A 57,671-nucleotide genomic window follows, 5' to 3' on the forward strand; every position below is an offset into this window, starting at 1 on the left:
TGGGCCACAGTAATAAAAGTGAAATCATCTTGTATTTTTTCTTTAGGGGTGAATAACTTTGAGTCAACCACATTGCCAATGACCTCAATAGTCCTATCTAACTCAAACCTGTCCCGTAAGATGCTAGCTAGGCTCTCCGAGACACAAACTAATTGATTTGCCGCACGGTAGGCTTGACCTATTAATTGTGTCTCGAATTTAGGCGTTGTCGATAATTTTGCTGCTGATGCATGTTCTGTAATTACAAAGGGTATCTGATACTGTTGGGCTATTTGTTTTGCTGCAAGACCAGCTCCTCCTCCTGGTCCATAAAAGCAGCTATGGGCATGCAATACATCAGGTAATCCAAAGTCTTGAGTATATTGCTCAAACAGTTTTTGATATTGCACCATTCGTTGTTTTAAGTTTATTCGGTACAGTGCTGGTAAAGTAAAATATCGATTTCTTTTGGTATTGATTTGTACATCATTTAATTGAGAAGGTGGTGTACAAGTCAAGGCATGTTTTATTGAAACCGGCTCGGGATAGATAACGCCAACATTACATCCATGTTCTTTTAACGAAAGTGCCTGCTCTTTGAAAAAAGAGCCTAGGGTTGGTTTTTGACTGGTGTGATACCAAGAGGGTAAAAATAATACATGCATGTTGTAATTCGAGTCGTATTGCTAAACAGCCAAGCGATTGTTCTGGTATAGTATCACCTAATTTTACAGAATACTTTGATATTTTCGATGATTAAAAAGCTAACAAGGCTTCTTAAACGCTGGTTGCCACTTCCTGTCTACCCGTATAAATCTTATATGATAAGAAAGCAGTGTATTTTTATTCACATTCCAAAAAATGCAGGTACCAGTGTCTTAAAGGCATTTGGCTATAGAGGTTATCGGCTTCATGCTAAGTGGTTTGATTATAATGAATCTAACCCATATCTTTTTGAACGCTATCATAAGTTTGCTATCGTTAGAGCGCCCTTAGCAAGGTTATATTCTGCTTACAACTATGTAATAAAAGGTGGTAACCAGAGTGAAGGGGATAGGGCGTTGCAACAGCAGGTGCTAAGTAATGCCAGAACGTTCACGGAATTTGTAGATAAGATATTGACTCCTGAATTTGTGTTGTTTCAACCTTTATTTCAACCACAGAGCTACTATATATTTGATTCTCAGTATCAATGTAAAGTTGATACTATTTTACGCTATGAATCTTTGAATCACGATTGGCGTAAGCTTTGTATTTTGAAAGGATGGACAATGGAGTTACCTTGGTTAAATAAAGGGGCTTCAACATTACCCGAGGCGCTCTCCCCGCAACAGCTCGAAAAAATTCAATGTTTATATAAAGTTGATTATGAATTACTAGGTTATCGCTTCAATGAGTAGGAATACGATTATACTCACAAGCAATGCTTACCTTCCTAATATTGGAGGGGTCGAAAATTCCTTAATGCAATTGAGTAAAGCGTATCATGAGTTGGGTTTTCGAGTTGTGATCATTGTTAGTAACGTTAATACTGTTAATAAACAAACCTTACCGCTTTGCGAAACTACCGAATACGCAACCATTTGGAGGTATGACGTTTGTTTTCATGGGCAACAGCACTCTAAGTTGAAAGCATCCCTTTTGGGTTGGCAAAATATGCGACGTTGCTTTAGAGCCGCTAGGGTTGAGTTTGGTAACGCTTTGGTCATTAGTCGTTATCATATTACTACTATCCATGCTCGATTAGCTGGCTTTAGTCGAGTGAGCTATTTATTACCCGGAGTTGTTAAATTCCAAAACCAGCCAAGCAATACTCATAAAGTGGAAGGGCTAAGGCAAGTCAAACAATGGTTAGCGCTTTTTTATCATCATGCGATTCAAAAACTTGCTTTACAGGTAACTGAGAAAAATTTTGTGTTTAGCAGTAATATGTTAAACCAGTTAGCTCAAATTGGTTTTGATTGTAGCAAGGTGACAATGGTGAGCCCTGGAGTAGATACAAATAAATTTATTTCTCTTGATGTAAACGCTCAAACCGCCTTGAAAGGCAAGCTGGGATTACCCTTGGATAAAAACTTATTACTCGTTGTCGGACGGTTTACCGCGGCAAAGGGAATTGAGTATGCAATTCGGGCACAGAAAGAGCTTTTACATACACATTTAGTACTTGTAGGTGGTGGGGAGCTGGAGGATTATTATAAATCCTTAGTTGTGAAACTTGGTATTGAGGAATGTGTTACTTTCGTTGGTGCTGTAGCGGATACTTCTCCATTTTATCAGGTAGCGTCACTATTTCTTATGACATCAACTTATGAACCGTTTGGACAAACTATTCTTGAAGCATTAAGTTGTGAAGTGCCAGTTATTGCGTTTCGCGTAGGAGAGACTGTGAAAACGGCAACTTTCGAGATGCTTGGTGACGATGCATGTTTTTATGTGAATACATTAGATGCTAGTGATTTGGCAAAAACTATTTCATGTGCATTAGCAGACGTTGAAAAGCGAGCGCAAATTTCGCGTAACGGCGTGGCTTTTGTTAGGCAAAAATACAGCTGGAATGCATTGGCTAAATCACTAATAAAGTAAGCAAATATTGCTATTTAGGATTTTATCAAAAATAGCAATATGACTCGTAAGATTACTCTGTTGTGGGGTTGTATTGGTATATTCGACTTGTCATTTGGGTCGTCAACGCACCTCCAATTTGGTACTGCTTCTGATCAACTGACTCCATTTTAAAGTCACGCAAGTAGTAAGTTTCAGAGCCTTGTTGCTCCGTAGCACTTGGATTGCTTGATAGGTTACTCCACTGCATAGTTTGAGTATCGTAATTCAAAACGTGTGCTGCGCTATGAAGCTGAATGTTTTGCTCATTATGCGTCAGCGTATAGTAGCTCCCGAAGAGCTCAGCCGGTACTTGCTCATTTAAGAGTATCTGAGCGCTTGAGAGTTGATATTGAATTAAGTGAGCTTGTTGCTCTTGAGTATTGTTAGCCGTTATAAACAATTCGTTTCCGATAAACTGGCAGTCAGTAATCGATAGATTTGGTAGTGATGCCGGTTTGTGAGACCAAGTTGTATCAGCGGTGGCCAGCTGATAAGCATACGTGGTGTTACCTTGTTGGGTGAACGCAACAATCGTGTCACTATTTGCACAACTCGCTAGAACATTATTTTCAAAAGGGGCAAATTTGGGCGCTGCAATTGATGTCCATTGTTGTGTACTAAAATCAAAGATCTCCATTGTTTCCTTGGGTGTTGATGTGCTTGGGCAGGCCTCTGTTCCACCGAAGAGGAACAGCTTATTGTTTGATACTTGAGCTTGATAATAGTAGCGAGACTCGTTTGCAGAAGGTAAGGCTTGCCAATCCGTGTTTGTGGTTGCAAGTGAGTGGATCTCAGGTGCGCTTAAAGGTGCATTTGCGCAACTCATTGAGGAAGAAAGTGATGCTGCATGACTTGCAATGATGATTTTCTTTCCAAGTGTCGCAGACTGCAAGTGACTACCTAGATTGTTTGGGATCTCTGAAAAAGCTTGCCATGGTTGAGATACAACCTCTATGTCGAAAGGGGGCAGCGATACGCTATGTTCGCCATCCAGTACAGATATAACAATTTGCCGATAGTTACCAAGCTGTTCGATATTAGTAGGCTTTCCACTTAGCTCACCGGTTGTTGTATCAAATTCCGCCCAACTAGGTTTGTTGGTAATTCCGAATTGATATGTGCTAGTTTCACTGTCAACGTCTTCAACAGTTGGCGTGAAATGATAGCTGTCGTTAAGTTTGATAGCTTCGGGCGAGGGGGTTCCCGAAATTGTGGGAGCGTCGTTAATCGCTTTGACTGTGATATCGACGGTAACTTCGTTACTTAATACCCCACCTTTTTTAAATTTGTAAGTGAAGCTGTCAGTGCCATTTTTGTTTGGTGCTGGTTGATAACTTAGGCTCAAGCCAGTGCTGGTGAGCGTGCCAAGAGTGGGTGACTTTATGACTTCAACGGTTATTGTATCATTTCCACTTGGTGCGGACTTTGGGTTAACCGTAAGTGTGTAGGTTGTATCTTCTTGGGTGGTAAATGCTGTTGATGTTTCTACAGTAAAGCTTCCTTGGCCGCCGATTACATCATTGTCATTTTCATCTGAACTCCCCCCACAGGCGCTTAACAAAGCACTGGCAATGATAGTAGAGATTATTGACCTATTCATAAATACCTTCTCCTTGAATGTTGTGCTCACCCTAGTGTGAGTATCTGTTGGACGAAATTCAAGCAATATCTTTTCAATACCTTGAACGCTAATATTATGGCTTACGATAAGATATTTTGTGGCGTAGATGAGTTGCATTGCTCGTGTTAGAATGGAAGTTTGATGATGAAGTCAAGGTTAATACTTTTCGCGTAGTGACTGGTTTGACTGTTGATGTGTTAATATTGCAAATTAAAAGATACGCGCTTGGCCACAAATAACTTTTTAAAAAATATCCTAACTCTTGTTTCGGGCACTGCTTCGGCGCAACTCATTTTGTTACTGATCTCGCCTGTTTTGACACGACTCTATAGTGCGCAGCAGTTTGGTAACTTCGGTGTGTTCGTCAGTATTATCACTATACTTTTAGTACTCGTCAGCTTGAAGTATGAGCTCGCGCTTCCCCTTATAAAACAACATTCGATTGCTAAGGTGTTACTACACCTCTGCTTTATCTTAATCATACTGAGCTGCACAGTGGTTGCAGTTGTTGTCTATGCATTTGATTCATGGTTGATAGCGCATCTCAATCTATCGCTAGATAAAAGTGAGCTTTATCTTATCCCTGTTGCTCTATTTGCTTGTGGTTGTTATCAACTTTTGCATTTTTACGCGATTAAAACAGAATCTTTTCGGGTGTTAAGTGTGTCAAAAGTGACGCAGTCTGTGATTATAGCAATAGCGCAAGTTGGACTTTCGTTGTGGACGGTTTTTGGTTTAGTGCTTGGGCATACTTTCGGATTTATTGCATCGACTTTGATGTTTTTATTACAAAAGCGAGATACGTTACACTTTAACGGCTACAACCCAAAACGGTTGCTAGCGGTTGCTAAACGCTTTAAAAACTTTCCTAAGTATACGCTTTGGGCTTCATTGGCTAACACCTCAAGTACGATGTTGCCTGTAGTACTGTTCTCAGGCTACTACTCTGCGGCACTTGTTGGGCTCTACATTTTGGCACATAGAATGTTATTTGCACCTGTAACGCTCATCGGAAATGCGGTTGGAAATGTCTTTATGTCAAACGCCAAACATTATTTAGTTGCTGGAACGTTGGCAAAAAATACCCTAGATATTCATAATCGCCTGATACTGATTGCTATGCCTATTATGGCCTTAACTTTGCCTTTTTTACCTGAGATATTTGCAGTGGTTTTCGGGGAAAAGTGGACTGAAGCGGGGGAGATTGCTCAGTTTATTGCTATATGGATCTACTTTGTATTTACTGCGTCTCCTATCAGTACCGTTTTGGTTGCAATGGAAAAGCAAAAGCTTGCGGCTTATTTCGATTTTGGTTCTTGTATCGTTCGTCTAGGCAGCGTAGTGCTGTTATCTTCCATGGCTTTTAAAGATGCAATTATGTACTTTTCAATTATCAATGCACTTGTAGTAAGTGCCTTCATCTTATTGGTTTTTTCTCAGCTCAATATTTCTATAGCAGACTTGATCATGCCGCATTTAAAAGCGTTTGCTGTTTTATGTTTGCCAAGTTTTGTGATTATTCGCTTACTTGCCGAGCAAAGTGATTTCATTGGTTTTCTCAGTGCAGTGTTTGTCGTGTTGCCATTAACTTTACTGATGATAAGGAAAAAGATTTGAAAGTGCTCGTTTTACCTTCTTGGTATCCACCGTACAAAGGGGAGTTTATTCAGCAACAGGCGGAAGCGCTGGCTGAACAGGGACATGATGTCATAGTGCAAAGCGTAGAGCGTATTTCACCAAGAGAGCTACTGCGATGGTTGAGTGCTTGGTGTTGGTTGTTTTCCGGTCGTTACACGTTATCGCAAGAAGGTCCGTTGACTGTCGCACGGGCGCCATTACCTGGTATTCCAAAGTTTTATACATTATATGCTGAGCTGTTTGCATTTAAATCTAAGCAAGTATTTAAACGTTACAGAAAGGTGATGCAGTACCAGCCAGATGTGATCCACGCACATAGTTTAATATGGGCCGGATATGCAGCGAGCAAAATCGCAAAAATGCTTCCGGTTAATTATGTGGTCACCGAACATCGAGGGCGATTTATTAATAATCAGTACGTAAATGAGAGTGAAAAACAGGAAATGTCACTGGTACAGGTTAAAAAAGCGCTGCAAGGGGCAAGTAAAGTCCTATGCGTCTCATCTAAGCTTATTCCTTACCTACAGAAAGTGTGTCCTGAAGCCAAGCTTGAAGTCCTTGCCAACATGGTAGATGTGGATCGTTTTACAATGAAACGTTCAACAGTACACCAAGCTTGTCAGTTTATCTGTGTTGCGCATGTTACGCCCCTAAAAGGTCATGAAACTTTGCTCCAAGCCTTCGCGAGCGTAGCATCCAAAGATAAAGATGTCTCATTAACGATAGTCGGTGATGGTTGGTATTTAAACCGAGTCAAGGAGTTGGCTGTAGAGTTGAACCTAGAGAACCGAGTCAACTTTACGGGTAATTTGACGGCGAGTGAGGTCGTGAGTGCGCTTCAGCAGGCAGATGTTTTTGTTCTTCCAAGTCAATACGAGGCCTTTGGAGTAGTATATATCGAAGCAATGAGTGCAGGCTTACCGGTTATCGCTACGAATACTGGTGGGGCTGTGGACTTTGTAAATAAAGAAAATGGCATTTTGGTTGAACCAAATAATATCGAGTTACTTGCGAATGCGATGCAGTATATGAGGGATAACAGAGCACAATACTGTAGCCAAACTATTGCAAAGCAAACTAGGCAGCGTTTCTCTACTTTTCACATTGCCAATCAACTTAGTGAGCACTTACAGAGTGTATCGGAAGTCAAATGATGTATAGCGTAATAACAAACCATGTAAAAGCGTTCGATGTACTCGGAAGTCCCTACTTAGAGCAAAAAGAGCTCGATGGTAGTGAGTTTGAGCGTAGGTTTTTCGAACGACATTCCCTCTCTTCATTATCTGGTTTTTTTGCATTGCTCAGCCATGAAGACGAGTTTGTGAGGCTTGTAGTTGATAGAGTTCGCTCGATTCCATTATTTTATGCAGTAAAGAATGACAAAATCTTGTTCTCCTCTGATTATGCTTGGCTGCATTCGCAGTTACAGCAAAATGAAGAGTGTGAGCAGGGCAGGGCTGAGTTTGCACTAACTGGCTATGTTTGTGCAGACAGAACGCTATCTAAGCAAATAAAGCAAGTTGAGGCGGGCCAAGAAGTCATCATTTGTAAGCGTACTGGGACAGTTAGCAAATCAAACTATTTCCTATTCCAACATCATGAGCCTGAGGTTCAGGCTGAGTCGCTATATGTTGAGCAGTTAGACATTGCAGTGAGGGCTGTATTCAAACGGCTTATAGAGTTTGCCGCTGGACGCCAAATTGTGCTGCCGCTTTCTGGTGGGTTTGACTCTCGACTCATCGCTTCAACGATAAAACAGCTTGGCTATCAAAATGTTGTCTGTTTTTCCTATGGCTTAACAGGAAATAAAGAAGCAACGCTGAGCAAGCAAATTGCTACTGGGCTGGGCTTTCAATGGTACTTTGTTGAGTACAACGAAGATAAATGGCGCAATGCTTGGTTTAGTGATGAAGCCGATGAGTTTCGAGAGATGGCCTCTAATGGTGTGTCTTTACCACATATACAGGATTGGTTAGCAGTCAGAGAATTAAAAGACAAACAGTTAATTTCAAGCGATGCCGTTTTTGTGCCGGGCCACAGTGGCGATTTTGTCGCAGGCTCTCATATCCCAGACATTGTTTTTGAACAACAGCAGTTCTCAAAATCTGACCTAACCTCACAATTGCTCACGGATCACTATAAGAATGTGCCAAGGCAACTAATTGAAACGCAGATATTCAATCAGATAAGAGCAAGCCTGCAGGAGCAACTATCGGGCGGTGATGCACTTAATGCGGAAGCGTTTGCTAATCAATATGAACTCTGGGATTGGCGAGAAAGACAGGCAAAATACATTATCAATTCGGTTCGTGTGTACGAGTTTTTTGGCATGCAATGGTGGTTACCCTTATGGGATAAGGAGTTTGTTGAGTTTTGGTGTGAAATGCCACTGCAATATAGGAAAAAACGCCTTTGGTATAACGCCTATGTTGCTGACAGATTCAAATCCATAGTTGGCGCCCAAAGTGAAATCGCGGATAAAAATGCGGCGGATTTCAGCTTTGCTCGTAGGTTAGCGCATAGACTTTATCAAGTGATGCCTACACAGCTCAAACAGTTTATCTATGGTAAAAAACTCAGAAATGACTTTGATAATCACTTTTTGGCATTTGGAGCGTTGCTTTCTGATGAGCAAAAAGATGAATATGCTAAGTTTGGTTACACCATGATTGGAGTTTATTCCTTACTGTTCTTGCAATCTCGCTGGGGAAATAAAGAGAGCTAGCAGAAAGTATTGTTGATTGCATTCTTTAACAGTTTTATTTCTGATACATGCTATATTCGCTCAACTTCATAAGCAGATTGTGACTTTTGTAGGCAATTAACAGCCTACCGGTTGTATCATTGCTTGGTAATAAGGTAAAATCCGTCGGTTCACGGGCTGTGTAAAACGCGGTTTTGTAGGAAAAGTAGAAGGTCTTATGAAATAGGTCTCCTACGAGGAATATTCTCAACTAATTTGGCTACATATTTATGAAAGTTGTAACAGTAATTGGGGCAAGGCCGCAATTTGTCAAAGCCGCTACATTTAGTCGCGCAGTCAGAGAGCACAATCAAACCAGCCAAAAAGCAGTGCAAGAAGTGATAGTTCATACGGGGCAACATTACGACGCCAATATGAGCGATATCTTTTTTGAAGAGATGCAAATTCCCAAGCCAGATTACAGTCTCGGAATTGGCGGTGGCACCCATGGACAAATGACTGGCCGTCAGTTGGAAGAGATTGAGAAGGTACTATTAGAAGAAAAGCCTGACTGGGTTTTGGTTTATGGTGATACCAATTCAACACTAGCTGGTGCATTAGCTGCAGCAAAGCTTCATATTCCGGTTGCTCACGTTGAAGCTGGGCTACGTAGTTTTAATATGAGGATGCCTGAAGAGATTAACCGCATCCTAACCGACCAAATCAGCAAAATTCTATTCTGTCCTACAGATACCGCTGTGCAAAACTTAGTACGAGAAGGTTTTAAAGACAAAAGCTGTCAGGTACGCAATGTCGGTGATGTGATGCTTGATGCTGCTAGTTTCTATACACAAAGCGCAAAGCGACCAGCTATCCCAGAATATGACAGTTTCTATCTGTGTACAATCCACCGAGCAGAAAACACCGACGATGAAAATCGTCTCAAAAGCATCATTACAGCACTAAATGAGTTATCGGAAACTCAACCTGTTATTTGCCCAATTCACCCTAGAACACAAAAATTAGCTGAATGCTTGGGTCTTGAGATTAAGTTTGACGTAATACCGCCGGTGAGTTATTTCGAAATGGTATGGCTGTTAGAGCATTGCGAGATAGTACTAACGGATAGTGGTGGCCTTCAAAAAGAAGCGTATTTTTTCTCAAAGCCATGTATTACAATGCGAGATCAAACTGAGTGGGTTGAACTGGTCAACACAGGCGTGAATCAACTAGTTGGTGCTGATAAACAAGCAATTTTAAATGCGGTTGACGCTGCAAAAACAACGAACTTTGCTCAAGCTGAGAGCTTATATGGTAACGGTGAAGCCGCGAAGGCGATATTGGCAGCTCTTCTGGAGTTTGAAAGCGCCTAATGAAACATCAGTTTGAATATATCGCTTTTGTAGATGCTGAGAAGACGCCCGGTGTTGCAAAGAAAATAGACAGTACAGTTGCTTCTGCGCAAAAGTTGGGCTTGAATGCCAAGTCTACGTTGCTTGCGCCAACGATGTCGGGAGCGTGGGGATTTATCAAGGCCCTATTGAGCACCAATACAGAAGTATTATTTGTTCGTTTTTCTAGTTTATTGTTTCCATTTTTGTTTTTTCCTTTTTTGCTCGCGCGACTAAGAGGAACAAAAATAGTAGTGGATGTGCCAACGCCACGAAAGTCCGTGCTGGTAGAGCTTAGAACATCAGAGCCAAGAACGCTTGTAAGAATGTTTAAACAGAGTATCTCATTACTTTCTGCTAGTTGGGTGCTAATGCCTGCAAATCTAATAGTGCAATATGCGCAAGAATCTGCATGGTATTTATTCGGCGTTAAGCATAAAACACTTAAAATTGGTAACGGTATTAATATACCTGAAGATTTGCCTGTCGCACTGTCATCCTGGCAAGCCGATGATACCTTGAATTTAATTGCGGTAGCGCAACTCGCAGATTGGCATGGATATGATAGATTGTTGAAAGCAATCGCAGAGTTAGCAAATAAACCTGATGCGCCGAAAGTCAGTTTGACTATCGTCGGCGAAGGGGAAGCGTTTGAACCTTTGAAGAAACTGGCAAAATCATTAAAAATTGACTCGCAAGTTGAGTTTACGGGATTTTTATCGGGCGCTAGGTTAGATGCACAGTTTAACAATGCACATATAGGCATTGCGAGTCTTGGCTTGTATCGCATAGGGCTTGATGAAGCTTCAGTGCTGAAAGCCAGAGAGTATGTAGCAAGAGGATTAAGTGTCATTGGGGCTGCCAATGATCCGGATTTCCCAGCGGATTCTGATATTCGCTTGATGGTGAGTAATAGTGATAGCACGAATGACATCACGACGCTGATTTGTGAGTTACCGACTAAAACACTAATGTCACCAAGTGAGTTAAGAAAGTATGCGGAAGAAAACCTGAGCATGGAGAGTAAGCTCAAGCGTATTTTAGATAAGTTAAATTAACAGATAGTGTAGGCGTAATTTGATTCATTCAAAAGTGTTAGATAACAAACTGTCCTCTAAAACAGTATTTGATAAATTACTAGATGAGAGTACAAAAGGGCTGCCGCGTAGCATCGCTGTGACTTTTGTAAATCCATTTTCATACTCACTATTGAGTAAAAATGCTCGTCTATTATCGGGACTGGACGTTATTTTTTCAGATGGTTCGTTGCATACAAAATTACATAACACTTTTAACCAAAATAAAATTCAGCGATTAAGCTTCGACTTTTCTTCGATAGCAGTCGATGTTTTACGCTTTGCCAATCAAACAGGAAAACGCATCGCCTTTATTGGCGCAAAACCGACCTTAGTTGATGTCGCCGTCAAAAATTACGTCAGCATGTTTCCAGACCTCAATGTCGTTTATAAGCATCATGGTTATGTAAATGATGCGGCACTGAAGTCACAAGTTATCGCTGATCTTAATCAGCAGCAGCCAGAAATTATTGTTTGTGGCATGGGGACTCCAAAGCAAGATGAATTTATTGTTGAATTAAAAAATGCTTTAGATACTCCTGCGTTACTGTTCACTTGTGGCGGATTTATTGAGCAGTCAGCAATTAAAGCTGACTATTATCACCCATTAGTAAAAAAACTTGGATTACGTTGGTTGCAAAGAGCGGTATTACACAAGCATGTTCGTCAAAGACTTGTAAGAGAATACCCAAAGTTTGTTGTTAGCTATCTGCGCGCACAAATGAAAAATAAACGCACTCAGTCAATCGAAGAAGCCAACCCTCGCGAGAAATAGGAAAAGTATGTTTTCTCCTTCACCAACAAAAAAAATAGGCATTATTGGCCTTGGTTATGTAGGTCTGCCGTTAGCAGCTGAATTTGGTAAATATTTTGACGTTGTTGGGTTTGACATCAATAAACGTCGAATTGAGCAATTACGTGACGGGTTTGATGCAACGTTAGAAGTGAATAAGACACAGCTAACTGAAGCGGCTAAGCTTTCTTACTCCTGTGACGAAAATGACTTAACCTCATGTAACATTTTTATCGTTACTGTGCCTACGCCGATTGACGATACACATGCGCCGGATCTTAATCCACTTCGTAAAGCGTCGGAATTGGTGGCTCGTCATATCAGCAGTAACGACATCGTCATTTTCGAAAGCACAGTATACCCGGGCGCAACAGAAGAAGTCTGTATTCCTATCATTGAGAAGATCTCAGGCCTTAAGTTTAATCAAGACTTCTTTGCTGGATATTCACCAGAGCGGATCAATCCAGGTGACAAAGTTAATACTTTAACAAAGATTACTAAGATCACTTCAGGTTCGACTCCTGAGGTTGCCGACTTTATCGACGAGATGTACCGCTCAATTATCACCGTTGGTACGCATAAAGCATCTTCAATTAAGGTTGCAGAAGCTGCGAAAGTGATAGAAAACACCCAGCGTGACTTAAATATTGCTGTGATTAACGAGTTTGCAAAAATATTCAATCGCTTGAATATTGATACGGAAGAAGTACTAAATGCAGCAGGCACAAAATGGAACTTTTTGAAATTTAAGCCTGGACTGGTCGGCGGTCACTGTATCAGTGTTGACCCTTATTATCTGACTTTTAAAGCTGAAGAGGTTGGTTATCGTCCAGAGGTCATACTTGCAGGACGTCGCATCAATGATGGTATGGGCGAATATGTCGCGACACAGCTAGTTAAGAAGCTTTCAAGCCGTAAAATTCATATAGATGAAGCTAAAGTACTCGTACTTGGGTTTACCTTTAAGGGCGACTGTCCTGACGTGAGAAACACTAAAATCATTGACGTAGTGCGCGAACTTCAAGATTTCAATATGTCAGTTGATGTCTACGATGGGTGGGCGAGTACAGAAGAAGTAGAAAAAGAATACGGTATACAACTTGTCAATCAGATACAGCACGGTCAATACGATGGTATTATTCTCGCGGTCGATCACTCTGAGTTTAAAGAGTGGGGCGTGGAAAAGATCAGAGCATTCGGTAAAGAAGATCATGTTTTATACGATGTTAAACATGTATTAAACCCACAAGATGCAGACATAAGGCTATAACAGAGCAATGGAAAAGATGAAGAATTTCGCATTAATTGGTGCGGCGGGCTATATCGCACCTCGTCATATGAAAGCCATTAAAGAAACTGGTAATCTGCTGTCGGTTGCCTATGACATCAATGATTCTGTGGGTATCATCGATAGTATTTCACCGCAAAGTGAGTTTTTCACAGAGTTTGAGTGCTTCTATGACCATGCGCATCAATTGAAGCGCAATGAAGCGACTAAGCTTGACTATGTTTCTGTTTGCTCACCTAACTATCTACACCACTCGCACATTACCGCTGGTCTGCGTTTGGGCTGTGATGTGATATGCGAAAAGCCTTTAGTACCGACTCTCGCTGAACTTGATGACCTAATTCAGGTTGAGCAAGAAACCGGCAAGAGAGTATTCAACATATTACAGCTAAGACATCACCAAGCTATCTTAGATCTGAAAGATAAAGTCGCAAGTTCGTCAAATACCGACAAGCATGAAGTGGAGTTAACATACATTACTTCTCGTGGTAAGTGGTACATGCAAAGCTGGAAAGGCGATCCTAGAAAGTCTTTTGGCGTGGCGACAAATATTGGTGTTCACTTTTTTGACATGCTGCATTTTATTTTTGGTGACTTACAGCGCAACGAATTGCATTTCATGAATAATGACAAAGCGGCTGGTTATTTAGAGTATGAAAATGCCAGAGTAAAATGGTTTTTGTCTATTGATGCTGAAGATTTACCAGAGGTCGTTAAAGGTAAGCAACCGACTTATCGCTCAATCACTTGTGATGGCGAAGAGTTAGAGTTTTCGGGCGGCTTTACCGATCTCCATACTGTTTCTTATCAAGAAATTTTAGCTGGCAGAGGCTATGGCTTAGAAGACGCACGTCACTGTATCGAAACCGTAAATGCAATCCGTCAAGGTAAAGTGCATATCGAATCACAAGCGGATGTTCATCCATTTTTACAAGGCAAGCTCTAATGGCCTACCAAAAACATGATAGCGCGATTGTGGACGACGGCGCTCAGATAGGTGAAGGCTCTCGAGTTTGGCATTTTGCACATGTTTGTGGCGGAGCCAAAATTGGTGCAGGCTGTTCGCTCGGGCAAAATGTTTTTGTCGGTAATAAAGTAGAGATTGGTAATAACGTTAAAATCCAAAACAACGTGTCAGTGTATGACAACGTTTATCTAGAAGACGATGTATTTTGTGGTCCGAGCATGGTATTCACTAACGTCTATAATCCGAGATCGTTTATAGAGCGCAAAACTGAATACCGAGATACTCGCGTTCAGCAAGGCGCAACGCTTGGTGCAAATTGCACAATCGTGTGTGGCGTTACAATCGGCTCGTATGCGTTGATTGGTGCCGGCGCTGTGGTTAATAAAGACGTTCCCCCTTTTGCGCTCATGGTCGGAGTACCAGCGAAGCAAATCGGTTGGATCAGTAAATATGGCGAGCAACTAGACTTGCCTCTTGAAGGTGAAGGTCGTTGTGTTTGTCCGCATACTGGCGAGCAGTATGTACTAAACGGAAACCAACTTAGTCATCAATTTTAATGGAATGATGTAATGCAATTTATCGACTTAGCTGCACAGTATCAGCATTTAAAAACAAAAATAGATACACGGATCGCAGCGGTATTAGAACATGGTCAGTACATTATGGGGCCAGAAGTACAAGAGCTTGAAGCCGCATTGTCTGATTATGTAGGTGTAAAGCATACTATCACTTGTGCTAACGGTACTGACGCGCTGTCTTTAGCTCTGATGGCATTAGATGTGAAAGCCGGAGACGCCGTCTTTTGTCCAACTTTTACATTTTTCGCGTCCGCTGAGACTATCGCTTTTGCAGGAGCGACTCCCGTATTTGTTGATTCTGACGCAAAAACATTCAATATTTGTCCAATCGATCTTGAAAACCGAATTAAGCAGGTTATTGACGCTGGTGAATTGACACCCAAAGTGATTATGGCTGTGGATTTATTTGGCTTACCTGCTGATTATCCAGCGATTAAAGAAATTGCGGATAAATATCAACTAAAGATTATTGAAGACGCAGCGCAAGGGTTTGGTGGTGAGATTGATGGCAAACGTGCAGGCTCTTTTGCCGACATAGCTACAACCAGCTTTTTCCCCGCTAAGCCATTAGGATGTTATGGTGATGGTGGGGCGCTATTTACCGATAACGACGAATATGCTGCATTATTACAATCTCTACGAGTTCATGGTAAAGGCAAAGACAAGTACGATAATGTTCGCATCGGCATGAATAGCCGATTAGATACAATTCAAGCCGCTATTTTATTGGAGAAGCTTGCTGCTTTTCCGACCGAGTTGGAGAATCGTAACCGCGCTGCCAAGAACTATACCAATGATCTTCAGTCGCAGATTGTTACGCCTTTTGTGCCTGAGGGATATCTAAGTTCATGGGCGCAATACACTATCCAAGTAGATAATCGTGAACAGGTAATGCAATCATATAAAGAACAAGGCATTCCGACCATGATTTACTATGGCACCTGTATGCATCAGCAAAGTGCTTTTGAGCATTTAGGTCATAAGGAAGGTGATTTTCCGATTGCTGAAAAACTGGCTAAGTCAGTACTGAGTCTGCCTATGCATGGATATTTATGCGCCGACAGTGCCGAATAATTTTGCTTGTGAGTGCTTAAAAGAATGAATATTTCTGTAGTTATTCCGCTTTTTAATAAAGCTGAATATATTGAACGAGCTGTTCATTCTGTACTATCTCAAAAACATCCAGCGAGTGAGATCATCGTCGTAGACGATGGCTCCACTGATGCTGGAGCGAGTGTAGTTGAAAAAATAAACAGTAGTAAGGTGAGATTATTGCAGCAGGCTAACAAAGGTGTTTCTGCTGCAAGAAATGTTGGTGTTCATGCTGCTAACGCCGAGTTTGTTGCATTCTTGGATGCTGATGATGTTTGGCATGATGACTTTTTGTCTAATATTCAATCTCTTTATCAAACCTTCCCTGATGCACGTATTTTTTGTACAGGCTATGAGTTCAATACAGTGGAAGGGAAGCGAGCTGCCAAAAACCAACACTTACTAGAAAATAGAGGGTTGCTGCAAGATTATTTTTTAGCGTGTTGTAATGCTGATTTACCAATAACCTCGTCATCTGTTTGCATTGCAAAAGATAGCTTGCTAAAAGTCGGTGGGTTTAAAGAAGGATTAAGCCTTGGTGAAGATCAGGCCGTATGGGGTAGCGTTGCTTGTCAGTGGCCAATTGCTTACGATAAGTCAGTGTCTGTGATGTATGATTTAACGGCTTCTAGTGTTGGGCAGTCGCCGTCGGACTTTGAGCAGCCATCTCCACATATTTTTGAATTTCAGCGTTTGCTGGATGATGGTATTGTGCCTACTGAGCTTATTGGAAGTGTAAAATACCTACAACACCTTACCGTGATGAGCAGTGTAAAAAGTAATTTACTCATTGGTAATCGCATGAAAGCATTAAAGCTTCTGCTAACCCACCCTTTATTACAATGGGATAGGTATCGCGTAGCTGCTTTTTTCTTACTAATAATGCCAAAGAGCTGGATCGCTCGTAGCTATATGGCTTTAAAGCATCGGAGATAAGCATGGTTAGAAAGCAGTTTTTGTTTTTCTTTCTAACATTAGCAATCATGAGTATTGGTATTATTGGTCAATACCATGTGCTGCCAACTAATGCTATTTTCGAATTGCTGGTTTTATGCACTTTTTTGTTTGTTGCTAAGCGCATGTGCCCAAGCGCATGGCTAGTGTTCAGCTGTAGCCTGCTTTATTTGATTATTACGTTAGCCTTAGCTAAGGTTCGCGGTATCCATCCTGTTGATTACTTTATTGCCTATAAAACTTTTTTTTATCTCGCTTTATTGTCATTTTTTTCCTCTAAAGTGTTATTCGAAGAAAAGCTACTACGACGTTTTTGGCACATTCTACTGCTACTATTTTTCATCAAATACGTTATATGGATTGGCCTTGGGCAAGAAGGTCGGCCAGGTATTTTTACCGAAAATAACTATGAAATTATGTTTGTACTGCTATTAGGGTGTGCAATATGGGGCTTTAATCGCTCCTTGTCATTATTCGACTGGATGGCATTAGGTGTGGTTACTTTTCTTTCAGGTTCTCGTTCTGGTGTGATCTGCTTTCTTGCAATGTTCACCATTTTCTATATTAAAGACTTTGGTTGGAAGACCATAATTAAGTTGCTTGTTGTTGCTATAATCGCAGCCGGTGTCGCTGCAACCTTTATTAGTCGTTTGTCGGGCGGTGATATTGAAGCAATCGATAGGGTGGTTTTTTTCCAAGGCTTTTTGAAAGCGATCTCAGGTTGGGGATGGCTGGAATATTTGATTGGTTCGCAAACACTTACAGCAATGCCCGAAAGTGTGTGCACAAGGTTGCAGTATTACCAATCACTATTTAGTGCAGGCAAGGCAGGAGTGTGTTACTCAGTTATATTACATACTTATCTCACTAGAGCGATATTTGACCATGGCTTTTTAGGATTATTATTTATCTTTTTGGCAGTGAATCAGCTACTCAAATTGAGCGATGTTTCACCGCGAGCAAGACTTGCCTGCATTAGTATTTTATTTTTAAATGGAGCATCAGTCAGCTCGATGAATAGTGTATATGCTATTGTTGGACTGATTATTGTAATGACCGCGTTGTATCCAGAGCGGTTGAAATTAGAGCGCAAGAGATACAAATTGCAAGAAGTTAATTAGGGAATCACAGTGAAAATTGTAGTTGTTGGAACAGGGTATGTAGGGCTTTCGAACTCAGTATTATTAGCTCAGCATAACGAAGTTATGGCTTTAGATATTGATCAAAATAAAGTGAATATGATCAATGATAAGCAGTCGCCCATAGTGGATAAGGAAATCTCAGAGTTTTTGACCACAAAAAAGCTCGATCTAACTGCAACTACAGATAAAGCATCTGCTTACACTGGCGCTGAATATGTAGTCATCGCTACACCAACGGACTATGACCCTGAGACAAACTACTTTAATACTAATTCTGTAGAGTCGGTTATTGCGGACGTTCAAAAGTATAATCACAATGCTGTTATAGTCGTAAAGTCCACTGTACCTGTAGGTTTTACGGAAAAAATTAAAACCACCCTAGGCGTTGAAAATATCATATTCTCACCAGAGTTTTTACGAGAAGGAAAAGCCCTTTACGATAATTTGTATCCGTCTCGTATTATTGTTGGTGAACGCTCTGAGCGTGCAAAAGTGTTTGCTGATCTGCTAGCACAAGGTGCGATTAAAGAGAATATTGACACGTTATTCACTGATTCTACAGAAGCCGAAGCGATCAAATTATTCTCGAATACTTATTTGGCGATGCGCGTAGCCTACTTTAATGAGTTAGACAGCTATGCTGAATCTCATGGTTTAAACGCTAAGCAGATAATTGAGGGGGTGTGTTTAGACCCTCGTATCGGTAGTCATTACAACAATCCCTCGTTTGGCTATGGTGGCTATTGTTTACCAAAAGACACGAAGCAGCTTTTAGCCAACTATAAAGACGTACCTAATAATATAATTCAAGCAATTGTTGATGCAAACACAACAAGAAAGGACTTTATTGCTGAGTCAATTTTGCAAAAAAAACCTAAGGTGGTGGGGATCTACCGATTAATTATGAAAGCGGGATCGGACAACTTTAGAGCTTCTTCTATTCAAGGCGTGATGAAAAGAATAAAAGCGAAGGGAGTCGAGGTAGTGGTTTATGAGCCAGTACTGAAAGAGGCAACTTTCTTTAATTCTAGAGTAGAAAACAACCTAGATGTATTCAAACGTAGCTGCGATGTAATCATCTCTAATCGTATGGTTGAGGAGTTACAAGACGTTACCGAAAAAGTCTACACAAGAGACCTTTTTGGCAGTGACTAGGCTAGACCTAATTGAGAATATACGTATAATAGTAGGCCTAATTCGTTAGGCTTATTTTTTTAGGGAACGCAACGCATGGAATGCTGGTATTTGCTCTACTGTAAACCAAAACAAGAACACAGAGCACAGTCAAATCTTCAAAATCAAGGGATAGAGTCTTGCTTCCCAACTTTCGTAAAAAGAAAAACCTCTGGCTCAAAGGCGGTGAAGCAACCGCTGTTTCCACGATATTTATTTGTTAAGCTAGATCCACATTCTTCACACTTTTCTGCGGTAAAAAACACTCGCGGTGTTTCTGACTTTATTCGTTATGGTACCGATCTGCAAATGGTGCCAGATGAACTCGTTGCTCAACTAATGAATAAAAATGAAATAGCGGATGAGCTCGACCTTCAAGAAGGCGACTTGGTTCAGTTAACAGACGGCTGTTACAAAGACATTCACGCTATATATCAACAACCTGATGGAGAACTTCGTAGCATTTTATTAATTAAACTGCTTAACCATTATGCACAAATCGTTGTTGATAACTGTACAATAAAAAAGGTACAATAAAAACTTCATCCTTTATTCTTATTTAATTGTTATAAAAAGGGTGTAATCTGGTTTGACTGTAAACTTCTTCACGTTGTTAGAAAGATTACATTCTCATAGCGGAACGTTGGTAATTTTGTAGCCGTAATTTAAAAGCTAAAACCATTTCGTAGCAGCGACTTTATGTCGCGACAGAATTGTTCAGCAGTGGCTTTACGCCGCGAAGACATAAACACCTTGGGTTAATGTATAAGAGCGAGTTCACCTCGCGATCTTTTACTAAAACTAAAACCAGCATTTAGGAGCTGCAACCTAAGGGCGGAAGCGTGCCTGAATGCCGTAGCAGCGACTTTATGTCGCGACAGAATGGTTTTATGCCGCGAATACATAAACATCTGGCTCAATATGGTAGGAGCGAGTTCACCTCGCGATCTTTCACTAAAACTAAAACCAGCATTTAGGAGCTACAACCTAAAGGCGGAAGCGTGCCTGAATGCCATAGCAGCGACTTTATGTCACGACAAAATGGTTCAGACGGGCTTTACGTCGCGAAGACATAAACATCTGGCTCAATATGGTAGGAGCGAGTTCACCTCGCGATCTTTTACGTAAACTGAAAACAGCATTTAGGAGCTACAACCTAAGGGCGGAAGCGTGCCTGAATGCCGTAGTAGCGACTTTATGTCGCGACAGAATGGTTCAGCAGCTGCTTTATGTCGCGAAAACATAATTACCTTGGGTCAACGTGGTGGGAGCGAGTTCACCTCGCGATCTTTTACGTAAACTGAAAACAGCATTTAGGAGCTACAACCTAAGTGCGGAAGCGTGCCTGAATGCCGTAGCAGCGACTTTATGTCGCGACAGAATGGCTCAGATGCGGCTTTACGCCGCGAAGACATAAACACCTTGGGGCAATGTGGTAGGAGCGAGTTCACCTCGCGATTTTTCACTACAACTAAAGCCTGCATTTAGGAGCTACAACCTAAGGGCGGAAGCGTGCCTGAATGCCGTAGCAGCGACTTTATGTCGCGACAGAATGGTTCAGCAGCTGCTTTATGTCGCGAAAACATAATTACCTTGGGTCAACGTGGTGGGAGCGAGTTCACCTCGCGATCTTTTACGTAAACTGAAAACAGCATTTAGGAGCTACAACCTAAGTGCGGAAGCGTGCCTGAATGCCGTAGCAGCGACTTTATGTCGCGACAGAATGGTTCTAGTGCGGCTTTACGCCGCGAAGACATAATCACCTTGGGTTAATGTGGTAGCAGCGACTTTATGTCGCGACAGAATTGTTCAGCAGCGACTTTATGTCGCGACAAAATGGTTCAAACTCAGACATAGCAGCTCTACGCCGCGGCCAAGGACAAAAGATTAAATTGCAAATTAAGAAACAACAAAAACAACAATCTAAAAAACGAACTCAAACTTGGTAAAGGCTTTTATTCATACCTTCAAGTAAAAACATAGAATATAGAGTGAGATCTTGCGCAAAACCTAGTACTCACTTGCGATTAACAATCGTGCATGCTTTAATTAGCCCACGAAATTTTTATTGTCTCTCTACTATTTAATAAAGGGCAATAAAAGTAATGAAAAGAAAAGATTACAACACTTTTGGGAAGAAACAATGGCGCTACGCTGTAAAACTATCATTGCTTCAGCCGTTCTGATGACAATGAGCGGCTGTACACTTGTTCCTGGTGGCCATTTTGAAGGAATCGGCTCTGGCGAACAAACCGCAAATCTAGAACGCGACTTAGAAAAAGTAAATATTCACATCATCGACTCTCAGTTAGTTCAAGAGCACAAAATCAAACAAGCCAAAAAAATTGACCGTTCGTCACTTGCTGGTATAGATGTCTCAAACTATGAATATCGTTTAGGCGTTGGGGATGTCATTACAATTGGCGTTTGGGATCACCCAGAACTTACGATCCCGGCTGCGGTACAAAGAACAGCCGAGTTTGACGGTTTCCGTGTTCAAGCCGACGGCACTATTAATTTTGCTTACGCCCCAAAAGTTCCGGCAGCAGGTAGAACAGTAAATGAGTTACGTGAAGATCTTACTAAGCGCTTAAGCCGTGTTATCGAAGAGCCACAAATAGACGTAAAAGTGGTTGGCTTTAGAAGCCAAAAAACATATGTAACCGGTGAAGTAACAAAACCGGGTGTATACCCAATCACAGAAACGCCTGTAACGCTCATTGATGCGATAAACCAAGCCGGTGGCCTGACTGAAAGTGCAGATTGGGAAACCGTAACTTTTACTCGCGGTGAGAAAACCGAGGTTATCCAACTCGATGACTTCTATGCCGAGGGCGATATTTCACAAAACCGTTTGTTGCAGCATGGCGATATTATTCATATCAGCCGCAATGATAAACGTAACGTATATGTGTTAGGCGACGTAATTAAAGCAGGCAAAGTAGACGTAAATCGCTACGGCTTAAGTCTAGCTGAAGCACTTACTGATGTAGGTGGCTTTAATGAGCGCACAGCTGATGCTAATGGTGTTTTTGTACTGCGTAAACGCGACCTGCAAAAAGACGGTGTGCTTGCAGATGTATACCAACTACACGCAAAAAATGTTGCCTCATTGGTACTTGCAGAACAGTTTGAACTCGAGCCGCAAGATATTGTGTACGTTACCAGCGCGCCACTTGCTCGCTGGAACAAAGTTATCAGCCTCCTATTGCCTTCGCTATCAACGGTGGATGCAATTCAAGATATTGAAAATCAATAGTGTGATTGCTCATGTTTGATAGTGTATTAATGGTTTGCGCTGGCAATATTTGCCGTAGTCCAACCGCAGAATATGTATTAAAAAGCAAATTGGCGGGTAAGAATATTCAAGTGTCGTCGGCAGGCTTAACCGCGTTAGAGGGGAAACCAGCCGATGCAATGGCACAAGAACTTACTAAGGCGCAAGGTATCAACATGAGTGAGCATCAAGGGCGTCAGCTCAGTGGTGCGCTTGTTGCGCAAAATAGTCTAATCTTAGTAATGGAACATAGGCACCTTGATGACTTATGTAGCCGTTATCCCCAAGCTCGCGGTAAAACCTTTTTACTTGGTAAGTGGATTGGAGATAAAGAAATCCCCGATCCATACCGCCAGTCTAAAGAAGCGTTTGAACACGTATATGAGCTTATCGATAGCGCCTGCGGCGCTTGGCAACAGTATTTATAAGGAATTGCGAGTATATGAATGCTCAGCCAAATCTAATTTCTCCACAAAAATCTAAACAAGAAGATACGCAAGAGATCGACTTAATGGCACTCTTTGGTGCTTTATTAGACGCCAAATGGTTTATTGCAGGTGTTACGTCATTATTTATGCTGCTAGGTGTGGCTTACGCGATATTTAGCACGCCAATCTACCAAGCAACCGCAATGGTACAGGTAGAAGAAAAAGGCGGCTCAGTCCCTGGCTTTGATGATATGTCTGGTATGTTTGAAAGCACCTCTGCGGCGGTAACAGAAATTGAGCTACTTAAATCAAGAAGTATTATAGGTGAAGCGGTAGATACACTTAACCTAGATATAGTAGTAGAACCAAAATTGTTCCCTCTATTTGGTGGTCGCAGCTTTCGTAAGTTTGTACTACAAGCTGAAGGTGAAGTTGCGGAACCAAGCTTTGGCGCAAGCTCTTATGCATGGGGCGGCGAAAAGGTAGAGATCCACCGTTTTAAAGTGCCGAATAGCGCGGTGGGAGTAGAGTTCACATTATTATCACAAGCCGATAATAATTTTGTTTTATTAAATGAATATAATGAAGAAGTACTTTCTGGTAAAGTTGGGCAAGAGATAAAAGCAGGGCAGTTTGAATTAACCATCAAAACACTTATTGCACGACCTGGTACTGAATTCTCAATTGTAAAACGTAACAGATTACAAACGATATTAGACTTACAAAGTGCTATATCTGCATCTGAAAAAGGCAAAGACTCAGGTATCATCAATCTTGCGCTTCAAGATAAAACCCCAGCCTACGCAGAAAAAGTATTAGACAAAGTTGCCAGTATTTATGTTCGCCGTAACGTCGAGCGTAACAGCGCGGAGGCTCAGCAATCTTTGGAGTTCTTGGAAGTTCAGCTCCCTGAAGTTAAACGTAACTTAGAGCGTGCTGAAAAGGCTTTTAACGATTACCAAATTCGCCAAGAGTCCATTGATATTAGCTTAGAAACACAGGGCGTTTTAGAGCAAATAGTTGCATTAGAAACTAAACTGCAAGAGTTAGAGCTAAAACGCTTAGAGCTTGGCCGTAAGTTTAAACGCGAACACCCCTCTTATCGCGGTGTTGTAGAGCAAATTGATACTGTGAAACGCCAGCGCAATGAATTAGCAGGCGAAGTTCAAGGCTTGCCAGAAACACAACGTGAGCTGCTGCGTTTAAAACGTGATGTAGAAGTAAACAACGAGATTTACACCCTTTTACTTGGTAAAACGCAGGAGTTAGATATTGTGCGTGCAGGCACCGTTGGCAATGTGCGCATCGTAGATTATGCAGAAGTAAATACAACCCAACCAGTCAAGCCTAAAAAAGCACTAATCGTTGTGGTGGCAACTATGCTTGGTGGTATGTTAGCTATTGTTATTGTACTGATTCAAAAAGCATTACATAAAGGCATTGAAGACCCTGCTGAAATTGAAGCATTAGGCCTACCTGTTTATGCAAGCGTTCCATTCTCTGAATATCAAGTGAAACTGACTGGTTTTGCTAGAGCGCGGAAAGGTAAAACTGCAAAAGCAAAATCCATCCTGGCGATTGATAACCCTGCTGACCTCTCTGTTGAGGCGCTACGCAGCTTAAGAACAAGTTTACACTTCGCTATGTTAGAAGCTAAAAACAACGTTATTGCTATTTCTGGTCCAAGCCCGGGTGTTGGTAAGTCATTTATTACAGTCAACTTAGCGACCGTCCTTGCACAAAGCGGTAAAAAAGTGCTTGTAATAGACGGAGATATGCGTAAAGGCTACTTACAAACTCAGTTTGGCATGAAATGGGATGATGGCTTGAGCGATTATTTATCAGGTTGCTTAGACCTAACTCAAACGATAAAAAATACCCAAGTAGAAGGGTTAGATGTAATGACTCGTGGCCAAATACCTCCAAACCCTTCGGAGTTATTAATGCACCAAAACTTTAGCAAGTTAATTGATGAGGTTAGTAAAATTTACGACTTGGTGATTATCGATACACCGCCAATCTTAGCTGTAACCGATCCAGCCATTGTGAGTGCGCATGCCGGTACGACACTACTAGTGACACGTTTTGGTCAAAACCATGCAAAAGAACTAGAGATCACGCGTAACCGTTTTGAGCAAAATGGCATCGATGTAAAGGGTGTGGTATTTAATGGCGTAGTTCGTAAATCAAGCAATGCCTATGGTTACTATGGCTACTACAATTACGAATATAAATCAGACAAGTCATAACATCAGAACCCTATATGCCAGATTTTATATATCACACTAATTAGTTCTATTATTTACAACTAATTTATTAATGGTTTAGTGAGAGCGAGCTTTTTAACTAAGTAAAACTTGTTTTCTGTGAGTTATAAACAAGAAAGTCATTTCTTATTTTAAGAACTAAGAAGTTAGCCTATCACTACCTTTTAATTATAACGAGGAGCTTTCTCCTGATGAGAAAAATTCTAATTACCGGTGGTGCCGGCTTTATCGGATCAGCGGTGGTTCGCCATATCATCAATAATACTAAAGATAGTGTTGTAAACCTCGACAAGCTAACTTATGCAGGTAACTTAGAATCACTGGTTAGCGTTGCAGGGAGTGAGCGATATATTATCGAGCAAGTTGATATTTGTGATCGCGCAGAGGTTGAACGCGTATTCATCGAGCATAAACCTGATGCAGTGATGCATTTGGCCGCTGAATCTCATGTAGACCGCTCTATAGATGGGCCTGCCGCTTTTATTGAAACCAATATTGTTGGTACATACACTTTATTAGAAGCAGCACGTAGTTATTGGAATACCTTGGATGGTGAGCGCAAAGCAGCGTTTCGCTTCCACCATATCTCCACCGATGAAGTGTATGGTGATTTAGAAGGCACAGAAGACCTATTTACCGAAACTACCTCCTACGCACCGAGTAGCCCTTATTCTGCCTCCAAAGCATCGAGTGATCACTTGGTCCGTGTGTGGCTGCGTACTTACGGTTTTCCAACCATAGTCACCAACTGCTCGAACAATTACGGACCTTACCATTTCCCCGAAAAACTCATTCCTCTGATGATTCTCAATGCGTTAGAAGGTAAAGCGCTGCCAGTTTATGGTGATGGCATGCAAATTCGCGACTGGCTATTTGTTGAGGATCACGCCCGTGCACTGTACAAAGTGATTACGGAAGGTGAAGTGGGTGAAACTTACAATATCGGAGGTCATAATGAGAAAGCCAATATTGAGGTGGTGAAAAAGATTTGTTCACTGCTTGAAGAATTGGTACCAAATAAGCCCCGAGGCGTAGCTCAATATCTAGACCTAATCACTTACGTAAAAGACCGCCCAGGACATGATGTGCGCTACGCCATCGATGCAAGTAAGATTGAGCGCGAGTTAGGCTGGAAACCACAAGAAACCTTTGAATCCGGCATTCGAAAAACGGTTGAGTGGTACCTAAACAATCAGAAATGGTGTGCTAGAGTGCTAGACGGTTCGTATTCTCGCGAACGTCTTGGCACAAACTAACTTATAGCATTGTCAAATTATTTGGTCAGGTGTTCTAGTTTTTCTCTAGAACCTCGGATCTAGAAAACTAGGAACTATACTTAATGAAAGGTATCATTCTTGCTGGTGGATCGGGCACAAGGCTTTACCCAATCACGCGTGGTGTATCGAAGCAGTTGCTCCCTGTTTACGATAAGCCAATGATTTATTATCCCATTTCTACCCTAATGCTAGCGGGTATCCGCGATATTCTGATTATCACTACACTGGAAGATAACGATAGTTTCAACCGTTTACTCGGTGATGGCAGCGATTTCGGCATTAATCTGCAATATGCTGTGCAACCAAGTCCAGATGGCTTGGCGCAGGCTTTTATCATCGGTGAAGAGTTTATTGGTGATGATTCTGCGTGTTTGATACTAGGCGATAATATTTTCTATGGTCAGTCATTTGGTAAGCAATTGAAACGAGCTTGTGAACTAACCTCTCAAGGTATTGCGACGGTATTTGGTTATCAAGTAAAAGACCCTGAACGCTTTGGTGTGGTTGAGTTCGACCAAGAGATGAAAGCCGTTTCGATTGTGGAAAAACCGCTTAAGCCGAAATCAAACTACGCAGTAACGGGTTTATATTTCTACGATAACCGCGTAGTGGAAATGGCAAAGCAAGTGAAGCCTTCTGCGCGCGGAGAGTTAGAAATTACTACCCTCAATGAGATGTATCTCAATGAGGGTTCGCTGAATGTAGAGCTACTAGGTCGTGGCTTTGCGTGGTTAGATACTGGCACTCATGAAAGCTTACACCAAGCTTCTTCTTTTGTTCAAACGATTGAAAACGTACAAGGTTTAAAAGTGGCATGTTTAGAAGAGATTGCATGGCGCAATGGTTGGATGAGTCGTGAAGACTTAGCCACTATTTCCGAGTCTATGCTGAAAAATGGCTACGGTCAGTATTTACAGTCCTTGATAAAGTAAACAAATAGAGCATGTAATGAAAGTTTTAATTACTGGTTGTAGCGGCCAAGTTGGTCATTGCCTTACTAAGCGTTTAAAAACTCAAGCAGATATTCTAGCTCTAGATTACAATGGGCTGGATATTACCAACCGCGAAGCAGTGTTTAATACAGTAGCTGAGTTCAGGCCCAAATACATTATCAACGCTGCAGCACACACTGCAGTCGACCGTGCTGAGCAGGAAGTTGAAATTTCCTATGCTATTAACTGCGATGGCCCAGGTTACTTAGCGCAAGCAGCCAAAGAGTATGGTGCGATTATGCTACATATTTCTACTGATTATGTTTTCGATGGTATGGGTGATAAGCCATACCAAGAAGGCGATAGCGCAGGACCACAAGGTGTTTACGGGCAGAGCAAATTAGCGGGAGAGCTAGCCGTAGCGGAAGCTTGCCCAGAGCATTTGATTCTACGTACTGCTTGGGTTTTTGGTGAGCATGGCAATAACTTTGTAAAAACCATGCTACGCTTAGCGCAAAGCCGTGATGAGCTGAGCATAGTCGGCGATCAGTTTGGTGGACCAACTTATGCTGGCGATATTGCTGATGCTTTGATTACGATGGTGAGGTACATTGAAAAGGGTATGCAACCTCAATGGGGAGTTTACCATTTCTCAGGGATGCCATACGCCAGTTGGTATGATTTTGCGTCTGCTATATTCCAAGCGGCAGAGCAACAAAACGTCTTGCATAAGAGACCGAAACTTTCATCTATTCAAACATCGGCTTACGCAACGCCAGCTAAACGTCCTGCTAACTCCCGATTAGATTGTTCAAAAATAAAAAATCAATTTGGTATTAAGCCAAGTGATTGGCATGTTGCTTTAAACGACATTCAAGCTTATAAGTAATTAAAAACTATGAAAGTAATTGATACAAAAATCCCTGATGTAAAAATTATTGAGCCAACTGTTTTTGGTGATGAGCGCGGCTTTTTTATGGAAACCTGGAATCAAAAACGTTTTGAAGAGCTTGTAACAGGCAAACCAACCCAGTTTGTACAAGACAACCACTCAAAATCAAAAAAAGGGATTTTACGTGGTTTGCATTACCAAACAGAAAATACTCAAGGCAAATTGGTACGGGTAGTTTCTGGTGAAGTGTTTGATGTCGCGGTGGACATTCGCAAAGGCTCACCAACTTTTGGTCAATGGGTAGGTGAGTACCTTTCTGCTGAAAACAAACGTCAACTGTGGATTCCTGAAGGCTTCGCCCATGGGTTTTATGTGACAAGTGATGAGGCTGAATTTGTATATAAGTGTACAGACTATTATAACCCTTTATTTGAAAAAACACTTATGTGGAATGACTCTAGTGCCAATATTTCATGGCCAATGAATAAAGTGCAGCCTATTCTATCAAAAAAAGATCAATTAGGTGTTTTTTTTCGTGACTTGTAGTGGTTAATTAAATATGAAGATATCTTTGCTTGTAAACACTCTTAATGAAGAGTTAAATCTAGAAAATAATATAAAGCCTTTGGCTTATCTCTTTGATGAAGTTGTTATTGTAGATATGTCATCAGAAGACAATACGTTTGATGTAGCTAGTTCATTTGCAACAAAAGTTGTTTCCGTGGAAAGAATGGGATATGTTGAGCCTGCGAGAAAGCTTGGAGTAGAAACATGTGAAAATCAATTTATTATGATTCTTGATGCGGATGAAGATATTAGTGAAAATCTTAAAAAACTAATATTGGATATAAGAGCTGGTAACGTTTCATTGGAAAATAAAGTTCTATACATACCCAGAAAAAATCGAATGATCGGTAAGGATATTGAATATGGGCAATTTAAAGCTGATTCAGACAAGCAATTACGATTCTTTGATAAGAATAGTGTGGAAGTTACAAAAGAAATCCACAAGGGAATTCGGTCTAAAGTTAATACAAGTAGTTTAGAATACAAAGATGGATATTATATTTACCACTATCATTCAAATACAGCAATAGAATTTGTATCTAGACTTGTTAGATATTGTGAAATTGAATGTAACAAACAAAAAGGCAATGATAGCTTTTCTGTGTCTGGTTGTTTAAAGGCATTTATTAGGGAGTATTTTCGTTATCAAGGATACAGAAATGGAAGACATGGGTTTGCATTGGCATTTATATTGGCAATCAGGACTTTCTTAAATGGAAGGAAAATGTGAAAAGTTCAATATTTTATATTTTGTTTTTTTATTCTTGTGTTTTAGGTATTCAGAGCTCTGGTTTTCTTTATATTGATTATGATTTTTTTAATGTATCCACAGTTCCTTTTTTTTCTTCTTTTATAATAACTTCTTTGCTCATAAAAAGGATGGGTTTATCTAATTTTTCTATTTCATTTGATATATCTTGGATAGGCGGTGTATGTAAGTTAAGTATAATGATATCGATATTTATTATATTGTTAACCTTACCCCAAGGAAGCAGAGATGAAAAGTTGGAAGCAATCTCAGGTAATATAGTTATATATTATCTATCATTTATAAATACTGCATTTATTATAATAATTTTGTCGTCTATGTTTCAACCGTACCAGAAAAAATATGATGACAAAACACTCACGTTGATTGTGTTAGCCGTTCTTTTTTCAGTGTTTATGTCTTATAGCAGAAGTTTAGCATTCTTCCTTGTTATTTCAGTATTATTAAGTGGTATTGAAATTTCCTTTTCTAAAAGGAAGCTTGCTCTATTTATAGCTCCATTTTTGTTTTTGATTCTTGTTATGCCTTTATTTCAAGGGAGGACAGATGATTATGGTTTTGCTATGGTGAGAACACTCCAGAATTTGTATTTTTACAATGCATTCCCCTTTTATTTAGGTGAATCTTTATTGTATGAGCCTGAAAAATTTCATGGACTATCACTCGGCTATCCTGGATATATAGTTTCAAAGTTTTTCGGGACTCCTCTTGATTCAAATGCTTTTTTTGATCAAAGAGTTTTGTATGATTTTGTTAATTTAGGCACTTCAGCTAGTTATGGTGATATTAACGCAAATGTAATGTATCCAACTTGGGCTGTTGTCAGTGTGGATTTTGGTGTTTGGGCATTTTTAGCTTACGCGTTTACCACATTAATAATAATGATTTTGCTATATAATAAGTTTACAATTATTGGTTGTTGGTTATATTTTAGATTTTATGTATTGGGTTTTATGGTGTCTCCTTTTATACTGAGAGATACGGTGTTTGAGTTTCTAATTGTTGTTTTATTGCAGTTCCTTTTCTATAAAAAGCGTTTTATCTTTAGGTAGGTGATTTTAGGTGGTTATATGATAACTGTTTTTGTATGTTATAATTTTGACTCGGCAAAGGATAATCATAAAAAGCTATTGAATACACTATATGGTAAGCTGGGTTTAAAGGTCGTAGTTGTTGTAAACACCAAAAAGTTGCAGGTTGATATGCTGACCAGAGATGGCGCGCTTGTTTCATCAAAAAAAGTCGAACTTGCAAATGAAGAAATGGAATTCTCCGGGTATTATGAAGGTATAAAGTTTGTTTTTTCAGAAATAAGGGATGTGAAAGAAGTTTTGTTTCTAAATGATACTATTCTTAGTCACGGGAAACTTCGCAGGAGTGAGAGTATAGCATTGAAGGAATATATTATTTGGCGTTCTTTATTTTCTAAGATATTAAAAAATGAAAAGAAAATTACTGGTTTTCTGCATAAAAGTAGTTACCTGGCAGGTATTTTAAACTTTCATAAATACATAAATTCGAAATTTTTTATTGTGACTCAATTGTCTTTGTCGGAATATGGGCGCTTGTTTAATATAGGGGGAATTGATGTTCGTTTAAGCCCGCTTTCTAGTTACGAGAATAATATATATACTTGTGTTCATTACTCAAATTTTCTTAAGTCTTGGTTGAATGGTGGAGGTTGGTATAAATCAAATTCATTGAACGAAGATAATATTGAGTTTTTTAAGGCTAAGGCTAGGTCTATAATTCACGAACATTATATGTCTGATCCAAATAATAGGCTTTTTGATTCTATTGAGTGTGTTATGAGGAAATCCTATATTATGAAAGCTGTGTCTAAAATTACTGGGTTTTCATACTAGTATGTTAAAGGCTTCCGGCTTGGTTGTTATTAAAAATTTATTGGTTGCAGTATCCACAATTATTTTAGTGGCGTTAGCTAGTAATAATTTATCATCTCAGGATTTGATAGTTATATCTGTATTTATTCTTTTTTTAAATTTACAGAATGCACTGTTTGATGGTCTTTTTGGATTGCACTTGCTATCTCTTAGTACGCAGGTTTCAAGTGCTTTAATTGTCAAGCAGTTTAAGTACATGTTAATAGTGCCTTTTTTAACCAGTTTGTTATTTTGGTTGTATATGCGATTATTTGTGTCGTACTTGTTAGACGATTTGTTTTACATTTCAGTTTTTTCTTTTTTTATTTTTATCTCTGGTGTTGTGTCCAATTCGGTTACTAATGTTTATTGTAATCAGAATGACAAAGCCCTTTACTTTTTGTTAGATATTTTTATGTTAATATGTTCTGTGCTTTTTGTGTTTTACGAAAGCGATTCTCTCATATGTTACATGCTCCCTTTTGTTTTTCGTTCACTTGGAACTTTCTTTCTCTACACTTTTTTATCTTTTAAAAAGGTTAAAAATAGAATTGTCTATTCAGATGATAAGTTGATATCTGGGCGCTTTTTCGCGAGCACAGTGCTTTCTGTTTCTAGGGACTCATTGATGCCTTTGGTTATCGGAATGTTATTGGGACCAAATATTCTAGTATTGATGCGTATTTTTAATACTATTGTTAGTGCCCCTGGACTATTGGCAAATTCGATGAATAAAGTCGTGGTTAGATATTTGAGTCAAGATAAACTTAATTCCCAAATCATTCTTGGGAGGTATAGGGTGTTTCTAATTGCTATGTCTAGCGGGTATCTTTTATTGTGGTTTTTTGGGGATGGTGAGCTTGTAAGGTTGCTCTTCTCAGATAAATTTGATATCGAAAGTAATCTTTACTTATTTTTATCACTCGGTTTATTTTGTTTTTTTTGGCCGTTTGGTCAGGTTGTAATTGTTGATAGTCTGAATAATGGTGACTCACATATTTATCTTAAAATGTCAGTTGTTTGGACTGCTGCTGCGTTAGTTAATTTCTTGGTTTTATATTATACGAGTTTTGAAGTTTACATGATTTGTTTTGGTTTAATACAGATCATAAACTTGTTACTCTATTTTAGGTTTTTTATTTCAGATAAAAGAGTTTAATGTATTTCTCTTTTCTGGTCGTAGTAGTGTAAATTAATTATTAGATTGATTGGTTTATCATTTCCCTCTAAAATTTTTTGTTGTAAATTTCAAATTAAGTGAGTTGTGCTAGATTAAGAAGTATAGTTAGACTTAAAATGCGTAAATAAATTGGTATTTAAAAATTAATTCGACTTTTTAAAGTTGGCGGCCACTGATTTAGAATCGAAATGCTGAATATAGTTCACTGTATATAGATAGTATGCATTTTTTATTAATTTACTTGTTATCTATTTAGTTTTTAAATCATAAAGATAAATAATAAAAAGGGAGGTTAAGATGATTTTTATTGAACCACTATCTGAAAAAGGGCATCAAAATTTTAATAAAAGTTTCATAAGCTTGTTTGCGAACAAACATAGAGTAATCTTTTGTGCCGATAATCATCATTTAAATAATGTTGAAAAAAAACTTACTTTTAATAGTGCTCTTATTTCGAAGAAAAATCCTTTTTTTTATAAATTAAGGCAATTTTTGATACTTTTCAAATCCTTGTTTAAGATAAGAGGAAGTCGTTCTCCTTACGTTATTTTCCTTTCATATGATTTAGTGTCATTTTCACTATTTAGTCATTTCTTATGTATGATTTTTCCTAATAAGAAATTTTATGTCGTTGAGCATAATACATTTGTTCCTGATGATAATCTAAAATTTTTATTTTTTAGGTTTATATCTAAGAAAGTTAAACATATATGTTTGGCAGAGTTTATTGAAAGTGAAATCTCTAGATTAGGGAAGCGAGCCTTATTTATTACTCATCCTTTTGGTTTTTATGATTCAATTAGCAATAATCTCGAAATGGAATATCCAGAGTGTTCGGGCGGATTTGCATTTATGCCCTCATCTAATATAGATAAAAAAATTTCACGGGTGGTTGAAAATCTGGTTGTTAAAAGTAAAGTAAATTGTGCATTACTTTACAAAGGGGGAGGGGACTACAGAAAAGGTAAATTAGTTTCACAAACGTATTTTCAAGACTATCCGAATCTTATTTCTTCTGCGAGTTTGATTATTATACCTCAGAAGTTCGAATTCAGAGTTAGTGGAGTTTTTTTTGAATCTATAGCCAGTAGCGGATCAATTATATTGATGTCAGATTGTGCTTATTCAAGGGCGATGAGCTCTATATTTAAAGGTAGTGTGATAATGATTGAGGACTTAATTGGTTTAGATGATCCCTTGTCTTTTTTATTGGGTCTTGAAGTTGACTTTTCTTTTAGAAAGTCGGTTGTTAGGCAACTGAAAGAAAGAACTTCGGATAATTTAAGGCGAGAGTTTTATGCATAATTTAAAAAATTACCTGCGTTATCTTTTTGTATTTTTCTGGAATTCTTTTTTTTGTCATTTCCCTTCATATACGTTACGGTATATTTTGTTGAAGTATGTTTATCGAGCTAATCTTGGGCGTTGCACTATTCATAGGGGGGTTAGATTTTTTAGTCCTTGGAAACTACATGTCGGTGACGGGACTAATATTCAGTACGGATGCTTTTTGGATTGCAGAGGGGGTCTAATCATTGGGGATAATGTGGATATAACTTTGGGGGTCCGTATTCTATCACAGTACCATGATATAGACTCTCCAAATTACGAAACAAAGAGCGCGATAGTTTCTATCGAGAATTATTCAATTATTGGTTCGTATGCTCTTATTTTGCCTGGTGTTCAAGTTTCAGAGGGCACCGTCATCGGTGCAGGGAGTGTAGTCGTATCTAATACCAAAAAGTTTTCTTTATATGCAGGAAATCCAGCAGTTTTAAAGCGGAGTCGGGCTCCTTTATTATCTTATATCCCCTACTATAAAAGGCCATTCCATTAATGAAAAAAATCGCTATCGTAGATCCTTCTTCCTATGCACTTCCTTATGATTATCATTTTGTGAAGTCACTTTCGGGAAGTTATATAATAGACTTTTATTGTTCAGAGACTAAGTTTAATAATGATTATATTAAAAAGATTAAGAATATAAATAATGTGCGTGTTAAAAAATACTCTATTTCTAATGTGGGTAGGGTTTTTGGGGTTGCTAGTCTTTTTAGAATGTACTTATCAATTTTTTTATCACGTAATGACTACGCGTCGATAAATATACAATGGTCTGTTTTTAGAGTTTTTGATTTGCTTTTTTATTTTTTGATTAGGAATTCGCTCGTATTTACGTTTCATAATGCTAAGCCGCATAATTTGAAAAGGAAGCGCTCAATTTTCGATTTTTTTATTTTTAAGCTTTCTAAAAAAATTGTTTTCGTTAGTAAGTATACAATGGATGAGTTTTTAAATATACATTCCATTAAGCAGAGGGATGTTTTTCTTCTAAACCATGGATGCATGCCGCTTGTAGGTAATGAACACGCCTTAGGTAATATAGTCTCTAGTGATACCACAGGGGGGGTGAAAGCGGTTTTTTGGGGAAACGTGAAAGAGTATAAAGGGGTTGATTTTTTAGTTGATTCATTAGAAAGATTGAAAGAAAATAAATTAGATCTGGAAGTATACGGCAAGTTCGATCTTGATATGAAGAAATATTATGAAAAGCTAATCTTAAATGGCTGTATCTCTGTAGACGACTATTTAAGTTTGGAAGATGTAGCAAATATTCTAAATCGACCAAGTGTTCTCGTTGTGCTTCCTTATAAGAATGCTTCGCAATCAGGAGTGATGTATAATCTGCTTGCTCATGGTGTTCCTTTTGTGTCATCAAGAACCGGGGAAGCATATAGATTTTTATCCGAGAATCGCCTTCACGGTCTGACATTTGAATATGGAGACACAGACTCGTTGATACGAGCATTTCTTTACTTTGTTGACAATAGGCCAGCAATCCTTGAAAGACTTAAATGTGTAAAGCAAGATTTAGATTGGACATATGATACGAAAGTTTTAGCGGAAATATTTGGGTGATATTTTGAAGGTTTCTATAATAACGGCTACATATAATTCCCAAGAATATATTAGCAAAACATATGAAAGTATAAAGAAACAAACTTATAAAGACTGGGAGTGGATTGTTACTGATGATTGCTCTAGTGATGATACTTACTCTATTCTATCATCAATAGCTGACAATGATATTAGGGTCAAGTTGTTTGTCAATAAGGTTAATAGTGGGGCTGCGATAGCTAGAAATAACTCCTTGGATTTTGCAAGTGGGGAATTTGTTGCATTTATCGACTCTGATGATTTATGGGAGCCTGAAAAGCTATCTATGCAACTAGAATTTATGCAAGAGTCTAATTCTGATTTTTCTTTTACTGCTTATCAATTGATCTCTAATGATGGTGCATTGTTAGGTAAAACAATAGATTCTTCAAATTCAGGTAGCTTTAATTATTTTGATATGCTGAAAAAAAGAGCAACGTTAGGTTGTTCTACCGTAATTATTTCTAAGACACTCTTAAATGAGAGGCGTATGCCGAATATCAGAACAGGTCAAGATTATGCTTTTTGGTTAAGCATAATGAAGAGTGGTCACTCAGCGAACATATTGCCTGTTGTTCTAACTAAGTATCGCATTTCAAATAATTCTATATCTAGGAATAAGTTTAAAAAGGCGCTTAGACAATGGGAGATATATAGAGGTTTTGAAAAACTTGGAGTTATCAAGTCTCTGTTCTATTTTGTTTTTTATGCGTTTCACGCAGTATTTAGAAGAGCTTAACAATGTCTAGAATTCTTCCTGTTATTATGGCCGGCGGCTCAGGCACGCGTTTATGGCCATTATCACGCGGCAACTACCCAAAACAATTTTTAAAACTACATGGTGAAAATACCATGCTTCAAGAGACTATTTTAAGATTAAATGGCCTTGAACATACACCTGCAATGTTAATTTGTAACGAAGAACACCGTTTTATTGCTGCTGAGCAAGTTCGTCAATTAGGTGTGGCGCATAGTGGCATCTTTTTAGAACCTGTAGGCCGTAATACCGCCCCTGCTATTGCATTAGCTGCCTTTAAAGCAATTGAAAACAGTCAAGACGCATTATTGCTCGTTTTAGCTGCTGACCATGTAATTGAAAATCAAATAGCATTCCAAGAAAGCGTGAATAAAGCAAAATTGTTAGCGGACCAAGAAAAACTAGTGACTTTTGGTATCGTTGGTAACACCCCTGAAACGGGTTATGGCTATATTAAACGTGGCGCAGAAGTTGAGCACGGTTTTGTTGTTGATAGCTTTGTAGAAAAGCCGAATCTTGAGACGGCTCAAGAATATATTGCCAGTGGTGACTATTACTGGAATAGTGGCATGTTCTTATTCAAAGCAAGTCGTTATCTTGAAGAGCTAAAAGCATTTCGCTCAGATATTTATGAAGCGTGTGAAAAAGCAGTTCGAGTACAAAATAATGACATGGACTTTGTACGTGTAGATAAAGAAGCATTTGAAGCATGCCCAGATGAATCTATTGATTATGCAGTAATGGAACACACACAAGACGCAGTTGTGGTACCGATGGATGCAAACTGGAGTGATGTAGGTGGTTTTGCTGCGCTATGGGAAGTGTCTGAGCAAGATGAAAACGGCAATGCTTTTATCGGTGACGTTAAATCTGTTGATACAAAAAACACGTTAGTATTTGGTGAAGACAAGTTGGTTGCCACTGTAGGTGTAGAAGACCTAGTAATTGTTAATACTAAAGATGCTGTTTTAGTTGCGCACAAAGATGAGTCTCAAAAAGTAAAAGAAATAGTAAGCCAATTAAAAGCATTTAATCGTTCAGAGGTAACCTTTCATCGTGAAGTATATCGACCTTGGGGAAAGTACGACTCAGTTGATAATGGTGAGCGTTTCCAAGTTAAAAGAATTACGGTTAAGCCAGGTGCAAAACTATCCGTGCAAATGCACCACCACAGAGCAGAACATTGGATTGTAGTTTCTGGTACAGCAAAAGTGCAAATCGATGATACAGAGCAGTTCGTCACTGAAAATGAGTCAGTATATATTCCAATTACAGCAGTTCATGCGTTGGAAAACCCAGGAAAAGTAGATTTGGAGCTTATAGAAGTTCAATCAGGTTCTTATTTGGGAGAAGATGACATTGTAAGGTTTGAAGATAGGTATGGACGCGTAAAGGGATAAAAATGACTACAAAATCAATCATTGAAAAAAGTGGTATAGCTTTTGGAACCAGTGGCGCGAGAGGCCTTGTTGTAGACTTTACTGATGAGGTGACAGCTGCCTTTTCATATGCTTTCTTGAGTGTAATGAAGTTAAGCTATTCATTCGATTCGGTAGCGATCGGGATGGATAACCGGCCAAGCAGCTATGGAATGGTGCAAGCGTGTGCAGCGGCAGCAAAAATGTTAGGCCTCAAAGTGCTATATTTTGGTGTGTTGCCAACTCCCGCTCTTGCATATTCATCAATGCAAATGAAAATTCCTTGTATTATGGTAACTGGTAGTCATATACCTTTTGATAGGAATGGCCTAAAATTTTATAGACCTGATGGCGAAATAAGTAAAGCAGATGAAAAGGCTATAACGAGCAGTGACTTCCTCTTTCCCTCTGTGAGTAAAGGTGAGGTTCAACTGATTGAGAGTGACAAAGCTAAAACTGCTTATATTTCAAGGTATGTAGACTTCTTTGGCGAACGTGCCTTACATGGTAAGAAAATTGGTATTTATGAGCACTCTAGTGCTGGGCGCGATATTTATAGAGTATTATTTGAAAATATGGGGGCTACAGTCATTAGCCTAGGGCGGAGCGACGAATTTGTTCCTATTGATACTGAAGCTGTCTCTCAAGAAGATAAAGTTAAAGCTATTGAGTGGGCAAATGCTTATAAGTTTGACGCTATTTTCTCAACCGACGGAGATGGTGATCGACCATTGCTTGCTGATAAGCATGGTCAATGGTTGAGAGGCGATGAGCTAGGTTTACTTTGTAGTCAAATTTTAAAAGTTGATGCTTTGGCTGTGCCTGTGAGCTGTTCAACGGCAGTTGAACTATCTAAATGTGCTACTTCAGTGGTGAGAACTAAAATTGGTTCTCCTTATGTAATAGCTGAATTTGAAGAGTTACTTAAGCAGTATGATACTGTCGCTGGCTTTGAAGCTAACGGTGGTTATCTGTTAGCTACAGCCATAGAACACGATGGCAAGGTCTTAGAAGCCCTGCCAACACGAGATGCATTATTGCCTGTCTTAGCTGTACTTACTGCTAACTCTACTTTAGACGAGCTAGTTGAACGAACGCCAAAAAGAGTCGTAGCTAGTGATCGCCTTCAAAGTTATGAAAACTCAAAGGCTAAGAGTTTATTGAATAAGCTTATTGAGGAACCACAATTAATAGAAGCATTATTGGGCTTGCAAGTGATTAATATTGATCATACTGATGGAGGCCGATTTTCATTTAATAATAAAGAGGTTGTGCATTACCGTCCTTCAGGAAATGCGCCAGAGTTAAGGTGCTATGTAGAAGCCGATACTCCAGAGCGAGCTGAAGACCTACTTAAATCTGCACTTGAATTTGCCGCTCAACAGTAGCTCGTACTAGCTATATAAAATATAGCTAGTACACTTTATATGCTAGACTTACCGCTCTAGCTCTAGTTTGTATATTCAACACGGATAATGGAAATGTTTGTTGAACTCTGTTTTGTAACTTTTTTTTCGTTTACTACGCTTTTTTTGATGAGAAAAGTAGCTAAACGAATTGGTCTAGTGGATGTACCTTGTGAAAGAAAAGTTCATCAAGGCTCTATACCTTTAGCTGGCGGCATCTCTGTCTGTGTTTCAGTTTCTTACTTTTTATTGAACCGAGCGGATAGTTTTCCAAACCTTGCAGTTTTGTCAGTCAGCCTGATCCTGCTAACTGCTCTCGGTGCTTTAGATGATAAATACGATCTTAGTGTAAAAGTTAGAATTGCTTTCCAAGCATGCATTGCGGCAGCGATGATATATTTTACTCAGTACCAAATTTTTTCGCTGGGTAACCTATTTGGTTTTGGAGAAATTGAATTAGGAGCAATCGGCACAATTATGACTATAGTCGCTGTAATCGCAGCGATAAATGCATTTAATATGGTCGATGGTATAGACGGCTTACTAGGTGGACTTTCAATTGTTACTTTCGCTAGTCTTGCTTTATTAGGCGTTGTTTACGGCGATCGTCTTACTACTGCTATTTCTCTTATTTTTGTCTTTGCAATAATACCTTATGTGCTTATGAACTTGGGCTTGCTAGGAAGAGAGCGAAAAGTATTTATGGGCGATGCCGGTAGTATGATGATTGGCTTTGCCGTAGTTTGGTTATTGCTATCTGTTAGTCAAACGGCTGGATCCGCTTCAGAGTCTGTTCGTCCAATAACAGCTATATGGTTAATTGCTATCCCCCTAATGGACATGACAGCGATTATGATCCGTAGGATCAGGCGTGGAGACTCTCCCTTTAAGCCGGATAGAGAGCACCTTCATCATATCTTCCAAAAGCTAGGTTTTACATCTATCCAAACGCTAGCAGTTATAGTGACCATATCAGCTATATTGGCGCTAATTGGTATAGGTGGCGAGCTACTCAATATACCCGAGTATGTAATGTTTTATGCTTTTGTTCTGCTCTTTATTGGATATCACCAAGTGCTGAGTAAGATTTCTGCCGTGAGTTTGTTCATCAATAATACTTTTGGCACTCAACTTAATGTGGAAAATGTGAAAGCGTAAAGAAAAGCTGATACTGTAAAGCCAAAGTCTAACATTTATAACAATTTTAAGTAGATAAAATGCGCAATAAAACTTATTACTCTTTGCCTATATTGGCCATGTCTGCTGTTTGTTCAGCAACTGAGCAACCAAGTTATATGTCCTATGCAGGCTATACTGGCCTTTTCAATACGCCAAATGCTGAAGTTTTGGAAAAAGGCGTGATTGATATTGGCTATAACAACCAGCTTGATGTCCGAGGTCAAGCGTATGTCGATGGTCATAACTATATCTTCTCTGCAGGTGTGTTTGATGGCCTTGAAGTTAGCGGTGTGATTGCGTCAAACACTATGCATGACAATATGTTTGCAGAGGGTAGAGGCCAGCTTCGAGATCTATCGTTTAACTTAAAATATCAAATCCCCTATATTCCTAAAGAGTGGTTTAATCTTGCTATCGGCGGTAAAGACTTAGGTGGAGCGGCAAATAACTATGAAACCTATTATTTAGCAGGTTCTCGTGAATGGAATGACTTTAGGTTTTCAGCTGGTTTTGCAGTAAGCGATCGCGCAACCGGGCAAATGGATGGTGCTTTTGCTGGTATTGAATGGCAACCATTAGATTGGTTTGCATTGCAGGTTGAGCATGATGCGGATGCAGTGAATGCGGGTTTACGTTTAACTGTACCTAAAGAGTGGATTTACGATGTAGGTACACTCACGTTAACCAGCAAGTTTTACAGTAATACTGATCATGCAGAAAAGGATACCTTTTGGGGAATAAACTTTTCTATGCCGCTTTTTGAGCAGGCTAAGTTAAATGATCCAACAGAAGCTGCACCAGCGCCGATTTTAGATAACCATAAAAAGCGTGAAGCTGCATTTGAAGCGCACTATCAACAGCAACGAGAGTTGGCTCAAAAGCCGCTAGAAGAAGCTAAGCAAGAAGTAACTGAGCGTGATGAATACAGAAAGTCACTTACGCTACAAACTCGTGAGCTTAAAAATGCACTAATCGACGATGGCTTAGAGGCGATTAGTGTGGGCTTTAATCGTGATCCGCATATTGTTGTAAGTTTTGAGAACTATGTATTTAATCGTAATGATATAGACGCTATTGGTCTTGTGCTTGGCCGTATTGCTGAACATATAGATGAGCCTGAGGCTAAATATACGATTCAGTTATTAAACCGTGGTATTCCAATGCTTTCTGTGCGTGGTGATATCGATAATTACCGTGAGTTTATCAATACCAGCAGTACGCCAGATATGGATATTCGTCGCGGTGAAATGGATCCGATTGGCAGTGTCTCTTGGGTGGGAATGCCTAAAGCCAACAGTCCTTACTTTAGACCACGTGTAACAGTAGGGCCTTCGCTCGATTCACACTTCGCGACAGAGATAGGTGTTTATGACTTTTCACTCGCAATTAAAGCCGATGTGGATGTGCCGATGTGGTATGGCGGTGGTATAAGCGTCAGTGCTGAAACCGAAGTTGCCAAAACAGATGACTACGAAACAGGCAAAGCATTTGGCCGCTTTGCAAAAGACAGTGGTGTTACGCAAGCGACAATCTATCAAACGTTAGATTTACCGTATGGAATTTATAACCAAACCCATATTGGTTTCTTTAAAGAGTTTAATGACTATACAGGTATCAAAAACGAAACGACTTGGCTTAGTGAAAATGGTCGTCACCAGCTTAATGCTGAAATTGGTTATTTAGAATATGATGACTATGACTTAGATAGAGACTATCAAACTTTGTCTTATCGTTATAACTGGGTTGAGCAGGATGTGAGTTTTCACGCAACAGCAGGTCGATTCTTTTATGAAGATAGCGGTGTAAAACTAGAAACTCGCTTCTGGTTTGGCGATAGCTATATTTCAATCTTTGCCCAAGATACGGATGTACAGGTCGCAGGTATTGCGTTTAGCATCCCGCTAACTCCACGTAAAGATATGGCACCAATCCGTTATGGCCAAATTAAGGGTAATGAAGCTTGGCGACATGAGGTGAGTACACGTATTGGTGAGTCAACAAATGCCTTGGTAATTGGCCGCGGACATTCAGTTAAAACACCTGTGAATTTGGATAAGACATTCCTTAATCAAGGACGCTTGTCGAGTAGTTATATTTACAGCAATTTGGCAAGATTAAGAGAAGCTTACCTAACTTACAGATAACAGTAGCAGCGGCTTTGTGTCGCGATGCTTTCGTCGCGGGATAAACCCGCTGCTACGGGAGTGGTGTTTTGGTGCACTTGTCGCGGGGTCATGTATTCGTAGCAGCGATTTTACGTCGCGATGCACTTGCCGCGGATTATGTATTTGTAGCAGCGACCTTATGTCGCGATGCACTTGTCGCGGGATAAACCCGCTGCTACGAGAGTGGTGTTTCGATGTTTTTGTCGTGAGGTTATGTATTCGTAGCAGCGACTTTACGTCGCGATTCTCTTGTCGCGGGATAAACCCGCTGCTACTAAAACCTGCGGGAATCATACAAGCACCTCACTCTCACTCTTACTATTAAATTTATATACCTTGTTAATAAATAAGCACTATATTGCAACTTTTTGCTATAAATTTGACTTCATTCATTGTCTATTTAGTGTTCTAAAGGTATCCTACTTTCAACTTATTACAGGCGGTTGGAACTACCGCTTTTCTGTGATAAATTAAGGCAGCTAACTCCGACTATATGGTTGTTTTTTCGCTAGATTGGTAGAATAACTGAGTTGGCTTTAGTCAGGGAGCGACTTAGTTCCTGTCTGTCTTATTAAATGATTTAAAACTTAAGCTTATATTGCTCTCTCGTAATATGGCTTTTTTTATGAGTTAACGCGTCAAATTGGCGTAAGTTAACAGAAGGAAAACAAGGACTAATCATGATTGCAAATAAAAAATCTCTTCTTGCGCTCTCTGTAGCGTCTGCGCTAACGCTTTCAGGCTGTTTTAGCGATGATGACAACAACGTAACTATCACGCCTCCACCAGAGCCTACTGATCCAGTAATCGTTGCACCTGAGACTCCAGATGCACTAGCACTAGTTGTAAACGGTAACGTTGTTAATGCAGACTTCGACGCGATAAAAGCTCAAGTAACTCTACTTGAAAATGGTGAACTAAGTGCAAACACTGTTGACGTAAATGGCACTGCAGTAAACGTGATTGACGCAACTGAAGGTGACTTTACTTTCACACTGAAAGAAGGCGCTTCTGTTGATTCAATTACTGTTAACGTAACAGCTGAAGGTTATGTATCTAAGAGCTTTATTGTTGATTTAACACTTGCTGAAGGCGAGTCAGTAGTTCCTGCACAACTAGAGCTTGTTTCTAAAAATGCTGAAGGCCTAGCAGATAAAGTGGTAGAAGCTTCTGTAACTGATGCGACGACTGCTGAAGTAATCACAGCAAAAGCTGAATCTGGTAAAGCAGGTGCTGACGTAGCGGTTCCAGCAAATACTCAGCTACTTGATGCAAACAACAACCCAGTGTCAGGTTCTACAATTTCACTAAATGTTACTGCTGCTGATAGCACATCAGCAAGTGCGGGTGCGATTCTTCCTGAAGGTCTTAACGCAGCAGGTGCTGCTGAAGTTAAAACTCCAGTTGCTGTAACTAACATCGTAATGACTGACGATGCTGGTAACAAAATCAAGAAGTTTAGCCAGCCTATCGAAGTAACAATGGCAATTCCAGCTACAACTACACTGAGTAGCGGTGAAGTTGTTAAAACAGGTGATGAACTAACGCTAACTTCTCACAACGAAGATACTGGTGTTTGGTCTACTGAGACAAATAAAGTAACTGTTGGTGCATTAAATGAAGCAAACGGCACATACGCTGGTTCATTCATGACTGACCACCTTACGTTCTTCTCTGCTGTAGATACATTCGATGCATGTCAATCAGACATCAATGTAACTTTCTCTGGTGATGAAATCCCAGCTAACGGTTTAACTGTTAAGATGGAATCTAGCGACTATAAAGCTTCTGTACAAGCAAAAGCAGGTTCTACATCACAAACTGTTATTTCTGCAAACAAGGCATCACAAAAAGGTATTGCTGCTGATGCAACAGCACGTGTAACTGTTAAAGACAAAAACGGTAACACATGGTTCGATAGCGAAACTGAAGTGTCAGTGTGTGGTAACGTAAACGTTGTGCTAGCTAACCCTGTTACACTTGTTGCTGAGTCATTCGCAGTAACTGCTGTTTGTGAAAACGACGACACAGTAACTACACCGCTAGCAGGCGCGGTTGTTAAGTACCGTTTAGAAAACAAAGGTTTTGAATCAGCTACTGGTACTGGCGGTACATACGAGCTAACAGACCTAGTAGAAGCTGCTTCATACGAGGTACGCGTTGTACCACGTGGTGCAAAATTTGCGGGTCTTGGCGCGCAAAACTTTACTATCACAGCAGATGGTACTGACGAGTCAGCTGAAATCACTGTAGCATGTGACGAAGTAACTGGTTCTTAATAACTATCGGCTAAGATTTTGCCTTCATTAAGGCAATTTACGTCTTAGTAAGATTAAAAAGCCGCTTAAATGCGGCTTTTTTGTGTCTGTTTCTTATTCAGTGGTGTCTATTAAAAGACGTTGTCGTGCAACCTTGTATTTAAAATATGTTAGTGGTCGTTACGATAACTTAAGGCTATGAAGTAAAAACACTTGTTTATCTTGGCAACTCACGTCAATCAAGAGCGAATTAGCAAACCTTAGTGTAAAAATATTTTAATTACTAGCTGGACAATCTTTGAACTTTCTCTATATTTAAGTTTCGATGTAATAAAACGCGCGTTAGTGCCGCTTGGCACTTTCAAAAAAGGGAACAAGGACCAATCATGATTTCGAACAAAAAATCTTTACTCGCTTTATCTGTAGCTTCAGCTTTAGCACTTTCGGGCTGTTTTAGCGATGACGATAACAATGTGGTAATCACTCCGCCACCTGAGCCAACAGATCCGGTAGTTGTTGCACCAGAAACGCCAGCAGCTTTAGCATTTGCTGTAAGTGGTAACGTAGTTGATGTTGATACTGTTGATATCGTTGCGCCGGCGACAATTACCTTTTTTGAAGATGGAGAGCCAACGTCAAATTTGGTTAACGTCAATGGCGACGCAATCACTCAGATCACAACAGAAGATGGTAGCTATACCTTTACTGTAAAAGAAGGGGCGAATGTTGGGATTGTAACTGCAGTAGTCGCTGCTGATGGTTATTTTTCAAAAAGCTTTGACATCGACTTAAGTAATGAAGATTCTGCAGCAACGCTAGAAGCTGAATTGGCACTTGTGTCAAAAGGTGGTGACGAAGTTGTTGAAGCAAGCGTTTCTGAAAGTGTGACTAATGCAACAACAGCCTCTCCTGTTACAGCTGCGGCTGCAAAAGGTAAAGCAGGTTCTGATGTAACTGTTCCTGCAGGCGTGCAACTAAGAGATGCAAGTGGTAATGCCGTTACGGGTACTTCTGTATCATTAACTGTTGGCTCTGCGGATCCTACGTCTAGCAAGATTTCAGCTGTTTTGCCTGCTGGGTTAAGTGCTGGTAGTACAACCAGCATTAAAAAGCCAGTTGGTGTAAGTAATATCGTTATGCAAGATAACAATGGAACTAAGATCAAACAATTTAGCCAAGAGATCGATGTTTCTGTTTCACTTCCTGTCGCAACCTTAGCACCATCTGGTGATAGAACAATTCAAACGGGAGACCAGTTTGATGTTTCTTCAAATAACGAAGATACTGGTAAATGGCAGTCAGAAACGAATAAAGCAACCGTTGGTGCGTTAAACGCTGAAGGCACGGCTTACAAAGCATCTTTTAAAACCGATCACCTTACGTTTTTTACACTGTCTCGTTCAGTTCCAATTTGTACGCAAGGTATTACAGTTAATGTGACTGGCGATACTGTGCCGAGTTCAGGTCTATATGTGAGTATGACCTCTGCTGATGCGAGTGTATCAAGTTATTTACGTGGTGGTAGTACATCAAAAACAGTTGTTTCAGCTAGCACTTCAGCGCGTTATGGTATTAGCTCAACAGCAACAGCACGTGTAGTTATCCGTGACGCAGCAGGTAACGTGTGGGGGAATGCTTCATCAACAAATGCTGAAGTTCAGGTATGTAATGGCCCAGTTTCGATCACGCTAGCAAATCCAATTCAAACCACTGTTAATGAAAATGTAACTGTTAGAGCTGTGTGTTCTAACGATACAACGGTAACAGAAGTTATCCCTGGTGCGATTGTAAAGTATAGATCAAGTACGACTAAGCCATTCCGCACTGCAGCGAACAATGGTGACGGTACTTTTGCACTGTCAGCACTAAACGGTGATGTCGCGTCATATGCTGTTAGCGTAGATCCTCGAATTTCAGCACCATTTACAACGTCTATTACGCCAGATGGAACAGATGAAACTATCGATGTTTCAGTAGCTTGTGACACTGTAACGGGTAGTTAAGTACAGAATGATTAGTCCAATCAGTTAAGCCGCGGAGACGCGGCTTTTTTCTTGCCTAAATCTTAAATATTTTTATTCATAAATCATACTCCCAGAATTAACCTTTCTTTCGTAGCAGCGACTTTAGGTCGCGACTCATTTTATGACTTTATGTCGCGACTCTTTTTATGACTTTATGCCGAGGTTCTTTCTGTAGGCTTATGTCACGGTCTTTTTTTATTGTGAAGACCCTGTCGCCATTATTGGTTTTCTATCGCGGGATAAACCCGCTGCTACGAGTTTGGCGTAGCAGCGACTTTATGTCGCGACTCTTTTATGACTTTATGTCGCGACTCTTTTTATGAGTTTAGGTCGCGACTGTTTTTATGCCTTTATGTCGAGATTCTTTCTATGATCTTATGTCACGGTCTTTTTTATTGTGAAGATCCTGTCGCCATTATTGGTTTTCTATCGCGGGATAAACCCGCTGCTACGAGTTTGGCGTAGCAGCGACTTTATGTCGCGACTGTTTTTATGCTTTTATGCCGAGGTTCTTTCTGTAGGCTTATGTCACGGCCTTTTTTATTGTGAAGATCCTGTCGCCATTATTGGTTTTCTATCGCGGGATAAACCCGCTGCTACGAGTTTGGCGTAGCAGCGACTTTATGTCGCGACTGTTTTTATGACTTTATGCCGAGGTTCTTTCTGTAGGCTTATGTCACGGTCTTTTTTATTGCGAAGATCCTGTTGTTATTGGTTTTCTATCGCGGGATAAACCCGCTGCTACGAATTAGGCGTAGCAGCGACTTTATGTCGCGACTCTTTTATGACTTTATGTCGCGACTGTTTTTATGCTTTTATGCCGAGGTTCTTTCTGTAGGCTTATGTCACGGTCTTTTTTATTGTGAAGAACCTGTCGCCGTTATTGGTTTTCTATCGCGGGATAAACCCGCTGCTACGAATTTTGCGTAGCAGCGACTTTATGTCGCGACTGTTTTTATGCCTTTATGTCGAGATTCTTTCTATGAGCTTATGTCATGGGCTTTTTTATTGTGAAGCTCCTGTCGCCGTTATTCGTTTTTTATCGCGGGGTAAACCCGCTGCTACGAATTAGGCGTAGCAGCGACTTTATGTCGCGACTCTTTTTATGAGTTTAGGTCGCGACTGTCTTTATACCTTTATGTCGCGATTCTTTCTATAATTTTATGTAAAGGTGACGCTATGACGCTCCTGCCGACGGACAAGCCTGGGTCTAGGTGGGAAGGTGACTATCAAACTTCCGAAAATGACCAAAAACCGTTAAACTTAAGATCTTTAGTATACTCAATACGTTGACTACAGTATGAAATCTCATTTAGGCCGCAGAGCATTTTCCACTATGGAGCTTCATACCTTGTTTAACGGTTATATCTACTCAGATGAAAAACTAAAGCGTGAGCAGCCTAAACATTGGCATTTTTGGCTACCTTTGCTGAGTTATTACACCGGTGCGTATAGTGATGAAATTGGCTCACTTACACTTGATGATGTTTACTACAAAGACCACGTTCATGTATTTCACTTTAACACCCACGGTAAGATTCAATCGCGAGTGGTGCCTATTCATCCTGCATTATGGCAAGCAGGATTGGAGCAATATCTAACATTGGTAAAACAGCAAGGACATCGACGTCTTATGTTTGATTTACCTGCAAAAACTGGTCGTTATAGCGAGAAAGTTAGAATATGGTTTTCTGGAGAGGGGGAAAGACAAGGGTATCTACAAAAATGTGGTTTACCCAATGTTGATCAGCAAGGAATGAAAACGGCGATCAGCAGTTTACGACTAAACTTCGAGCAACAAATCAGAATATCAGCTATTCAGCTCGGGACTAAAGACAGTTTTCAATATTTATTGGGTTTAAAGCAAGATGGACATGAAGTTACGCGCCCACCTTTTCACTTGCTCAAGCAGGTTATTTCTCCGATCCGGGTTATTAATCCCAATATCACATGGCAACGCTTTTTGGAGCGGCACTAAAACGTAGTACTCAGTTACTACCACTTCTTACGTCAAGCGCATTATTATTTGCTAGATAAGTTAAGCAAGTAACACGCAGCATAGACGCCAAGTTTTTGATCTCACCATGACGTTCAATTACTTCTTGGTAAAGTAAAGAAATAAACTCGGCAAGGCCCAGATCTTCCCGTTGAGCTATGGTTTCTAAAACTTGCCATATTTCATTTTCTAACGCGAGGCTAGTAACAGCTCCTTGAATGCGAATAGAACGTTTGGTTACTTCGTAACGATGAGGCTCAGTTGATGCGTAGAGTTCACACATATAAATTCCGTAGGTAAAGTAATGGCAAAAATGATCCACTCAATGATCAGAGTGAAAGACGCTGATCGCTCAATTAAATTTTATCATGATGTATTTGCGTTGGCAGTGAAACGACGCATTGACTTTAATGATTTTTCTCTTATCTACCTTGGCAACGATGAAACTTCGTTTGAACTGGAGCTAACTTGGAATCATGACACCACGCTAGATTATACAATCGGTAATGGCTATGGGCATTTGGCTTTCGCCACGGATAGCTTGCAGGCTGTCTACAACAAGGCTCAAAAGAATAGTTATTGCCCTAAAGAAATCAAAGATTTTTATAATCAAAATGTATTAATAGCAAGATTCTTTTTTATTAAAGATCCTGATGGTTATGATATTGAAGTAATTGAAAAAAGCGATGTGTATCGGTAGTAATGGGTTTATCCCGTGACGTGAAGGCGTGAAAACAATCGCGACGTAAAGTCGCTGCTACGGATGTGAATAAACCTGTAGCAGCGGGTTTATCCCGCGACCAAGGTTGGCTATTGCGACATAAAATTGTTAAAGGTGTCACGACGTCAACAAGGCGTAAAAGCAATCGCGACCTAAAGTCGCTGCTACGAATGTGAATAAACTTGTAGCAGCGGGTTTATCCCGCGACCAAGGTTGGTTATTGCGACATAAAATTGTTAAAAGTGTCACGACGTCAACAAGGCGTAAAAGCAATCGCGACCTAAAGTCGCTGCTACGAATGTACGCAACCCTGTATCTGGGGGGATCCCGCGGCCAAAGTTGATTCCAATATACTTTTGAAGTTTGCTCTCTTTCAAATCTGCTCTATTCTTTAAGTATGCAGGGTTATAAGGATATAACATGTACAAAAGTCGAAACTTGAGGAATAAGCGGGTCTCACTCGTAAATCATTTTTATGCAATTACCTTAACGTGCAAAGATAGAAAGTCGTACTTTAACTCCTTTTCGATTTGTGCCGAGGCCGCTAAGACGATCATGGCTTGTGAGCAGGGGCAGCTTTTTAAAGTCATTGCTTTCGTATTAATGCCAGATCATCTTCACTTAATCATTCAATTAAATGGTTCTTTAAAGTTACCAGATTCTATTCGAGCGATAAAAGGTCGCATAGCAACCAGTTTACGTTCTTTCGGAGTATTTGGTTTATGGCAAAAAGGTTATTATGAACATTTAATTCGAAGTGAAGACGACTTAAAAGAACAAGCAAGGTATATAATTCAGAATCCAATTAGGGCTAATCTTGTTACGCGGGTAGGTGAATATCCATATTGGTTTTGTATTTGGGTGTGATTTATTAAGGTGATTGCAGTTAAACAATCACGATGTAAAGGCGTGAAAACAGTCGCGACCTAAAGTCGCTGCTACGAATATACGCAAACCTGTAGCAGCGGGTTTATCCCGCGACATAAAAGCATGAAAACAGTCGCGACGTAAAGTCGCTGCTACGAATGTACACAAACCTGTATCTGGGGGGGATCCCGCGGCCAAAGTTGGCAATTGCGACATAAAATCGTTAAAGATGCCGCGATGTGAAGGCATGAAAACAGTCGCGACGTAAAGTCGCTGCTACGAATGTGGACAAACCTGTAGCAGCGGGTTTATCCCGCGACTAGGATTGATGTTGCGACATAAAATCATTAAAGGTGCCGCGATGTTAAGGCGTGAAAACAGTCGCGACGTAAAGTCGCTGCTACGAATGCATATAAACCTGTAGCAGCGGGTTTATTCCGCGACGTAAAGGCATGAAAACAGTCGCGACCTAAAGTCGCTGCTACGGATGCACATAAACCTGTAGCAGCGGGTTTATCCCGCGACGTAAAGGCGTGAAAACAATCGCGACGTAAAGTCGCTGCTACGAATGTGCAAAAATCTGTAGCAGCGGGTTTATCCCGCGACGTAAAGGCATGAAAACAGTCGCGACGTAAAGTCGCTGCTACGAATGTGAATAAACCTGTAGCAGCGGGCTTATTCCGCGACGTAAAGGCATGAAAACAATCGCGACGTAAAGTCGCTGCTACGGATGCACATAAACCTGTAGCAGCGGGTTTATCCCGCGAACAAGGTTGATTCCAATATACTTTTGAAGCTTGCTCTCTTTCAAGTCTGCTCTATTCTTTAAGTATGCAGGGTTATAAGGATATAACATGTACAAAAGTCAAAACTTGAGGAATAAGCGGGTCTCACTCGTAAATCATTTCTATGCAATTACCTTAGCGTGCAAAGATAGAAAATCGTACTTTAACTCCTTTACGATTTGTGCTGAGGCCGCTAAGACGATCATGGCTTGTGAGCAGGGGCAACTTTTTAAAGTCATTGCTTTCGTATTAATGCCAGATCATCTGCATTTAATCATACAATTAAATGGTTCTTTAAAGTTACCAGATGCTATTCGAGCGATAAAAGGTCGCATAGCAACCAGTTTACGTTCTTTCGGAGTATTTGGTTTATGGCAAAAAGGTTATTATGAACATTTAATTCGAAGTGAAGACGACTTAAAAGAACAAGCAAGGTATATAATACAGAATCCTGTCAGGGCTAATCTTGTAAAGCGGGTGGGGGAATATCCATATTGGTTTTGTATTTGGGCGTGATTTGTTAAGGTGATTGCAGTTGAACAATCGTGACCCAAAGCAAAGGAATCGCGACCTAAAGTCGCTGCTACGAATATGCATAAACTTGTAGCAGCGGGTTTATCCCGCGACCAAGGTTGGTAATTTCGACATAAAATCGTTAAAGGATTCGCGACGTAAAGGCATGAAAACAGTCGCGACCTAAAGTCGCTGCTACGAATGTGCAAAAATCTGTAGCAGCGGGTTTATCCCGCGACCAAGGTTTGCAATCTCGACATAAAATAGTTAAAGGAGTCGCGACGTAAAGGCGTGAAAACAATCGCGACGTAAAGTCGCTGTTACGAATATGCATAAACCTGTAGCAGCGGGTTTATCCCGCGATCAAGGTTGGTAATCGCGACATAAAATCATTAAACGGAGTCGTGACGTAAAGGTACGAAAACAATCGCGACCTAAAGTCGCTGTTACGAATATGCATAAACCTGTAGCAGCGGGTTTATCCCGCGATCAAGGTTGGTAATCGCGACATAAAATCATTAAACGGAGTCGTGACGTAAAGGTACGAAAACAATCGCGACCTAAAGTCGCTGTTACGGATGTGCATAAACCTGTAGCAGCAGGTTTATCCCGCGACCAAGGTTGACTGTTGCGACATAAAGTCGCTGCTACGAATGTGAATAAACCTGTAGCAGCGGGTTTACCCCGCGACAAATTAAGAAGCTAGGCTTAATTGATGAAAGCGTTTCAAAAATTGCGAAAACTCTTCACCTAATTGCTCATCGCGAATAGCATATTCAACGATGGCTTTAAGGTAACCAAGCTTGTCGCCACAATCGTGCGAACGACCGCTCATATGAAAAGCCTCAACGGTTTCCTGTTCCATCAGCATATCGATAGCATCGGTTAACTGGATTTCTCCACCAGCACCGACTGGGGTTTTTCTTAGTAGTGGCCAAATATTTTTAGAAAGCACATAGCGACCAACAACTGCTAGATTAGAAGGAGCTTCTTCTATGGCTGGCTTTTCTACCATATGCTTTATTGCACTACTTTCACCTGGACGTAACGACACACCGTTGATATCAGCAATACCATATTTACAGACATCCTGCTGTGGTACGGGCTCTAACATAATTTGGCTAGCTTTCGTTTGGTTGAAACGAGATAGCATTGCAGCTAAATTTTCATTTCCCTGATCGGCTGTATATTCATCCAAAATGACATCGGGCAGTACAACAACAAAATCATTATCCCCAACAATAGGTTGCGCGCACAAAACCGCATGGCCAAGACCTTTGGCTTCACCCTGACGAACATGCATAATCGTAACGTCTTCAGGGCAAATCGAGCGTACTTCTTGTAAAAGTTTACGCTTAACACGTTTTTCGAGCGTTGCTTCCAATTCAAAGCTGGTATCAAAATGGTTTTCAATTGCATTTTTTGATGAGTGAGTCACTAACACAATTTCTTTAATACCCGCAGCAACACATTCTTTGACAATATATTGAATGAGTGGCTTATCTACCAAAGGCAACATTTCTTTAGGAATGGCTTTGGTCATTGGGAGCATGCGAGTACCAAGGCCCGCGACAGGAATAACTGCTTTCATAAAAAGTCCATATTTTGACTGGTTTCCAATTTTCACCCCGCATTGTAGCGCTTCATACAAAAGTTGCAAACCAGATTAAGTTGCAATTTCTTCAATAGTATTCAGGAGTATACTCTAATACTTCATTTTATGCCGTTGCTTCGCTTTTTCGCTATTTTGGGCTATTTGCTCAAGCCATTAGGCGAATGAAAACATCATGAACGACGAGAGCTGAATGAGCACTGATTTTGGAGATTACAGCTTTGATCTTTCTACGCTTTTACATATCTCAATTGAGAGTTACTGTGCATAAGAAGCCAAACTGATTTTGTCTTACACATTAGGCTCTATCTAGTGAAACATTAAATTCGGCTTAATTTTTTATTAAGTCGACTTTACGGTAGGAATGTGGGTTGAATGTGAAGGCGTAGCATATTTATCTCATCAAAGCGATGTTAGCTTGCATTACAACTGCTTTTATCGCGATCTGTAACTTATAGGGTTATATATCATATCTATTTTATTCGGTTATTTTTAGGCCGTACGTTAAATTTAAATTGGATAGTAGGAATAAAAAAGCCCCTTTCGGGGCTTCAGTTATTCTTTAGATACGGAATAATTAAAAGTTAACTGTGATCTCATTCGAACAGATATCACCAGATTGGCACACTTTATAGGTGTAGCTAGTTGCTTCTAAGTTACGAGAAAAATCTCTGAATTTACCTGAGTTTGGCACTGTATCAATAGCTTGACCATCACGGTAAATTGTCACTGTATCAGCGCTGCTACCTTGCCATGCAAGTTCAACACGGATATAACCTAAGCGAGATTTATTCACGCGAGCAACAGATAATTCAATCTCATCAGCGCTTACCACAACAGACTGTGTTGTAGTGTTGCTGTTGCCTTCACTATCTGTTACCGTTAGAGAAACACTGTACTCACCAGATGCTGCAAATTCATGAATTGGGCTTGCGTCAGTACTGATACTGCCATCACCAAAGTCCCATGCCCAGCTAACGATATCATCATTCGGATCACGGCTTTCATCAGTGAATGTCACGGCAAGGCCTGAAGCTGCAAAGCTAAAGCCCGCAACAGGAGGTTGAGGTGATGCTTCGCCTAAACCTGTTAGGTTTAGAGTCCAGCTGTTCAATGTACCAGTATCGATACCGGCATTATCTGAGACAGACAATGTCCAATCACCCGTTGCAACTTCACCATTAAATGCCGCAGAGTTAAAGGTTTGGTTAATGTCATCTGCACCGCCACCTTGACGGTTATGCAGTGTTGCTACGGTTCCAGCAGGAGAAGTAAGCGTAACAATTAAGTCGCCGATGTAGGTGTGTGTAATATCCACTAAAGTATTGCTATCAAATACAGTAACGGTGTCAGCCACAGTGATCACAGAAGTAATACCTGAAGCATCGTTATCAGGAATGTTTACCGCGGTAGTATTTTCATAGCTGAAATCGCTTAACCCTTGAGGTAATACATACAGCCCTACTTGCTCTTGATCTGCAAGCTCTCCAGATGTTGCGTTAAGCGTGAAGCTATACTCACCCCACTGAGTTGAAGCTGTAGTTGGTACAGAAAGTGTTACTGTATCGCCTGGCATTGCAGTAGTCGCAGACAGCGCTGCACCTGCAATTGGTGAAGTAACAGACAAATCAATAGTACCCTGCCAGTCAGCGACTGAAGCAAAAGTAAATTCGTATGTTGCAGTATCGCCCGCTGTGATTTCTTGATTAGCTGGACGAGCTGATACTCTAAAGCCTGGCTCTGGATCGGCATCAATTACAGCTTGATTCACATTTAAGCGCTTACCAGACACAGTTTTATCGGTAAGGTCAGCATTAACATCACCACTTTGCATCAGTAGGTTTTTAAGCTCAATTGCAGTGAGTGTCGGGTTGATAGACAGTACCAGAGCCGCCGCACCTGCAACGTGAGGCGTCGCCATTGAAGTACCTGAGTAGCTTGAGTAACCACCACCTGGGACGGTGGATAAAATAGCGCTACCTGGTGCACCCATATCTACAGACGTGAGACCCCATTGTGAAAATGAAGACATCGCGTCAGTATGGGTTGTACTTGCGATAGAGAATACGCTGTCGTGCTCGTAGCTTGAAGGATAATGAGGGTTTACATCGTTATCTACCGCACTGTTACCTGCTGCGGCAACAAATAAGATGTCTGCATTTTCACTTGCAGTAATTGCATCAGAAAGTGCTTGGCTAAAGCCGCCGCCACCCCAACTGTTATTAGTAACGCGAACGTTGTGACCGGCATTTTTAAGCGCAACCATATAGTCAATACACTCAATCGCATCTGAAGTTGAGCCTGAGCCTGATGCATCTAGGAATTTACAGCCTACTATTGAGACCTCATGGTTAACACCAGCAACACCCGTTGCGTCGTTGCCTGATGCTCCGATAGTACCTGAAACGTGTGTACCGTGACCTTGGTCGTCCATCGGGTCGCCACTGCCTGTGATTGCGTTAATACCGTGAACGTCATCAATATAGCCGTTACCATCATTATCAATGCCATCTCCAGCGATCTCTCCTGGGTTGCGCCATGCGTTTGCCGCGAGATCTGGGTGAGTATAATCAATACCTGTATCGATCACACCGACGATCACATCACGTGAACCAATAGTGATATCCCATGCTTCAGGGGCATCAATATCGGCATCAGCCGTACCACCAGTTTGACCTGTGTTATGCATGCCCCAAAGCTCATCAAAGCGACTATCGTCTGGAATGCCAAGTGCTTTTACTTGATAGTCAGGCTCGACATATTCGATGGCCGGGTGGTTAGCTAGTTTTTCAATTGCTTGCTTTGCCGTGATGCTATCTAGTTTAAAGTTTGCTAGGCGACCTTTTAAAACATGGCGGTATTTGTCGTCTACGCCATCAGCGTTCAAATCCGCCATCTTTGCTTTTACAAGGTTTCTTGCATTGGCACGAAGTGCAGCAGAAGTGTTTTCTTTAAACACAACTAAGATGCTGTCATCAGCGGTTGCAGTTGTTGTTTCGATTTGAACTGCTGCTTGAGAAGTGAAAGCAAGTACAGGAAGCAAAGCCAAAGACAATGCAGAAAGTTTAGATCTCATATTAATAACCTTTTTAATTTCAAGCGTATCCATCAATACACAATTTTTGAGTTGGTAGTTTTTCTGGTAGTGGCTGTGGTCTTTTTGGCAACGTCTTAAAACCTAGACCCAGATATTGAGCAGTGCAATGTAAAAAAAGAGTTAATTAATAAAATCAGTTTTTTTTACTGATTTTTAATTTTTGGAATAGATTATTTGGTTCTTTTTTATGGGGTGAGTGGATATGGGTACGATTGAACTTTAGTCATACTTTTTTTGTACCTCCATATTTTATTCGTAATTTTGTGTGACTTTATCTTTGTACTTTATTGAAACTATTGGAGTATTTTTTTCATAAAATCTTCTTATTTATCTTCGGTTGTTCCCATCTTAGAGTTAAAGGTGACAAGACGTAATAAAATATATTATTTCAACATATGAATTTGCTGACTTTGATATAGATTATGTTTTTCACTAAAAATGTAACACTCTGGTAACTGGCACAAGTGGGAGCGGCTCAAGAGTAATGAGTCATAACAGGACGTTAGTTAAGTGAAAAGTTGCAGTTGGCTGAGTTCGGCAACAACTCAATGCCTGCACTGAACGCTTAATTTAAAAATAATATAATAAATCTCTAAGGAGAACAGTGTGAAGTTTTCAAAATCAATCGTGAGTTGCGCTATCGCGCTTGCGCTAACACATTCAGTTACAGCACATGCTGAGGCAAAATCAGATAATAAACCACTTTCAACTTCTGCACTTTCACAAGTGGAGCGTGCAAGTGGAACAAGTAACGAACTCAAACTTTCACAAACGTCAGGTAGCCAAGGTGGTAACGAGTTAGCTTCGGTGCAACTGGGTACTTCTAACCTGACAGATGTGACTACGATTGGCGACAACAATATTACTGAGGCCGATCAGAATGGTACTGGTAACGTCGCTATTATTACGACAACCGGTAACAACAATAACCAAGTATATAGCCAAGATGGTGAATCTAATGGCGCATTAACGGAAGTTACTGGCGACGATAACGCGATTGATATTCAGCAGTCAGGTAGCGGGATCCTTGGGATTAACAACGAAGCCATCAATGTCATTAATGGCGATCAAAATACTATTACGGTATCTCAAGGCTCTGGTGGCCAATGGTTCTACAACCTAAATATGCAAGGTAGCCAAAACGAAGTAACAGCGACACAAACAGGGACGTGGAACGAAGCGACACTTGAGTCAGTACAAGGTGACATGAACCAAATCACCTTAGATCAAGACGGTGTGTACAACCAATATAAAGTAGTTAGTCTACAAGGTAATGAAAACGAAATTGAATCGAGCCAAAGCGGTAACTTCAATGTTATCTCTGTAGAGACTGTGATTGGTGATGACAACCAAGTTGAGATCGAGCAATCGGAAGGTGATAGCAATACGGTTAACGTGTTTGAAATTACTGGAGACAATAACGAGCTTAATATCGATCAGGAAGGTTCAACTAACACCTTCGCATCAGATTTATTAGTTGGT

At 40.3% G+C, this 57,671-nt stretch carries 46 protein-coding genes (2 of these 46 cut by a window edge); 41 read left to right on the top strand and 5 right to left on the bottom strand.

The genetic code is table 11. From position 1 onward, the window contains the following. Window positions 1–644, bottom strand: the 5' portion of a protein-coding gene (locus JJQ94_RS07920; RefSeq protein WP_099029061.1) for a glycosyltransferase. 511 nt of this gene lie to the left of the window's left edge; the window shows 644 of its 1,155 coding nt (coding positions 1–644); its start codon is at window positions 642–644; the stop codon falls past the left edge of the window. Between the two features lie 87 nt (window positions 645–731). Here JJQ94_RS07920 and JJQ94_RS07925 point away from each other — a divergent pair, with 87 nt between their 5' ends. Both JJQ94_RS07925 and JJQ94_RS07930 read left to right on the top strand, forming a co-directional pair. Next, window positions 732–1,379 (top strand): sulfotransferase family 2 domain-containing protein, encoded by a 648-nt coding sequence (locus tag JJQ94_RS07925; protein WP_099029062.1) that lies wholly within the window; start codon window positions 732–734, stop codon window positions 1,377–1,379. Window positions 1,380–1,443: 64 nt separating this feature from the next. Further along, window positions 1,444–2,565 (top strand): glycosyltransferase family 4 protein, encoded by a 1,122-nt coding sequence (locus tag JJQ94_RS07930; RefSeq protein ID WP_172439891.1) that lies wholly within the window; start codon window positions 1,444–1,446, stop codon window positions 2,563–2,565. A 52-nt stretch (window positions 2,566–2,617) separates the two neighbouring features. On the opposite strand, the gene JJQ94_RS07935 is transcribed toward JJQ94_RS07930, so the two are convergent. Continuing rightward, on the bottom strand, window positions 2,618–4,186 hold the full coding sequence (locus JJQ94_RS07935; protein WP_099029064.1) for an Ig-like domain-containing protein: 1,569 nt from the start codon (window positions 4,184–4,186) through the stop codon (window positions 2,618–2,620). 246 nt (window positions 4,187–4,432) lie between these two features. Between JJQ94_RS07935 and JJQ94_RS07940 the strand changes: the two genes are divergently transcribed. The 35 genes from JJQ94_RS07940 to JJQ94_RS08115 all read left to right on the top strand — a co-directional run bounded on the left by JJQ94_RS07940 (window position 4,433) and on the right by JJQ94_RS08115 (window position 48,576). Beyond that, window positions 4,433–5,824 carry an oligosaccharide flippase family protein gene (locus JJQ94_RS07940; protein WP_099029065.1) on the top strand — a complete coding sequence of 464 codons (1,392 nt, stop codon included), beginning with the start codon at window positions 4,433–4,435 and terminating at the stop codon, window positions 5,822–5,824. A 2-nt stretch (window positions 5,825–5,826) separates the two neighbouring features. Further along, window positions 5,827–6,999, top strand: coding sequence for a glycosyltransferase (locus tag JJQ94_RS07945; RefSeq protein WP_236596621.1), 1,173 nt, complete (start codon window positions 5,827–5,829; stop codon window positions 6,997–6,999). Next, complete coding sequence (locus JJQ94_RS07950; RefSeq protein ID WP_099029067.1) at window positions 6,996–8,570, top strand: asparagine synthase family protein; 1,575 nt, start codon at window positions 6,996–6,998, stop codon at window positions 8,568–8,570. The genes JJQ94_RS07945 and JJQ94_RS07950 overlap by 4 nt, the downstream gene beginning before the upstream one ends. A gap of 248 nt (window positions 8,571–8,818) precedes the next feature. Further along, complete coding sequence (gene wecB, locus JJQ94_RS07955; protein ID WP_045962977.1) at window positions 8,819–9,901, top strand: non-hydrolyzing UDP-N-acetylglucosamine 2-epimerase; 1,083 nt, start codon at window positions 8,819–8,821, stop codon at window positions 9,899–9,901. Next, complete coding sequence (locus JJQ94_RS07960; protein ID WP_099029068.1) at window positions 9,901–10,977, top strand: glycosyltransferase; 1,077 nt, start codon at window positions 9,901–9,903, stop codon at window positions 10,975–10,977. The genes wecB and JJQ94_RS07960 overlap by 1 nt, the downstream gene beginning before the upstream one ends. A 19-nt stretch (window positions 10,978–10,996) precedes the next feature. Then, entirely contained in the window at window positions 10,997–11,770 is a 774-nt protein-coding gene (locus JJQ94_RS07965; protein WP_052258248.1) for a WecB/TagA/CpsF family glycosyltransferase, read from the top strand. A 7-nt stretch (window positions 11,771–11,777) separates the two neighbouring features. Next, window positions 11,778–13,058 carry a Vi polysaccharide biosynthesis UDP-N-acetylglucosamine C-6 dehydrogenase TviB gene (tviB, locus tag JJQ94_RS07970; RefSeq protein ID WP_099029069.1) on the top strand — a complete coding sequence of 427 codons (1,281 nt, stop codon included), beginning with the start codon at window positions 11,778–11,780 and terminating at the stop codon, window positions 13,056–13,058. 16 nt (window positions 13,059–13,074) lie between these two features. Next, complete coding sequence (locus JJQ94_RS07975; protein ID WP_088531608.1) at window positions 13,075–14,022, top strand: Gfo/Idh/MocA family oxidoreductase; 948 nt, start codon at window positions 13,075–13,077, stop codon at window positions 14,020–14,022. Beyond that, on the top strand, window positions 14,022–14,600 hold the full coding sequence (locus JJQ94_RS07980) for an acyltransferase (RefSeq protein ID WP_099029070.1): 579 nt from the start codon (window positions 14,022–14,024) through the stop codon (window positions 14,598–14,600). Before JJQ94_RS07975 ends, JJQ94_RS07980 begins: the two co-directional genes overlap by 1 nt. A gap of 12 nt (window positions 14,601–14,612) precedes the next feature. After that, window positions 14,613–15,695, top strand: a complete 1,083-nt coding sequence (locus tag JJQ94_RS07985; protein WP_099029071.1) for a DegT/DnrJ/EryC1/StrS family aminotransferase — start codon at window positions 14,613–14,615, stop codon at window positions 15,693–15,695. Between the two features lie 24 nt (window positions 15,696–15,719). Then, a complete protein-coding gene (locus tag JJQ94_RS07990; protein ID WP_099029072.1) occupies window positions 15,720–16,649 on the top strand; it encodes a glycosyltransferase family 2 protein in 930 nt (309 codons plus the stop codon). 2 nt (window positions 16,650–16,651) lie between these two features. Further along, window positions 16,652–17,788: a hypothetical protein gene (locus JJQ94_RS07995; protein ID WP_099029073.1), complete on the top strand. Its 1,137-nt coding sequence runs from the start codon at window positions 16,652–16,654 to the stop codon at window positions 17,786–17,788. A gap of 9 nt (window positions 17,789–17,797) precedes the next feature. Then, entirely contained in the window at window positions 17,798–18,964 is a 1,167-nt protein-coding gene (locus JJQ94_RS08000) for a nucleotide sugar dehydrogenase (RefSeq protein ID WP_099029074.1), read from the top strand. Window positions 18,965–19,039: 75 nt separating this feature from the next. Beyond that, entirely contained in the window at window positions 19,040–19,519 is a 480-nt protein-coding gene (rfaH, locus tag JJQ94_RS08005) for a transcription/translation regulatory transformer protein RfaH (protein ID WP_099029075.1), read from the top strand. A 1,606-nt stretch (window positions 19,520–21,125) separates the two neighbouring features. Beyond that, window positions 21,126–22,241, top strand: coding sequence for a polysaccharide export protein (locus JJQ94_RS08010; protein ID WP_099031855.1), 1,116 nt, complete (start codon window positions 21,126–21,128; stop codon window positions 22,239–22,241). 11 nt (window positions 22,242–22,252) lie between these two features. Beyond that, window positions 22,253–22,687, top strand: coding sequence for a low molecular weight protein-tyrosine-phosphatase (locus JJQ94_RS08015; RefSeq protein ID WP_099031856.1), 435 nt, complete (start codon window positions 22,253–22,255; stop codon window positions 22,685–22,687). Window positions 22,688–22,701: 14 nt separating this feature from the next. Then, entirely contained in the window at window positions 22,702–24,936 is a 2,235-nt protein-coding gene (locus tag JJQ94_RS08020; RefSeq protein ID WP_099031857.1) for a polysaccharide biosynthesis tyrosine autokinase, read from the top strand. A gap of 209 nt (window positions 24,937–25,145) precedes the next feature. Beyond that, the gene (rffG, locus tag JJQ94_RS08025; protein ID WP_099031858.1) at window positions 25,146–26,210 is read left to right on the top strand and encodes a dTDP-glucose 4,6-dehydratase; all 1,065 of its coding nucleotides are present in this window, start codon (window positions 25,146–25,148) and stop codon (window positions 26,208–26,210) included. Between the two features lie 83 nt (window positions 26,211–26,293). Beyond that, window positions 26,294–27,163 (top strand): glucose-1-phosphate thymidylyltransferase RfbA, encoded by an 870-nt coding sequence (rfbA, locus tag JJQ94_RS08030; RefSeq protein WP_099031859.1) that lies wholly within the window; start codon window positions 26,294–26,296, stop codon window positions 27,161–27,163. 16 nt (window positions 27,164–27,179) lie between these two features. Further along, complete coding sequence (rfbD, locus tag JJQ94_RS08035) at window positions 27,180–28,052, top strand: dTDP-4-dehydrorhamnose reductase (RefSeq protein WP_099031860.1); 873 nt, start codon at window positions 27,180–27,182, stop codon at window positions 28,050–28,052. Window positions 28,053–28,061: 9 nt separating this feature from the next. Next, the gene (gene rfbC / locus JJQ94_RS08040; RefSeq protein ID WP_099031861.1) at window positions 28,062–28,601 is read left to right on the top strand and encodes a dTDP-4-dehydrorhamnose 3,5-epimerase; all 540 of its coding nucleotides are present in this window, start codon (window positions 28,062–28,064) and stop codon (window positions 28,599–28,601) included. A 13-nt stretch (window positions 28,602–28,614) separates the two neighbouring features. Further along, window positions 28,615–29,352, top strand: coding sequence for a glycosyltransferase (locus JJQ94_RS08045; RefSeq protein WP_099031862.1), 738 nt, complete (start codon window positions 28,615–28,617; stop codon window positions 29,350–29,352). Continuing rightward, window positions 29,349–30,443 carry a hypothetical protein gene (locus JJQ94_RS08050; RefSeq protein ID WP_099031863.1) on the top strand — a complete coding sequence of 365 codons (1,095 nt, stop codon included), beginning with the start codon at window positions 29,349–29,351 and terminating at the stop codon, window positions 30,441–30,443. Before JJQ94_RS08045 ends, JJQ94_RS08050 begins: the two co-directional genes overlap by 4 nt. 18 nt (window positions 30,444–30,461) lie before the next feature. Further along, on the top strand, window positions 30,462–31,256 hold the full coding sequence (locus JJQ94_RS08055; protein WP_099031864.1) for a hypothetical protein: 795 nt from the start codon (window positions 30,462–30,464) through the stop codon (window positions 31,254–31,256). A gap of 19 nt (window positions 31,257–31,275) precedes the next feature. Then, entirely contained in the window at window positions 31,276–32,433 is a 1,158-nt protein-coding gene (locus JJQ94_RS08060; RefSeq protein WP_201435447.1) for a hypothetical protein, read from the top strand. Window positions 32,434–32,751: 318 nt separating this feature from the next. After that, window positions 32,752–33,759 carry a hypothetical protein gene (locus JJQ94_RS08065; RefSeq protein ID WP_099031866.1) on the top strand — a complete coding sequence of 336 codons (1,008 nt, stop codon included), beginning with the start codon at window positions 32,752–32,754 and terminating at the stop codon, window positions 33,757–33,759. Window positions 33,760–34,290: 531 nt separating this feature from the next. Beyond that, a complete protein-coding gene (locus JJQ94_RS08075; RefSeq protein ID WP_099031868.1) occupies window positions 34,291–35,373 on the top strand; it encodes a glycosyltransferase in 1,083 nt (360 codons plus the stop codon). Next, window positions 35,366–36,130 carry a glycosyltransferase family 2 protein gene (locus JJQ94_RS08080; protein WP_099031869.1) on the top strand — a complete coding sequence of 255 codons (765 nt, stop codon included), beginning with the start codon at window positions 35,366–35,368 and terminating at the stop codon, window positions 36,128–36,130. The genes JJQ94_RS08075 and JJQ94_RS08080 overlap by 8 nt, the downstream gene beginning before the upstream one ends. Before the next feature lie 2 nt (window positions 36,131–36,132). Then, window positions 36,133–37,548 carry a mannose-1-phosphate guanylyltransferase/mannose-6-phosphate isomerase gene (locus tag JJQ94_RS08085; protein ID WP_099031870.1) on the top strand — a complete coding sequence of 472 codons (1,416 nt, stop codon included), beginning with the start codon at window positions 36,133–36,135 and terminating at the stop codon, window positions 37,546–37,548. Between the two features lie 2 nt (window positions 37,549–37,550). Next, window positions 37,551–38,954, top strand: a complete 1,404-nt coding sequence (locus JJQ94_RS08090) for a phosphomannomutase (protein WP_099031871.1) — start codon at window positions 37,551–37,553, stop codon at window positions 38,952–38,954. A gap of 93 nt (window positions 38,955–39,047) precedes the next feature. Further along, the gene (wecA, locus tag JJQ94_RS08095; RefSeq protein ID WP_099031872.1) at window positions 39,048–40,130 is read left to right on the top strand and encodes a UDP-N-acetylglucosamine--undecaprenyl-phosphate N-acetylglucosaminephosphotransferase; all 1,083 of its coding nucleotides are present in this window, start codon (window positions 39,048–39,050) and stop codon (window positions 40,128–40,130) included. A 59-nt stretch (window positions 40,131–40,189) separates the two neighbouring features. Next, window positions 40,190–42,295, top strand: a complete 2,106-nt coding sequence (locus JJQ94_RS08100; RefSeq protein WP_099031873.1) for a YjbH domain-containing protein — start codon at window positions 40,190–40,192, stop codon at window positions 42,293–42,295. A 701-nt stretch (window positions 42,296–42,996) separates the two neighbouring features. After that, window positions 42,997–44,595: a hypothetical protein gene (locus JJQ94_RS08105; protein WP_099031874.1), complete on the top strand. Its 1,599-nt coding sequence runs from the start codon at window positions 42,997–42,999 to the stop codon at window positions 44,593–44,595. Window positions 44,596–44,960: 365 nt separating this feature from the next. After that, on the top strand, window positions 44,961–46,577 hold the full coding sequence (locus tag JJQ94_RS08110; RefSeq protein WP_099031875.1) for a hypothetical protein: 1,617 nt from the start codon (window positions 44,961–44,963) through the stop codon (window positions 46,575–46,577). 1,321 nt (window positions 46,578–47,898) lie between these two features. Further along, window positions 47,899–48,576 (top strand): hypothetical protein, encoded by a 678-nt coding sequence (locus JJQ94_RS08115; protein WP_172439989.1) that lies wholly within the window; start codon window positions 47,899–47,901, stop codon window positions 48,574–48,576. A 10-nt stretch (window positions 48,577–48,586) separates the two neighbouring features. On the opposite strand, the gene JJQ94_RS08120 is transcribed toward JJQ94_RS08115, so the two are convergent. Next, window positions 48,587–48,877: a ribbon-helix-helix domain-containing protein gene (locus tag JJQ94_RS08120; protein ID WP_099031877.1), complete on the bottom strand. Its 291-nt coding sequence runs from the start codon at window positions 48,875–48,877 to the stop codon at window positions 48,587–48,589. Window positions 48,878–48,898: 21 nt separating this feature from the next. Here JJQ94_RS08120 and JJQ94_RS08125 point away from each other — a divergent pair, with 21 nt between their 5' ends. The 3 genes from JJQ94_RS08125 (at window position 48,899) to JJQ94_RS08135 (ending at window position 51,483) form a co-directional block, all read left to right on the top strand. Continuing rightward, window positions 48,899–49,294, top strand: a complete 396-nt coding sequence (locus JJQ94_RS08125) for a VOC family protein (protein ID WP_099031878.1) — start codon at window positions 48,899–48,901, stop codon at window positions 49,292–49,294. A gap of 441 nt (window positions 49,295–49,735) precedes the next feature. Further along, a complete protein-coding gene (locus JJQ94_RS08130) occupies window positions 49,736–50,182 on the top strand; it encodes an REP-associated tyrosine transposase (protein ID WP_099031879.1) in 447 nt (148 codons plus the stop codon). 854 nt (window positions 50,183–51,036) lie between these two features. Continuing rightward, window positions 51,037–51,483: an REP-associated tyrosine transposase gene (locus JJQ94_RS08135; RefSeq protein ID WP_099031880.1), complete on the top strand. Its 447-nt coding sequence runs from the start codon at window positions 51,037–51,039 to the stop codon at window positions 51,481–51,483. Between the two features lie 691 nt (window positions 51,484–52,174). Here JJQ94_RS08135 and galU read toward each other — a convergent pair. Together galU and JJQ94_RS08145 are read right to left on the bottom strand one after the other, a co-directional pair. Then, on the bottom strand, window positions 52,175–53,071 hold the full coding sequence (gene galU / locus JJQ94_RS08140) for a UTP--glucose-1-phosphate uridylyltransferase GalU (protein WP_017217087.1): 897 nt from the start codon (window positions 53,069–53,071) through the stop codon (window positions 52,175–52,177). 598 nt (window positions 53,072–53,669) lie between these two features. Further along, the gene (locus JJQ94_RS08145; RefSeq protein ID WP_301180972.1) at window positions 53,670–56,168 is read right to left on the bottom strand and encodes a S8 family serine peptidase; all 2,499 of its coding nucleotides are present in this window, start codon (window positions 56,166–56,168) and stop codon (window positions 53,670–53,672) included. Between the two features lie 627 nt (window positions 56,169–56,795). On the opposite strand from JJQ94_RS08145, the gene JJQ94_RS08150 reads away from it, so the two are divergent. Next, window positions 56,796–57,671, top strand: partial view of a curlin gene (locus JJQ94_RS08150; protein WP_099030532.1) — the 5' portion only. Its footprint extends 648 nt past the window's final position; 876 of the gene's 1,524 nt are visible here — the first part of the coding sequence; the start codon lies at window positions 56,796–56,798; the stop codon falls past the right edge of the window.

Source organism: Pseudoalteromonas sp. GCY (assembly GCF_016695175.1).
In the GTDB taxonomy this organism is placed as follows: domain Bacteria; phylum Pseudomonadota; class Gammaproteobacteria; order Enterobacterales; family Alteromonadaceae; genus Pseudoalteromonas.

Coding starts and splice junctions, on each gene's coding strand:
- rfbC (WP_099031861.1), top strand. CDS start 28,062: ATGAAAGTAATTGATACAAAAATCCCTGATGTAAAAATTATTGAGCCA.
- JJQ94_RS08105 (WP_099031874.1), top strand. CDS start 42,997: ATGATTGCAAATAAAAAATCTCTTCTTGCGCTCTCTGTAGCGTCTGCG.
- JJQ94_RS07925 (WP_099029062.1), top strand. CDS start 732: ATGATTAAAAAGCTAACAAGGCTTCTTAAACGCTGGTTGCCACTTCCT.
- JJQ94_RS07975 (WP_088531608.1), top strand. CDS start 13,075: ATGAAGAATTTCGCATTAATTGGTGCGGCGGGCTATATCGCACCTCGT.
- JJQ94_RS08010 (WP_099031855.1), top strand. CDS start 21,126: ATGGCGCTACGCTGTAAAACTATCATTGCTTCAGCCGTTCTGATGACA.
- JJQ94_RS07930 (WP_172439891.1), top strand. CDS start 1,444: ATGCAATTGAGTAAAGCGTATCATGAGTTGGGTTTTCGAGTTGTGATC.
- JJQ94_RS08145 (WP_301180972.1), bottom strand. CDS start 56,168: ATGAGATCTAAACTTTCTGCATTGTCTTTGGCTTTGCTTCCTGTACTT.
- JJQ94_RS07935 (WP_099029064.1), bottom strand. CDS start 4,186: ATGAATAGGTCAATAATCTCTACTATCATTGCCAGTGCTTTGTTAAGC.
- JJQ94_RS08125 (WP_099031878.1), top strand. CDS start 48,899: ATGGCAAAAATGATCCACTCAATGATCAGAGTGAAAGACGCTGATCGC.
- JJQ94_RS07985 (WP_099029071.1), top strand. CDS start 14,613: ATGCAATTTATCGACTTAGCTGCACAGTATCAGCATTTAAAAACAAAA.
- JJQ94_RS08100 (WP_099031873.1), top strand. CDS start 40,190: ATGCGCAATAAAACTTATTACTCTTTGCCTATATTGGCCATGTCTGCT.
- JJQ94_RS07960 (WP_099029068.1), top strand. CDS start 9,901: ATGAAACATCAGTTTGAATATATCGCTTTTGTAGATGCTGAGAAGACG.
- rffG (WP_099031858.1), top strand. CDS start 25,146: ATGAGAAAAATTCTAATTACCGGTGGTGCCGGCTTTATCGGATCAGCG.
- rfbA (WP_099031859.1), top strand. CDS start 26,294: ATGAAAGGTATCATTCTTGCTGGTGGATCGGGCACAAGGCTTTACCCA.
- JJQ94_RS08130 (WP_099031879.1), top strand. CDS start 49,736: ATGTACAAAAGTCGAAACTTGAGGAATAAGCGGGTCTCACTCGTAAAT.
- JJQ94_RS08015 (WP_099031856.1), top strand. CDS start 22,253: ATGTTTGATAGTGTATTAATGGTTTGCGCTGGCAATATTTGCCGTAGT.
- rfaH (WP_099029075.1), top strand. CDS start 19,040: ATGGAATGCTGGTATTTGCTCTACTGTAAACCAAAACAAGAACACAGA.
- rfbD (WP_099031860.1), top strand. CDS start 27,180: ATGAAAGTTTTAATTACTGGTTGTAGCGGCCAAGTTGGTCATTGCCTT.
- JJQ94_RS08020 (WP_099031857.1), top strand. CDS start 22,702: ATGAATGCTCAGCCAAATCTAATTTCTCCACAAAAATCTAAACAAGAA.
- galU (WP_017217087.1), bottom strand. CDS start 53,071: ATGAAAGCAGTTATTCCTGTCGCGGGCCTTGGTACTCGCATGCTCCCA.
- JJQ94_RS08085 (WP_099031870.1), top strand. CDS start 36,133: ATGTCTAGAATTCTTCCTGTTATTATGGCCGGCGGCTCAGGCACGCGT.
- JJQ94_RS07950 (WP_099029067.1), top strand. CDS start 6,996: ATGATGTATAGCGTAATAACAAACCATGTAAAAGCGTTCGATGTACTC.
- wecA (WP_099031872.1), top strand. CDS start 39,048: ATGTTTGTTGAACTCTGTTTTGTAACTTTTTTTTCGTTTACTACGCTT.
- JJQ94_RS08110 (WP_099031875.1), top strand. CDS start 44,961: ATGATTTCGAACAAAAAATCTTTACTCGCTTTATCTGTAGCTTCAGCT.
- JJQ94_RS08075 (WP_099031868.1), top strand. CDS start 34,291: ATGAAAAAAATCGCTATCGTAGATCCTTCTTCCTATGCACTTCCTTAT.
- JJQ94_RS08120 (WP_099031877.1), bottom strand. CDS start 48,877: ATGTGTGAACTCTACGCATCAACTGAGCCTCATCGTTACGAAGTAACC.
- JJQ94_RS08055 (WP_099031864.1), top strand. CDS start 30,462: ATGATAACTGTTTTTGTATGTTATAATTTTGACTCGGCAAAGGATAAT.
- JJQ94_RS07990 (WP_099029072.1), top strand. CDS start 15,720: ATGAATATTTCTGTAGTTATTCCGCTTTTTAATAAAGCTGAATATATT.
- JJQ94_RS07995 (WP_099029073.1), top strand. CDS start 16,652: ATGGTTAGAAAGCAGTTTTTGTTTTTCTTTCTAACATTAGCAATCATG.
- JJQ94_RS08045 (WP_099031862.1), top strand. CDS start 28,615: ATGAAGATATCTTTGCTTGTAAACACTCTTAATGAAGAGTTAAATCTA.
- JJQ94_RS08065 (WP_099031866.1), top strand. CDS start 32,752: ATGATTTTTATTGAACCACTATCTGAAAAAGGGCATCAAAATTTTAAT.
- wecB (WP_045962977.1), top strand. CDS start 8,819: ATGAAAGTTGTAACAGTAATTGGGGCAAGGCCGCAATTTGTCAAAGCC.
- JJQ94_RS08115 (WP_172439989.1), top strand. CDS start 47,899: ATGAAATCTCATTTAGGCCGCAGAGCATTTTCCACTATGGAGCTTCAT.
- JJQ94_RS07980 (WP_099029070.1), top strand. CDS start 14,022: ATGGCCTACCAAAAACATGATAGCGCGATTGTGGACGACGGCGCTCAG.
- JJQ94_RS08090 (WP_099031871.1), top strand. CDS start 37,551: ATGACTACAAAATCAATCATTGAAAAAAGTGGTATAGCTTTTGGAACC.
- JJQ94_RS08135 (WP_099031880.1), top strand. CDS start 51,037: ATGTACAAAAGTCAAAACTTGAGGAATAAGCGGGTCTCACTCGTAAAT.
- tviB (WP_099029069.1), top strand. CDS start 11,778: ATGTTTTCTCCTTCACCAACAAAAAAAATAGGCATTATTGGCCTTGGT.